Origin of the sequence: Blastopirellula marina (genome assembly GCF_002967715.1) — a bacterium.
GTDB classification, from domain to species: domain Bacteria; phylum Planctomycetota; class Planctomycetia; order Pirellulales; family Pirellulaceae; genus Bremerella; species Bremerella marina_B.
Map to the genome: position 1 here is coordinate 288358 of NZ_PUIA01000074.1, position 57671 is coordinate 346028.

The window sequence follows — 57671 nt, forward strand, 5'->3', positions numbered from 1 at the left end:
AATACATCACTCACCAACGAACAGATCTTCGCTAACGTTAATTCCTTGACTATCGTTCCGCAGGCCAGTCTCACCACCCTTGAAGGTGAGTCAATCGGTTATGCCAAGCCCCAGGATGAACTCGACAGTCCCTCGTATGCCATCAGGGAGCCACTGTCTGATAACGCTCTCAACCAGATTTCCGATACAAATCTTCCGGACAAACTACTCACCAACCGATCATTGGTCGAAGAGCTAATTTTCGACGAAGCTATATCGAATTCTGTAATTCAGTTGCTTTTCGGGGATTGGGATAACTTCTCGCAGCGACTCGCTCTTGATGAATCCGAACTTTACGAACTTTCACTAGACCTTCTAGGCCTCGATGACACGGAAACCACTGCGAATTGAGTGTCGTGCAGATCGCGCGATCACAAGATAATTCGGGCCAAATTGGCGGCGATCTGACTTATTGTGGTACCCATTGATCATTGAACCTCTATTTCCTCGCAGAATACATCTGTCTGGCTACGGTTGTGAACGATTATCGCGCTGTATGATTTTGCGTGAATGGAATTCGATATGGGATCTTATTGTTCGCTAGCGTAAAGAACCTCCGCCCGGCCATTACTTTCATCGGAACAGACCTCAGTCTGAATTCTAGATAATTGAGTGCGAGCATTTGCGTGTTGAGTTACACTAACTCTAGCGAAAGCAGAGTTTCGATGATGGGGCTTTATCGGACGGACCAGCATCAACCTCGTAAGAATATGTGAATCGTTTGCGATTGAACGATCTGCGAGCATTTCATACGCTTTCGTTTCCTGCCTAAACCCCACGCTGTTCAATCTCCTTCCTCCCAAGAACCAGGCCTTCCCTATGCGTCTATCATGCATGATGCTGGCATTCTTCTATGGGGCGACCGTCGTTTCGGCCGCGGAACCCTATGAGGCGTTCCTGCAAGCGCACTGCATTCGGTGTCATGGGCCAGAAATGGTCGAGCGTAACTTGCGGATTGATCAGTTGTCACGCGATTTTAAGTCCGGAGTCGATGGGCATCTGTGGGCGGAAATCGTCGAGCGCATCAATGCTGGCGAAATGCCGCCGGAGGATGAACCGCAGCCGAGCGAAAACGAAATTGCCGCCGTTATTGCGCAGCTCGATACCCGCATCCGCGAAGGCCGAGCCGCACGCATGGCCGCTCGGTCGCCGGTGGCCCACTATCGATTAAGCCGACAAGAATATCAGAATACGGTCTACGACCTGCTCGGGGTTCGCTACGATCCCGCCCAACCTGGCGAGCTCAACGCCGATCCGCTCTGGCATGGATTCGAACGCATCGGATCGCAGCTGTCGCTATCACCGTCTCACGTCGAACGCTACTATCGCGCTTCAGAAATTGTTTTAAGCCGAGCGTTTCCAGAGCAGCCAGTCGAGTCGCAGACGATTCATAAGTCGGCGGCAGAAATTCGATACGATGGAGGAAAACGCCAGCAGGAGTATCTCGACCGATTTGGAATCAAGCGCCCACTGCGTGCTTTAATCTTCCCTGGACGAGAACTTCAGGCGCTGCGACCCCATTGGTTTAGTACGGGTGCTTCGAAAAGTGGGCTATATCGAGCGAGACTGCAAATCAGCGGCGTTCGACCGCCCGGTGGCCAGACACCTCACTTACGGATTGGCAAGCGTACCGGGGAAGGTACCAACGAGGGCCTGATCGAGCTGGATATTCTGGCCCCCGAGGACAAACCAGAGATCATCGAGTTCGAGGTGTTCCTGGAAATGCCCACGAGTCTCGATTTCAACGTCGTTGTTACCGACATCATCTCACGCGACAAGGGGGCCCATCATCGTAATATTCTGGGTGGCTCCGACTATGTCTTCACACATACCAGTGAAACGACCTTATTGAATCCGACAGGCCCCAAACTTTTCGACGAAGATGGGAATGGAATCTTCTCGTTCGTGCTGCTCGATTGGATCGAATGGGAAGGCCCCATCGAGAGTGAAGCGGAACAAGCAACACGCACGGGGGTACTCCCCTCGGCTGATGCATCCGTAGAAGTGATCACGCAACATCTCAATCAATTCGCCAAACGTGCCTGGCGGCGTCCGGTTAGTAACGACGAACTTCTACCCTATATCAAGGCCTACGAGGAAGAACTCGCGGCCGGTGAAGACATGGCTTCCGCCTATCAAATCGCTTTACTGGGCGTACTCAATAGCCGAAATTTCACTTATCTGGTCGAGGGAGACACTCAATCCCGCGAGCGACTAAACGACTGGGAACTTGCTTCGCGTCTCTCGTATTTCCTTTGGAGTTCCATGCCGGATCAAGCTCTCTTCGACGCGGCTGCCGCTGGGAAGCTTACCGATGGCGAACTTGCCAACCAGGTCGATCGTATGCTTTCCGATCCGAAGATCGATCGATTCGTCAACGACTTCCCCCGACAATGGCTACAGCTTCACCGCGTTGGGATGTTTCCGCCGGATGGTAATTTGTACCCGGAATACGACGTCTGGCTGGAAGCAAGCATGCGTGAGGAGGTAAAACAGTACTTTCGTGAGGTATTCTCGAGTAACTTGAGCATAGATAGCTTTATCACGTCGGATTGGACGATGGCCAATTCGCGGCTTTGCGAATTTTATGGTTTGCCTGCCCCAAAGGCATCCGGCCCGCAAAAGGTTGCTCTGCGTCCCGAAGACCACCGCGGCGGCCTGCTGACGATGGGCGCGATCCTTGGCTTGACCTCAGATGGAACGCGGCATCGCCCCGTTCACCGCGGGGTTTGGATCAGCGAGGCGATCTTCGGCAAGACTCCCCCTCCGCCACCTGCTAATGTCGACCCGATCGAACCCAATCCGCCTGACAGCCCTAAAGCGACGATTCGGCATAAGATCAAAGCCCATACCCAGAATGCAAGCTGTGCGGCCTGCCATCGCAACATTGACCCATTGGGCTTAGCCTTCGACCAATTCGACGCGATCGGCCAGTGGCGAACCCACGAACGTGTCGAAAAGGGGACCGGGGACGATCCGCCTGTTGATCCTAGCGGCGAGATGCCCGACGGTCGTGGTTTCGCCGACGCCGAGCAGTTTAAACAACTATTACTGGAAGATCGCGATCAATTCCTACATGCGCTGATTGAGCACCTTTGCTCGTACGGATTACGCCGTGTCCTGACGGTGGATGACCGAGAAGATATTGGAGCGATTGTCGAAGAGGCCAAACGCCACAACTATCAATTGAAAGACATTGTTCGCGCAGTTGCTCTGTCCGACATTATGAAGAAGCGGTAACACGCTCGTAGGATTTTAAACGCATCTATCCGAAAACCTTTGCGAGTTAAGCGATGACACCCTCCTGGCATATCGATCGCCGTCATGTCCTGCGTGGTCTTGGCAGCTTCATCACGCTCCCACTGCTGAACTGCATGCGGCCTGCGTTCGGTGAAGCCCTGGAGCCGCCCCGGCGCAGTGCATTCATCTACATACCCAATGGCGTCAATACGCTCGACTACCAGATTACCACCCCAGGCGAGAAATACACGCTCTCGCGTACGCTTCAGTCACTGGAGAAACATCGCAGCGTCATCACGCCAATCAGCGGAATGCATCACCCAGGAGGCTTAGGGCATCATCACAATTGCCAGAAGATCTGGCTCACCGGTGGCCAGCTAGGACCGACCGACCGTAACACGATTTCTGTCGACCAGAAGATGGCCGAAGTAACATCACCGCACACTCGTTTTCACTCGCTTGAGATCGCCAACAAGGGCGAGTCGCTGGCCTGGACCGCAGACGGCATTCGCCTGCCTGGTATGAGTCGCTGCAGCGAGATCTTCGCTTACCTCTTCGAAGAGCCGAAGAGCGGTACCGCTGCCCAGCGGCGCGCATTACGCCGCAAGAAGAGCGTGTTGGATGCAAACTTGGAAGAAGTGCGTTCCCTGGAACGACGCATGGGCAATGAAGACAAGGGGCGAATGACCCAATATTTAACAGCTGTGCGCGAGACTGAAGTTCGCGCTAAGCGAGCCGACGCGTGGCTAGATGTTCCACGGCCGGAAATCCTGGAACAGGATCGGCGGCGAACCGATCGTGAAGTACCACAGACTCAGGCAGGAGATTACTTCCGCACGATCTACGATCTTGTTGTGCTCGCGTTTCAGACCGACGCCACACGCGTGGTTACTTTCAGTAGTGGAATCGAAGGGCAGGGACTGCCTATTCCTGAACTCGGTATCTCGCAATCGCGGCACGAACTGAGCCACCACAATGGCGACCCTGGACATATGGAGAAGCTGACACAGAGCGATGCGTTCAGTATCGAGCAGTTTAGCTACTTCCTGACTCGTTTGGCAGAGACGCCTGATCTAAACGGTCGTCCGCTGCTCGAAACGACCATGTCCCTATTTGGCAGCGGAATGGCTTACGGACATGGCCACGGAAACGCAAATTTGCCGCTTGTATTGGCAGGTGGAAGTGGGTGCGGCCTCAAACATGGTCGCCATATCGACCTGAACCAGGGGCATTTTGACGGCTATGAATTGGACACGCCTGGCAAGCACTATCACCTCTGCAGCCGTCCGGTAAACGAAGGAGCTCACATGAGCAATTTACTGCTGACGATGGCGCATAAGATGGGTGTCGAGACCGAAACTTTTGGGGACAGTAATGCGGAACTGAAACTAGGATAACTCGACTCAACAAACTGAGTAACACGCGCAAGCCATGACACAGGATACAGGCTTCATTCACGTCCGCGTTCATCGGAGCATTATTGTGTTGGTTCGTCTTTGCACCCTGTTTATGCTTTTGTTAATAGTCAGCAAACTATCCGCGGACGAACCGTTTCGCCCTACGCCTGAGGTGTTCCCGCCGCTAAACGAAGCAAAAGCATACCGAGGCGAACTGGTCTTTGTAGATCACGTCAATCGTCGTGGAAGCCTGCGGCTGCATGTTGACGACCATTATCACGAAGGACACCTTCACCACTTCGCCATGTTGCCCTATGGTGAAGTCTATTATCACGGTGCACCCGCCGAACTGCGTGATATCCCTATTGGTACCGTCCTCTACGGACGGTTTTATCTGCCACCAGACCCAAAGACCTCAGCCGTTCCGAACGTCAGCGGGAACAATGTGACAGCGCCACGTGAGAACCATGCGATTCTATTAGAGGATGGGCCTAGCCTTTGCCTTCGGGAAGGAAAAGCCTGGAAGCTGAAGGAGATCCATCTCCATGGCACTGAGGGAGAATTGGTTGCTAATCTCGATCGAAGCGAAGGTGGCGATGGGCTCGGAGGAGAGCACACGTATACGATCGATGGCTCGACTCGTGTTTGGCGCGGCCGCGAGCTACTTGGCATCAAGGACCTGGTGGCAGATGAGACCTGGCCCGCCAACGGCAAAAAGCAGCTTGACGGTCAGTCTGTTCAACTGGCTTTAGGTTGGCATCCGCGATACTTGTACCAACAGTTTCATATATCCGACATTTGGCTGGACGATGCGGCGATGAAAGTCGCCTCGGAACGCCAACGAGAGCGACACATCCGGCACATTCGCACCCGCTGGATGCCTGCTCGAGTCGAGGAGATCGAATACGGCAAATTCGGTCATGCAACCGTGACGGCAACGTTGTTCGGTGGAATGGATGACACACTTTACGCCGACTTCAAGCCAGGTATCGGTGGCAAGATGGCCGCCGCCGAGAACACGCTTCGGACTTGGTGGCCTGACCACGACGGCATGGATGGCAAGATCATCTCGGTCAAGAAAGTTGAAGAGGAGCCAACACCGGGCAGTAGTGGGATTCAGATCCAATTTGAGGTCCCGCTCATACTGGAAGGCTTTCGCCCTGGGCGAGTTGTCCGTATCCGTCCTCAAAACTGGCCCAATGTTAAACCGCCGGTGGAAGAACGCGTCCGCGGATTTGAAGACCGCTGGCCCAGCGCGGAACTCTTTCGGAATAAGTAAACGGAAAGCCTCGAACCGTTGCGTCCAGGGTTGCCTCGTATGAACGCACTGATTGATTACGAAGTGCGTTTCAACTTGTCTTCAATCCCAATTATTCAAGCGCCACTTGAAATCGCGAATTATTTCTATAACATAAAGCACAATCGATTGTGCACTGTGATTTTTGCATTTTCTACCTTATCCATCGCTATTCGATTCCGTGACAAAAGCCCCCTCCAATTCGACTTTGAGCGACGTTGCACGCGAGGCAAACGTAAGTGTCTCGACTGCCTCCCGTGTTCTCAATGGGCTGGCAGAAAAGTACCGGATCAGTCAATCAACTGCCCAACTGGTGCGTGAATCGGCAGAGAAGCTCGACTTTCGTCCCAGCCAGGTAGCTCGCTCCTTACGTCTGAAACGCACTGGTCTGTTAGGGATCGTCGTACCTGATCTCTCCAATACCTTTTTCTCGTCGATTGCCCGCGCGGTGACTATCTCGGCTGAAGCAGATGGTTTCTCGGCGATTCTAGCCGACAGTGGCGGCTCCGTTGAAAAAGAGAAACAGCTGATCGACCAGCTAGTCGACCGTAGCGTGGAAGCCTTGGTCGTTTGTCCGATCGGACTGAGCTTCGAACATCTCGAGCGCGTTCACCATCATGGGACCCCGCTGGTGCTCGTCGATCGCTGCAAGGCATGCTCAGAAATGGTTCAAGTTACGTCCGATCACATCGCAGGAACACTGCTGGCGATGAAGTTGTTATTGGAAAACGGCCACCGTCACATCGGTGTGCTGCAGGGAATCGCTGGCACGCTCCCTTGCGATCAACGACTGCTAGGGGTTCAAGAAGCCCTCGCCGAAGTCGATATTGAGTTCGATTCGGCTATGGTTGCCGGCGATCAATTCACCTATGAATCGGGTTACAGATCTGCGCGCCAACTGCTGACAACCCATCCCGAAATCACTGCACTGTTTGCCATGAGTACGCCCAACGCGTTTGGCGCATATCAAGCCGCTGTTGAACTGGGGCTACGCGTGCCGGACGATATCTCGTTGGTTTGTTTCGACGACGTCGCGTTTGCTGACTTCATGCAAGTTCCGTTGACGACCATATCGCAAGATGTGCCGGAACTGGGGCGCTTGGCGGCTACACTCGTCACCCAACAACTATTAAGCGGTGAAGTCCCCTCGCAAAAACTGCACAAGCTACCTGTCACTCTCCTCACTCGAGCATCTGTTGGAAAGGTGCCCCCATCATGAAACGCGAACTATTGTTAAGGCTGTTGCTGGCAAGCATCGGGCTGTTCTCACCCCAGGCATTGCTGGCCGATGAACCCCAAGTCCCGATTCCCTTGATTTTTGATACCGATCTTGGCAACGATTGCGACGATGTGCTGGCGTTGGCAATGATTCACGCACTTCAGTCGCGCGACGAATGCGAACTTCTGGCGGTCACTATTACCAAAGACCATGAATTAGCCGCTCCGTTTGCCGATTGCATCAATACGTTTTATGGAAGAGGCGACATTCCCATTGGTGTTTGTCAAAGCGGTGTTACTCCGGAACAAGGCAAGTTCAATGGACTGGCATCAGCTACCGATAGTGATCAGCCGCGATTCCCCCACGACCTGAAGTCTGGTAAGCAAGCCCCTAAAGCCGTCGATGTCCTGCGCAAGGCCTTAGCCGAATCGAAGGATGGTTCGGTCGTCATTTGCCAAGTCGGATTCTCTACTAACCTGGCAAATCTGCTGGATTCGCCAGCGGATGATATCAGCTCGCTGTCAGGCCTTGAGCTGGTCAAGCAGAAGGTTCGGCTGCTTTCTGTTATGGCCGCCGCGTTTCAGAAAATCCCCGATAAGACCGGCGAACCTAAGCCATATCGCGAGTACAACGTTTTCAAGGATATTCCTTCGGCCCGTCGACTCTTCTCGAAATGGCCCACCCCCATCATCTGGAGCGGGTTTGAAATTGGCCTGAATCTGACTTATCCCCACGAAAGCATTGAACGCGACTTTGACTATGTCGCACACCATCCGGTCTCGGAAGCATACGTACTGTACAATCCGCCCCCACATAATCGTCCGACCTGGGATTTAACGTCGGTACTGGTGGCCGTTCGCCCCGATCACCACTACTTCGATCTTTCACCTGCCGGCAGGGTAACCGTGCTTGAGGACGGCTACACAACGTTCGAGCCAAAAGAGGGTGGACGCGATCGCTACCTGATTTTGCGAGATGATCAGAAAGCTCGTGCCATCGAAGCATTGACGCTTCTTTCCAGCGAGCCTCCACATAGATCGCCAGGCACATCCGCTGTTGAAAGGTAGTCGAATGCCAGATTCTACCATTCCGATCAGGGTAACTGTGGCAGGGTCTATCAACATGGATCTTGTACTCCGCTGCGATCATTTTCCCCAGCCTGGTACAACGATCGTCGCTCGTTCGTACGACGAGATATCTGGCGGTAAAGGAGCGAATCAAGCCGTTTCGGCCGCTAAAGCTGGCGCACAAGCTACGATGCTTGGTCGCGTCGGGGAAGATGCCTTCGGCGAGCGTTTGACTGGCAGACTGAAAGAGCAGGGGATCGACTGCCGTCATGTTCTTTCGACTCCCAATTGCGAAAGCGGTTTGGCGATGATCATGGTCGACCCAGCGGCTCAGAATTCGATCATCTTTATTGAGGGTGCCAATGGAAGGTTCACGCCAGAAGATGCGTTAGGACTCCGTGACGTGATTGAATCGAGTGATGTCGTACTGCTTCAGCTCGAGATCCCTCTGGAAACGGTGCGGGAAGTTATACGGATCGCTAAGGCCGCGAAAGTCCGAGTGATCCTCGACCCAGCACCCGTTCCGTCTGCTTTGCCTGAAGCCTTGCTACAGGTCGACTTGATTTGCCCGAATGAACATGAAGCAGAGCAGTTGACAGGAATTACTATCGATTCCGTTGATAGGGCATCCGCTGCGGCAGCTTCACTGCACGCGAAAGGTGCGCAGCATGTTGTCATCACGATGGGGAGCCGTGGTTCTTTTCTATTTGACGAAAATGGCGGACGTATGATTCCTGCATTTATAACCGACGCGGTCGATACGACAGCGGCGGGGGATGCGTTTGCCGGTGCGCTGGCAGTTTACTGGGCCCAGCATGGAGATTTGGACCAGGCGGTACGTTTCGGTAACGCCGCTGGAGCAATAGCTGCGTCACGCATGGGAGCCCAGCCCAGCATGGGCACACGATCTGAAATCGAAGCACTTTGGGGATCCATCCAATGAAACAAATAGTTCCAGGCCTATTACTACTCGTGCTCCTGCTTGGCTGCAAGTCGGAAGACTCGTCGTCGACTGCAGGAAACGGAGCGTCGTCTGAAGTCAAAAAACCACGCATCGCTTTGATCATGAAGTCGCTCGCCAACGAGTTTTTCTCGAACATGGCCGACGGTGCCAAGAGCTATCAGGCCGAGAATCCTGACCAGTTCGACCTTGTGGTAAACGGTATCAAAGACGAACGCGATATCAGCCGGCAGGTGTCGCTGGTGGAAGAGATGATCGCCAGTAACGTCGACGCGATCGTGATTGCTCCAGCTGACTCAAAGGCACTCGTGCCCGTTTTACGCAGGGCGAAGAAGGCAGGCGTGATCGTGATCAATATTGACAATCGACTCGATGCCGAGGTGCTCGCCGCGGAGAACGTCGTGATTCCGTTTGTGGGGCCCGACAACAAAGCAGGGGCAAAGAAAGTCGGCGACTATCTGGCAAACAAACTGGCATCTGGCGATGCCGTGTGCATCCTGGAAGGTGTCCGCACTTCTTTCAACGGTCAGCAGCGACTGACTGGGTTTCAGGAAGCGATGGACGAGGCACAAATCAAGGTGGTAGATCACCAATCAGCCGAATGGGAAATGAGTAAGGCGAATACCATTGCATCGTCGATGCTTAGCGAACACCCAGAAGTCAAAGCGATCCTGGCCGCCAATGACAGCATGGCACTGGGAGCCGTCGCCGCGGTGAAGGGAGCTGGTCGATCGGACGACGTGATGATTGTTGGGTTCGATAATATCTCAGCGGTTCAGCAGGCCATTAAGGAAGACAAGATCATCGCGACGGCGGACCAACACGGAGATCAACTGGCCGTCTACGGAATTCAAAATGCTCTGATATTGATTGAGAACCCCGACGCGGCGGTCGAAGACGTAGAAACGCCTGTCGATCTGATCACGAAGGAGTCGCTATCTCCGTGAACGATTCGTCGTCGAACCTGCTGAAAGTCACCGGCATAACCAAACAATATGGCGAATCGTTAGTCCTGCGCGACGGCTCTCTAACTGTTTGTGAAGGGGAGATCCATGCACTCTTAGGAGGCAACGGAGCAGGAAAAAGTACCTTGGTGCGGATTATCGCTGGGCTGGTTCACCCTACATCCGGCGAAATGTCCATCCAGGGAGAGGCCTATCATCCGCTGTCAAAACGTGAAGCCGAAGCCGCCGGAATCGAAATAGTTCAGCAGGAATTCAATCTCATCTCCACGTTGAGCGTCGCTGAAAACCTGTTGCTGACCAGGCTGCCTGGCCTTGGGGGCGTCATATGGCAGCGAGAACTCCATCGCCTCTCCCGCGAGGCACTCGACCGACTCGATCTCAAAGATATTCCGACCGATGCAATCGTTGAAACCCTGGGTGTTGGTCAGCAACAGATGATCGAAATTGCTGCCGCACTCTATCGGGAGTGTCGCCTGCTAATCTTGGATGAACCGACCGCTGCGTTAAGTGCCGCCGAAGCTGACTCCTTGTTCCTATGGCTGAGTAAACTGCGATCCGAGGGGGTAGGTATCATTTACATCAGCCATCGTTTGGACGAGGTCAAGCGTATTTCCGATCGAATCTCATTCTTACGCGATGGAACGATGGTCGGAACCTACGACACAGCCGAACTTACCACCGACGAAATGGTCGAACTGATGACCGGCGATCATCCGCAGGTTTCCCATGCACAGACAACAAAGCAACGGAAGTCAGATGATGCCGTCAAAGTGTCATCTACCTTTTCCCTACGCGTCGAGAACCTTTCTGGCGGGATGGTCGAGAATGTCTCCTTTCAGGTTCGCCGCGGAGAATGCCTTGGAATCGCTGGTTTGGTTGGCTCGGGTCGTACGGAACTAATGCGATTAATTTTCGGTGCTGATACAGCCTCGTCCGGAACTGTCTATGTGTCAGACGACGATACACCGCGGCGGTTTCGCCATCCCCATGAAGCAGTCGCAGCGGGCATCGCGATGGTAACCGAAGACCGCAAGAAGAATGGCTTGCTGCTTTCTCAATCCATACGAGTCAACACAACCCTGGCTGCCATGAGCAGCCGGTTCAGCCAGGCCGGCCTGATCCGGTTTCAAGCGGAACAGAAAGCGACCGAACACTATTGTCAATCGCTGGAAGTCCGCTGCACCGACGACCAGCAACCTACCGGAACGCTAAGCGGCGGAAACCAGCAGAAGGTTGTCATTGCACGCTGGTTAGGAACCGACGCCAGCGTGTATCTATTCGACGAACCTACGCGAGGCATCGATGTTCCGGCACGCAAGCGAATTTATAGACTTATCGATTCGCTGGCGGCCGAAGGGAAGGGGATTGTGATCGTCAGTAGTGACCTGGAAGAGCTTTTCGAGACTTGTGATCGAATCGCCGTGATGTCCAATGGAACATTAGTAAAGGTCTTTGAACGACAAGACATGTCCCACGATTTGATCATGCAAGCTGCCTTTTCTGGTTACCGTGCACGGAGTGTCGAAGCATGAACTCCAAAGCAGTCAAAGAGATCCTTGTTCAATATGGCGGCCTGTGCGTGGTGCTGGTCGTTATGGTGGGCGTGTTTAGTGGGCTAAGCGAAAACTTCCTGCAAAGATCAACCTTCACGACGATCGCAAACCAGATTCCTGACCTGACGCTCGTTGCTGTTGGAATGACCTTCATCCTAGTAGTCGGCGGAATCGATCTTTCAGTCGGTTCCATACTAGCCTTGTCTTCGGCTGTACTCGGTGCCTTGATGGTAGATGCAGGCTGGCCGCTATGGGCTGCTATTCCCGTCTGCCTGGCGACAGGTGCGCTGTGCGGTCTTTTTAACGGGTGCGTATCGATAGGCTTTCGTATCCCATCGTTCATCGTCACGTTAGGAATGCTGGAGATTGCTCGTGGAGCGACCAAGGTCGTCACTGATTCTCAGACCAAATATATTGGTTCTAAGGTCGAGGCGATCGGTGAACCTCTTCCCTATCTCCATTTATCAACGGCATTCCTGCTTGCTTTGGGAGCCGTACTAGTAGGGCAGTTCCTGCTTTCCAGGACCGTTTTTGGTCGTTACTGCATTGCGATCGGGACAAACGAAGAAGCTGTACGAATGTCCGGCATCCGGACAGCGCCATATTCCGTCGCCGTGTTTACCCTTAGTGGTCTCCTATGTGGACTGGCTGGCCTCGCTCAGACATCACGTCTTTCAAGTGCTGATCCCAATGCGGCTATCGGAATGGAACTACTAGCAATTGCGGCATGCGTGATTGGCGGCACCAGTTTGATGGGTGGCCGGGGGAGCGTGATCAGTTCGTTCATCGGCGTGCTGATCATTTCGGTCCTGCAGACAGGCCTTGCCCAGATCGGCGTATCCGACGCGAACAAGCAAATCATTACGGGCAGCGTGATTGTCGTCGCGGTCCTGATTGACTCCCTTCGCAATCGCTTCCGAAAATGACAGGCCAAATCCCAGGAATCGTCTCTCTTCCAACCCATACTTTGAGAGGAAGACACTCATCATGAAATCAATTGTGTTACTGACAATTGGACTGATCTTTGGTAGCTACATGTTAGCGCCGAGTACTGTCTGTGCGGTCGAGCGTCCTAACGTCATCGTGATTATGACCGATGACCAGGGGTATGGTGAATTCTCGTGCACTGGAAATCCCATCACAAGCACACCCAATATCGATCGCCTGGCCCAAGAAGGTGTGCGGTTCGTCGACTTTCACGTTTCTCCCATGTGTACGCCAACTCGTGGGCAACTGTTGAGTGGCCTGGATGCGTTTCGCAATGGTGCAATCAACGTCAGCAGCGGCCGAACTTTGCTACGACCTGAATTGAAAACGATGGCAAATATGTTCCAGGACGCAGGCTATCGGACAGGGCACTTTGGCAAGTGGCATTTGGGAGACAACTATCCATTTCGGCCTGAAGACCGGGGATTTGACGAGGCCCTCTGGTTCCCCTCTTCACATATCAACAGTGTGCCCGACTATTGGGACAACGACTACTTCGAAGATACCTATATTCACAACACGAAACGCGAAAAGTACGAAGGATACTGTACCGATGTCTTCTTTGGCGAAGCGATGAAGTGGATTGATAACCCCCAAGATAACCGTCCCTTCTTCACTTACATCGCTTTGAACGCTGCCCACTGGCCATGGTTCGTGCCCGATTCATACCGCGATGCAATTCGCGCGGCCATGAACTCCCATCCGGAAGTGGGGAAGTCACTCGGGCCGAATCAAAGGAAGGACCTTGTCAGCTTCTTAGCGATGGGTGCGAACATCGACGACAACGTGGGACTTCTGGACCAGTTCCTAGAGAAGATTGAGCAAAAGGAAAATACGATCGTCGTATTCCTGACCGACAACGGCAGCACAATGGGCATTCACTATTACAACGCCCAGATGCGAGGCCACAAGACGACATTGTGGGAAGGTGGACATCGCGTTCCATGCTTCATTCGCTGGCCGAGCGGCATTAACAATCCAGGTGAGATCGATACGCTTTGTCATGTTCAAGATCTGATGCCAACTTTGGCGGACCTATGCAGGATCACAACGCATTTGCCAGCGAAACTGGACGGAACAAGCTTACGCCCCTTGATTGACGATCGTACAAGCGAACTGACTGACCGTATGTTGGTAATCAACTATAGCCGGATGCCGAGTTTTAAAGTGACCTACACGACAGAGAATCCGGCTATTCCTCACCGCGACGGTGCCTGTGTTATGTGGAAGCATTGGCGGTTGATCGAGAATCGCGAGCTATACAACGTCCAGAACGACATCCACCAGGATCACAACGTAGCGGACAAGCATCCGGATATCGTCGCCAAGATGCGTTCGCACCTTGATCGCTGGTGGGATGAAGTCAAAGACGACGTGCTTGAACCGCAGAGTGTGATTATAGGAAGTGACGCAGAAAACCCGATTTTGCTTTCCGGCTGCGAATGGCTGGATGTGTTCGTCGACCAACAAATTCAAATTCGACGCGGGGTCCGGAAGAACGGAGCCTGGCACGTTCAAGTCGATCAGCCGGGTTTATATGAGTTTGAACTTCGGCGCTGGCCTAGAGAAAGCGGCCTGGAACTCGCAAAAGGTTGCGCGGCGAAGGAGGTAACCGATGGAACCTTTATCGCAGGCACCGCACTACCGATCCACGCGGCCAAGCTTCGCCTTAGCGATAACGTAAAGGTACTCGATACGCCGAATCAGACGAAAACGGCGTTTATCACCCAACAGCATCTCTCGAAAGGCCCCATGGAAATTCAATCTTATTTGTTGAATGAGAGTGGGGATGAGGTCTGCGGTGCATATTACCTATACGTGAAACGCCTGACACCCTAGACGATTGGTGCAATGTTTGTATCTAGATCCGCTGGAAGCAGCGGCCTCGATTTACCGTAGAGCAATGTCCACTTCCAGCGAGACAAGCGGAAAAGAATAGGCTACATTCGGGGCACAATCGCACCCACCACCATGTTGCTACTCGCGCTGATTGGACTCGTTGGGGGCGGTCTTAACAAGTGGCTTGTCGGGCATCGTCAAGTTGTCGAGGTCCTCGAGCTTAATCTTCAGCACTTCGACGGTCTGCTTCTGTGTCGCAAATGCAATCAGTACATGGCCATCGTGCTCGATAACATGCGGGTAATCAACATGTCTTCCTCCGGCCAGATACCCCATCTTCGTGAACACAACACCATCGCTACTGATCGATAGGGCCAAAGGGTCACGTCGTTTCGGGTGGGGGTTCGACACCAAGATGTAACGCCCATCGGCCAAGCGTACACCGCTGAATTTGGAACGAGCATCGGGGAAGTCGGTACGACGTGGACGACTCCACGTACGACCATTGTCTTCTGAGAACGAACGATACAGGTAACCACTCTTACGATTGTCACGAAACAATGCCGTCAGACGACCGTCTGGTAGAACCCACCAGTAAGGTTCTTCGGCCGCTAATTCCTGACTGGAGCCAAGTACCGGGAAAGCCTCCCAGTCATCGATCGCATCGACGCCACCAGTCAGAAACTCGACACCATGTTTGGAGTAGTCGTAGGTTCTCCGCGACATCATCCATTCGCCGGTAGGGATCTGCTTGGGTGGAAAGTTATTAATTGCGTTCTTGTGAACCAGACCATGATCCACCCAGGCATTGCCCTTCTTATCGAAACGGAACGCCCTGAGCTCCAGACTCTTTCCGAAAAAGCCAGCCGCTTCGTCAAGTGAGCATAGAGCGAGAAGCTCACCATCTCGCTGCCAGAAGCCGCGCGAGATCCAGCGAAAACCTTCACTGCTGCGCGTGTTGTAATGCTTGGAGTCCTTACCCGAGGTGGGCGGCTCTGGCGTGACGTACTTGGGCTTGCTCCACTGGATGCCATCGTTGCTCGTCGCATAGGATACCCGCTGGCCTACTCGATCTTCTACGCCCGGTCCGTCGCTCCACATGGCCCAAAAGCGGCCATCGTAGAACGTAAGATAGTTGTGTTGATGCACGCCTTTCGGCTTGCGGACGTCACTAATCACTACGTGTTGCGAGGGAATCTTGGGAAGATTATCGAAGTCAATCTGATGCGGTTTTTCCGGTACCCAATCACCGGAAAGCATGACCGGTGAGTACTCTTTCCTATTCGTCTCTTCTGCCTGAACGGCAAATCCGCCCAGACCTAAAGTCAGCAGCAACGTGATAATAAGTGCACGAAATGTCATGAAAGAGAACTCCAGCAGGGGAAAATGAGGTGTCCCAGCAGGATTCCAAGGAGCCGTTAAACGAACCCAACTCATGATTCCCCTTCAATTCGGATTGATTCGTTGCGAGATTAGTTTAGTCTCTGCCCGCTGGATCTTCTACAACAACAGCACCAACGCTTGACCGCCCGTAAGTCTTATTTCTTACTTACAAAGTTGCTTGAACCAGAGATCAGGATAGAATTCTTCAGATTGGTACCTTATACCAAGGAGAACGTAATGGATCGCAGCATCGAGAAGCTTATCGAACAGCTCTGGGACTCGTATCGGAAAATCAATCCGCAGGCCGATCAGATCCACCAATTGCTTTCAGATCGTGGCGAGACCATCGTCAACGATCACATCGCGTTTCGAACATTTCAGGATCCGCGAATCGGAATAGATCGACTGGCGATCCCCTTTCTAGAGGCAGGATACCAGGCAGCAGGCGAATATCACTTCGAGGCTAAGAAGCTCTATGCCAGGCACTTTCAACACATCGACCCTGTGCTGCCCAAGGTCTTTATTAGCGAACTGCTTTTGGATGAATTTTCAGGTGAATTCCGCGATACCATTCAGCGGATGCTAGACCAGTTGCCAGACATGACCTCCTTGACTCAACCGCTGTGTACGGCAGGAAGATTGTGGGAAGTTCCCTATGCGGATTATGAAGCGCTCAGCGAACAGAGCGAGTACGCTGCTTGGATGGCCGCTCATGGCTATTGTGCAAATCACTTCACTGTCTTCGTCAATGCCTTGACGACAATTGACTCTTTGCAGGCATTGAACACCCTTCTCGTGAATGAAGGGTTTGCATTGAATCAGGAAGGGGGAGCCATCAAGGGCTCGCCGGAAGTTTACTTAGAACAATCGTCAACGATTGCGTCAGTCGTGGACGTACCATTTAACGATGGAGTGCACGCAGTACCGGGCTGTTACTACGAGTTTGCCCGGCGTTACTGTCAACCGGACGGTACCCTCTTTGAAGGTTTCGTTGCTAAAAGCGCCGATAAAATCTTCGAGAGTACCGACAAAAAGCTGCAAAACTAGCACAAAGGATTATGGGAACAAGCCACGACGCAGCTTGGCCTCGGCTACTCTCTCGATGCCTTCGATCAGTGCGGCTGTACGGAAGTCAAGGTTTTGCTTTTCACTACGACCAAGCGTTCGCTGAAATGCATCGACCAAAATCTTTTTCAGCCGTGAATTGATCTCGTCCAGAGTCCACATGTAGTTTTGAGTTCCCTGGACCCACTCGAAGTACGATACCGTCACGCCGCCAGCATTGCCGAGAACGTCAGGCACGACGAAGATCCCTCGATCTTTAAGCACCTCGTCAGCCTCCAGGGTAGTCGGGCCGTTGGCCCCTTCGGCTACCATCTTGCACTGTAGTTTATCGACGTTGCTCGCCGTAATTTGATTTTGCAACGCACACGGTGCCAGGATATCGCACTTAAGTTCGAGCAGCTCCTGGTTAGTTACCTCTTCGGCGTGCGGATAACCTTTGAGAACTCGATTGTCCTCGACATACTGCAGCAAATCGGTGACCGAAAGCCCCTTCGGATTGTAGAGACCGGTGGAAACATCGCTAACACCGATCACCTTCGTCCCAAGCTCTTCCAGCAGCCGGGCCGTGTTGCTACCCACATTACCGAAACCTTGGACGACGGCAGTTGCTCCTTGCATTGGCATTCCCATCACCTTGGCGGCTTCTTCAACGACATAAACAAGCCCTCGACCGGTCGCTTCGCGACGCCCTAGGGAGCCCCCCAGTGCCACGGGTTTGCCGGTGACGATCGTTGGTACTGAATAGCCTAGCTGCTGGCTGTAAGTGTCCATCAACCATGCCATAACCTGCTCGTTTGTTCCCATATCAGGAGCGGGAATGTCCTTATCTGGGCCGATCATTTCGATGATTTCCATCGTGTATCGGCGCGTTAGTCGCTGTATCTCGTGGCTAGTCAAGTCCGTCGGGTCAATTCGGACTCCACCTTTGGCCCCTCCAAAAGGGAGACGCATCAATGCGCATTTCCAGGTCATCCACATCGCTAGTGCCGACACTTCGCCAAGTCCGACGTCTTCGTGATAGCGAATGCCCCCTTTGGTTGGTCCCATCGTCAAGAGGTGCTGGACACGGTAGCCGAACACGGTTTCGACGTGCGTGTAGCGATCTCTGCGAAATGGTAGCGTGACCACAAGTGTCCGCTGCGGGAACAGTAGCCGTTCTCGCAGGTTTTCGTCGAGGCTCATGATTTGAGCCGCTTTCAGGAATTGCTGCTGAGCCAGATGCAGCATGGGCGAATTCCATTCTTGCTGCTCGGCATGCGTGCGTTTGACAGCAAGCCTTAGTGACCGCGCCAGGCGGTGTCCGTCGATCTTCCCTTTGACAAGATAATCCTGGGCACCTGCTTCGACCGCTTTGGCAGCCAGAGAAAGATCGTCATTGCCGGTCAGCACGACCACCGGAATATTACCGGCTGCCTCATGCATTCGCAAAAAGGTCGGCAGGCCTTCGCTGTCAGGCAGTGTAAGGTCGAGCAAAATAGCATCGGGGCGGTTCTGAGACAGATAATTCAGTCCCGTTTCCAGCCGTTCGACACTGTATATGGTAAACTTCGTTTCGCCTGTTTCCGAGAGAAGTTCCTCGATTAGTTTGGCCTGAAGCGGGTTGTCTTCAACGACAAGAACAAGAATCTCTGACATCACTGGCTCCTGTCAAAGTCGGCTGGGGTAGCGAGAGATCAAAAATCGACACGCGTCCGCTTACATTCTATGGCGTAAGATACCCAATGGCGCGTAAAATCTCTTATAACTCTTTTCGGCAGGATGGCCATGGCACTGGAATCGGAAGTTCAAACCATCTTATCCCGTATTGAATCGCAGCGGGATGAAATGCTCTACCAGCTGGTGCTATGGGCTGCTATCAACTCTGGCACTAGCAACCTGGCTGGTCTTAGCCAGTTGGGTAATCTGGTGCTCGACCAACTGCGCGCTGTTTCCGACGATGTCCAGGCAGTTCCTGTCGTACCGCAGCTTTTCGTCGACGAACATGGTGACCTGAAAGAACGCATCATCGGCGATGTCCTACTTGGATTTCGGCGTGTTGGAGCTCCTCGTCAGGCGATTCTGTCGATTCACTTGGATACTGTCTATCCGGCCAACTCCCCTTTCCAGCTGGTCAAGCAAGAGGGCAACATTCTTCATGGCCCCGGCGTTGCCGACGCGAAAGGTGGGCTGGTTGTTCTCTTGTGGGCATTGAAAGCATTCGAAGACTATGTCGAGGCAACTGGCAATACTAAATTGGGATGGAAAGTAATCCTTAACAGCGACGAGGAGATTGGCTCGCCTGCCTCACGCGAGGTTTTCAGCAATCATTCCGATGGAGTCGATTTTGGATTGTTGTTCGAACCTTGCCTGCCCAACGGCAGTCTTGTGGGGCAGCGGAAGGGATCTGGCAACTTTGAAATCGTTGTCCGGGGGCAAGCGGCACATGCTGGCCGCGAGTTTTTCAAGGGACGAAACGCAATCGTGGCGGCAGCCCAAGTTACCCAGAAGCTGCATGCGTTGAACGGGCGTTGGCACGATACGACAATCAACGTCGCCAAGATTGATGGCGGAGGCCCCACGAACGTGGTACCAGATACTGCTGTCGTTCGATTCAACGTGCGATACCCCTCTGCTGATATTGAAGGAGCATTGAATGCTGCGATCAATCGAATTATCGAGGAAACCCAAGATGGCATCACCTTGATCCGCCATGGCGGATTCTTCGCCCCTCCCAAGCCCATGACCGAAGCATATGAATCGCTACTCAAGACGGTTCAAGCAAATGGGAAGACACTTGGGATTGATCTGGCCTGGGAGCCGACCGGCGGCGTATGCGATGGCAATCGACTGGCAGCACTGGGTATACCCAATGTCGATACGATGGGGGTCCGCGGGGGGAACATTCACTCTCCGCAGGAATATATGCATTGCGACAGCTTGGTCCAGCGAACGCAGCTCACCTTCCTCACACTGATCACCCTCGCCGAAAGATTTCCGCAGGCCGAAGCGCCGGCACCGGAGTAAAATAAACGACAGCACTCGTCTGCGAAGGAGGCACCATGGAATCCGAAATGCTGATTGCCCAACAGCTTTTGTCTGACCCCCGCGTTGCCCAGGCCACGGAACTTCTGACCACGGCTTTGGTGGAACATTCTGCGAATCTAAGACATTGCGGTCCGAAAGCTGAATTGTCGGTCCCCTATCAGAAGTGGCTCGAGGTGTTCGCGGAACTTCGAGGCAACTCCTTGTTCTTTCCATTTCTTGGAAGCGGTGCAGGGCAGGGCGCGTTGGTGGAACTCGCAGATGGCAGTGTCAAATACGACATGATCACGGGCATTGGTGTCCACGCGATGGGACATGCCAACCCCGATCTTCTGGCCGAACTTATACCAGCGGTCCTTTCAGATACCATCATGCAGGGAAATCTCCAGCAGAACACGGAATCGCTGCTTCTGAGCAAGCAACTAGTAACGCTTGCCAATCGACAGGGCGCGGCACTCGACCATTGCTTTCTGTCGAGCAGCGGAGCCATAGCCAACGAAAATGCATTCAAGGTGCTGTTTCAACATCGAAACGGTTCCAGCCGGATCTTAGCGTTCGAAAACGCTTTTGCCGGGCGAACACATCTTACCGGCCAGGTGACCGATCGTCCCAAGAATCGGGAGGGGCAGCCTCTTACAGTTCCCGTAGACTACGTCCCATTTTTTGATGAGGAGCATCCGACCGAAAGTACCGAGGCAACACGAAAGGCCTTAAACAAGTACCTCCAACGCTACCCCGATGCGCACTGTGGCTTCATCATGGAACTAGTGCAGGGAGAAGGGGGTTACTACAGTGCTCCGCGAGAATACTTTGTTGCCATTTGTCAGCTGCTTAGAAAGCACGAGATCCCCGTCTTTTTTGACGAGATCCAAACATTTGGTCGGACCTACGCTCCGTTCGCATTTCAAATGCTTGAATTGGATGCATTTGCTGATGTGGTATCGGTGGGAAAGATGTCTCAGGTTTGTGCGACGTTCTTCCGCAAAGAACTCAACCCCAAACCAGGACTGCTGAGTCAGACATTTACATCTTCAACGACAGCCATTATCGCCGCTCGTTGGATCTTGCGAAAACTAGCTGAAGGGGACTTCTACGGCCAGAAGGGACGCATTGCCGAAATCCACAGTCGGTTTGTATCCCGCTTCGAAGCAATCCATGCCAAAGCGCCCGATCGCATTCGTGGCCCATGGGGGATTGGCGGCATGGTCGCTTTTACGCCAATGAATGGATCGGCAGAGGCAGCCAAAAAAGTGCTCTACGCTTTATACGAAGCCGGCGTCATCGCCTTCGTCGCAGGTGCTGGACCAGCTCGCGTGCGTTTCCTGCCGCCATTCCTTTCATTAACAAACGATGAAATCGAAAACGTCTGCGACATATTAGAAAGTGTCCTGCTGTCTCTAGAAGTCAGTCCATAGAAAATCCTGCGCTCGCGAAGGAGTTTGTATGCTCATTCGGCCTGTAGAAGAACGCGATCTCGATCAACTGCACGAACTGGCGCAATTGACGAAGTACGGCCTAACGACACTTCCCAAAGATCGAGCTACTTTTGAGAAACGCGTGCGTCAAAGTCTTCGCGCCTTCGCAGACCTGGATGACGCTGATCCCCAAGGCCAGCTCTACTTGTTCGTCATGGAAGACACGTCTTTGCGAAAAGTCGTGGGCACTTGTGGCATTGTCTCGAAAGTGGGTGGCTTTAAACCTTTCTACGCATTCCGGCTTGAACCAGAAATCCAGGAATCCAAATTGCTGGGCAGCAAACACGAACATCGCGTTTTGCACCTAGTAAAGAACCATGATGGCCCGACGGAAATTGGCAGCCTCTTCTTACACCCTGACTTTCGCGGCGGAGGAAATGGACGAGTCCTTTCGTTGTCTCGCTTTCTTTTCTTAGCCGAGTACCCCCAGCTATTTGAACAAGAAGTAATTGCCGAAATGCGTGGCGTAGTGGATGAGGCTGGACAAAGTCCGTTTTGGGAGGCCCTGGGCGTTCACTTCTTTGGTATAGATTTTCCGAACGCCGACATGCTGAGCCTGATCAACAAAGACTTTATCGAAGAGCTTATTCCCCGCCATCCTGTTTACCTTGACTTGCTTTCGCCAGAAGCCCAAGCGTCTGTAGCACAGGTCCACTCGAATACCGTTCCTGCTCGGCGTTTGCTGGAAAGTGAAGGGTTCGCGTACGACAATCTAGTCGATATCTTCGAGGCCGGACCGGTTCTCCATTGCGCACAAAGGATGATTCGCACGGTTCAGCAAAGCCGGGTTTTACCCATAATGTCCATTGAATCGACTTTGAAGGAAGACCATTTCCTGGCAATCGTATCGGCTAAAGATCCATTCTTCCGTATCAGTGGCGGCAAGATTATCGAGAAACAACAAGGACTAGTAATAGAGTCTCAACTAGCAGAAGAGTTACAGGTGACCATTGGTCAGTCCGTTCGCTTTGCTCCGCTGAAAGCAGCGAGCTGACCTAAGCCCAGGAGGCCCCACATCATGAATTACATCAATGGGATCTGGCAGAAGGGCTCAGGCGAATCATTCGCGAGCAGAAACCCCGTAACTGACGAGATTCTCTGGCAGGGTAGTGCAGCTGACACCGAGGACATTCATCGTGCGTTCGATACGGCAGCGAAAGCTCAGAGTAGCTGGTGCTCTCGGTCGTGGGAGGAGCGGGCCGATATACTCCGCTGCTTTGCAGAACTTGCCGAGCAACACTGCAATACGCTTGCCAAGGCTATTTCTGACGAAGTCGGTAAGCCGCTCTGGGATGCCATGACCGAGGCAAAGGTGGTCGCTTCTAAATGTGACATTACGATAGAAGCTTACCAGCGACTTCGTGATGAGACAGAAGTCAGCACCAGCACGCTCAACGGCCGCGTAGTCTATCGACCACTGGGTGTCGTGGGGGTAATTGGGCCTTTCAATTTCCCTGCACATATTGCCAATGGCCAAATTGTTCCGGCGCTTTTGGCTGGCAATAGCGTAATCTTCAAGCCAAGTGAGCTTACCCCTTATGTTGCGAAGCTGATGGTCGAACTATGGGAGAAAGCAGGGTTGCCGCCAGGGGTATTAAATCTCGTCCAAGGTGGTGTACCCACGAGCCAGGCCATCTTAGCTGCACCACAGCTCCGCGGGCTTTTCTTTACCGGCAGCCGCGCCACCGGGGTCAAACTAAGGGAAGCTTTGACACACCGGCTTGAGGTACTGTTAGCGTTAGAACTTGGGGGGAACAATCCTTTGATTGTTCACCAACCGGCTGACATCGACGACGCCGTAGATAAGGTGATCAAATCCGCGTACCTCACATCGGGTCAGCGCTGCACTTGCGCACGGCGGCTTATTCTGACGGGTGACGCCCAACCAATTCTCGATCGACTCGTCGAGCAAACCAGCAAAATTACAGTTGGCCGCCCCAGCGATGTGCCTGAACCCTTTATGGGATCTCTAATTAATGCAAATGCGGTCGACAACGTCCTTCGCTTCCAGTCTCAATTGTCCAGCCAAGGTGGTATTCCACTGCTTTTATCACAGCGATTGCCAATCGGCGAGGCCTTTGTCAGTCCTGGCATCATCGACGTGACGCTGTGCTCAGCGCGATCCGATGAAGAAGTATTCGGTCCGCTGTTGCAGGTGGTACGCGTTGCAGACCTGGATGCTGCCATTCGAGAAGCCAACGCTACACAGTACGGACTTGCCGCAGGGATCGTTTGCCGAGAACGTATGTGTTTCGACCGATTCAAAAACCAGGTGAAGGCCGGGCTGATTAACTGGAACCTCCCCACCACCGGCGCGAGCGGACGATTGCCATTTGGTGGTATTGGCCAGAGCGGCAACTATCGCCCGGCAGGCTATCATGCAATCAACTTCTGCCATGTCCCAATTGCCGAGGTCGAAGCACTTCCGGAAGGAGCCGAGACGAAGTGACCACCTATGAAGTGAACTTCGACGGGCTTATAGGGCCGACGCATCACTACGGAGGGCTTTCGCAGGGAAACCTAGCTTCCACCGAGCATCGCCATTCGGTCTCTTCCCCACGTAGCGCAGCCCTACAAGGGCTGGCCAAGATGAAACGTGTGGCCGACATGGGGATCCCCCAGGCATTTCTACCGCCGCAATTTCGTCCTGATCTTCCGTTCCTTGAAGAACACGGATTCGCAGGCTCGCCGCAAGAGATTGTCTCCACTGCGTACCAGGAACGCCCTGACCTACTTAGTATTGCCTACAGTGCATCGGCCATGTGGACGGCGAACGCTGCGACGGTTTCCCCCAGCAGCGACTGTGTGGATGGCCGGGTTCATTTCACGCCAGCCAACTTACAAACCATGCCGCACCGTGCTCTAGAAGCTAGGAACACCACGAAAACACTACGGTCGATCTTTCATGATGCGAATCGCTTCGAGGTTCATGATCCATTACCGTCCGTGCCGGAGACGAGTGACGAAGGAGCTGCCAATCACACGAGGTTCTGCCGAAGCTATGACAGCACCGGTGTCGAGCTTTTTGTGTTTGGTCGAGATGGTGATAACGACCCTAGCTTGCCACGATTTCCGGCTCGCCAAACGCGTGCGGCCTGTGATGCGATCGCTTCTACGCATGGGTTGAACCTCGATCGCTGTGTTTTCGCTCATCAGCACCCCAACGCAATTGATGCAGGCGTGTTTCATAACGACGTCATCTCGGTCGGCAATCAAACGCTCCACTTGGTTCACCAATTCGCGTTTGCTGATCAAGACCGCGTTTTGGCGGACCTTGCCGATTGCTTTGGTCCTGGTCTACAGCAGGTGGTTGTTCCCGATCACGAACTGCCGTTAGCCGATGCCGTTCAAAGCTATTTCTTCAACAGTCAGCTCATTTCCACAGCGCCCAACCAGATGCTGCTACTTTGTCCGATCGAATGCTCCGAGAATGAGCCTGCGAATCAAATAATCGCCAGCCTGTTGATGGCTGATAATCCAATTCGCGATTGCCAATTCGTCGACCTGCGCGAGAGCATGCAGAACGGAGGTGGCCCGGCTTGCTTACGATTGCGGGTCGTTCTTACGGAAGATGAACGTGCGGCTATTCCGGAGTCCGTATTCTTAACAGATCGGCGGTACCACGAACTGTGCGACTGGGTGCGGAAACACTATCGAGATCGGCTTACGGTCAGCGACCTGAAAGACGAAAGCTTATTCGAAGAAGTTAGCGTCGCCATGCAGGAATTGCATGCTATGCTCGACTTCTAACAGGATCTGCGAACTAAGGACTCTCGCGAATGTACTGCGGCGCGACATGTTCCGTCAGCCATACGTGGTTACCGGTCACATAGAATTGGTTGCCATCCATCAGCATTTGCTTTGCGTTGACTTCAAGGACGACCGGTTTGCCATGACGACTTCCTACGGCAATCATCATTTCACGATCAACCGAAAGATGGACATGGTGTCGTTTACCTCGAATCAGCCCATTCTCTCGGATCGATTCGAGAAACCGCACTGCCGTTCCATGAAATAGCAAGTCGGGTGGTGTGGCGGCTTCGTATTGAAGGTCAACGGCTGTCGAATGCCCTTGCCGTGCTCGAATCTTGGTAGCGTCCTCTGAATACTCGAAACGCTGCTTGTCATTGGTAGAGACCACCTCGTCCAGATATTCTCGTGAAATCTTCAAGGCCCCAATGAGGTCGTCTATCGCGACCCAACCGCCTGGTGCCAGAGTCAGTCCTGCAGAATCTGGCTTATGCCGCAAAATGTAACTCATTCTTTTACTGATTTGTTTTATCTTCTCCGCATTCACGGAATTGTTTCCTTACTGAAATTGGGCCCTAAATGGCTCGATAATAGATTCACTGTCTGTACCATCCATCACAGCGAAAGTGACAGATGCAAATTGATCTTCATACGCTCCACCATCTTTCAATGCTTCTGCAAAGAATTGTGCGATCATCGCAGGATCATTGCGAAATACTCCACAACCCCAAGCACCTAGGATTAGATGCTGAAACCCCTTTGCAGATGCAAGTTTCAATAACTTACTGATCCGTGTGGCCATGACAGGTTCAATCTCAGCGGCAAGCTGCGGTTCGTTCTCGACCACCGCACCTGCATTTACGGCTGGGGAGGTCACGATGCTCAGCAGGTAAGGTTGACCTAACAACGAGCCATCATCCGCGCGAAATACCGGTACGTTAGGACTCAGGATCATATGATCTGTATAAATCGACGTCCCTCATGAGCGATGGACTTCGTAGTATTCCCACTTTGATTCAAGTGTCTTTACCAAGGCAGAGCTTCTCGCCAGGCTTTCTTCCTGGGCTTGGCTACCGCCGAGGAAACCACCGCCAGGGTTCTTTGCCGAAGCAAAATTCAGGCATAGTACGCCATCGAGTTTCCTTTCAACGACCAATCGCTCTGCTGCAGTCAGGGTCGTCTCGTTGCGCACATCAAACTTGGTAGCTTGTTTGATACATTCCGGAGCGATTAAATCGCCAAACTCATCAGGCCGAACCAAATCGGTTCTGGCGAGTGAATCAACAATATGTTCTCGAATGTCAATCATTCGGCCGTCGTCCAGCGTATAGCCACCGTCCTCCATGATTCTGACGGTTTCTTTAGCCAGACTAGCACGTTTTGTTCGGCTCATATTGCCGCATTCCTTTCCATGGCCATCTTGTCTTAATGACTACTGCAACTCCGATTGAATGATCTCGACTCCCGCCGACTGCATCTCTTGAATCGCCTTCTCACAATCGCCTGCGTTAAGCTCGACTCCGCGAATTCCCTCGAGACAGACCGACGTCTTGAACCCCAGGGCCACCGCATCGAGTGCCGAGAACTTCACGCAATAGTCTGTTGCCAAGCCAACCAACTGGACCTCACGGACTTCGTGCCCACGAAGCAGTTGCTCAAGGCCGGTCGACTTGCGGTGATCGTTGTCAAAAAAACCGCTATAGCTATCAATATGGACGTCTGTTCCTTTTTGAATGACGTGATCAACGCCGTTCAGGTTCAGCTCTTTTGCCAGGTTCGCTCCCTGGCTGAGTTGTACACAGTGGTCAGGCCAAAGTACTTGCTCCAAACCATCCAGCACAATAATCTCGCCAACTTCTCGTCCATCGTGCTGGCTCGCGAAGGAACGATGATCGCCAGGATGCCAATCCTGAGTTGCGACCACCAGAGGAAACAATTCCATCAATCGATTTGCGATCGGAACAACCTGGTCCCCTTCGCTAACGGCCAAAGCTCCCCCGGGCAGGAAGTCATTCTGTATATCGATCAACAGTAGGGCCTTCATAAGTTCCCCTAAATCTCGAAATTGAATCCTTGCTTGCTCAATCGTTCGTACGCTTTTTCGTCAAACCGGTACAGTCGCGCGGCTCGGTGAGCGACATCTTTTTCGATCTCGTCAGTCTCTTGAACGATCTCCATCCCCAGTACCTTTTTGCGAAAGTTTCGCTTGTCCAGTTCTCGATCTAGAATGACCTCGTACATATGCTGAAGCTGAGTAAGTGTGAACTTTTCTGGCAGTAGTTCGAAGCCAATCGGCTGATAGCGTACCTTTCCTCTCAATCGCTCGTGCGCGGCCTTAAGTATCGTCGCGTGATCAAACGCGAGATCCGGAAGCTCGTTCAATGAAAACCAGGCAGCATTTCTCGCGTCGGTGCTGGCCTGAACATCGTGCCCCTCTAAGTTGACCAGTGCGTAGTATGCGACCGTCACAACTCGCTCGCGAGGATCGCGATCGATCTCACCAAATGTGAACAATTGCTCCAGGAAGATGTCCTTCAGTCCCGTCTCTTCCTGAAGTTCACGGCGTGCTGCCTCCTCCAAAGTTTCGTCCACGTGGACAAATCCGCCTGGCAACGCCCATTGGCCCTGATACGGCTGTAAATCGCGTTGGATAAGCATGACTTTCAGTTCTTCTTCGTCGAGTGCGAAGACGACAATATCGACGGTCAATGCGGCCCGTGGGTATTCGTATTGAAATTTCTTTGGCGGCTTACTTCGCATCGCAGTTCTTTCTATTCACCCCACTGTGGATCGCGTTTCTCTTGGATCATGAAGTCTCTTACTTCATGCAGGCTGATATCGAGACCTACAGGGTACTCGTGGGGGTTCATGAAACGACGGATGGTGGGATGAACCAACTGCAACTGCTCGATGGCCCTGGTACGAATGGTTTCGAGCGGTTCGGTTTCCCCAACGCGTACCCCGTTGCGCATCATGGGAATCAGCAGGTCATACGCCTGGGCGTGATTGGCGAGCCGCTTTCGCCGTGTTGTATCCTTCGAATCGACGATGATTTCTCTTGAGTCAATGCCAAGGGTTTCGTCGTAGATCATGTCGCCAATTAAACCTTGGTCGGATTGATAGCGACGTACCTGCAGTATCCCGGGAATCGATGTCTTGATGGCCTGCTCCGAAAGCTTCACCTTCGGCTCCCAGCTGCCATCTTCCCGCTGTAGTGCGGCCAGCTTGTAAACACCACCCAGCGCGGGTTGATCGAATGCGGTTGCCAGTTTGGTTCCCACACCCCAAACGGCAATCTGGGCTCCTTGATTCTTCAAATTCTCTATGATGTGTTCGTCAAGGTCATTCGAGGCAACGATCGTGGCGTTGGGAAATCCTTCTTCATCAAGAATCCTGCGAGCTTCAATACTCAGATAGGCCAAGTCCCCCGAATCGAGCCGAATGCCAACCATTTCGTGCCCTCGCTGGCGGAGCAGCTTGCCGGCCTGACACGCTTGTCGCACGCCCTCGATCGTGTCATACGTGTCGACCAGGAAAACACAGTTATTCGGCATTACCTCGGCGTATCGCTCGAACGACTCAAGTTCGCTATCAAACGACATCACCCAGCTGTGAGCGTGGGTTCCTTTGACGGGAATACCAAACATCTTACCTGCTAAGACATTCGACGTAGCCGCACATCCGCCAATATAGGCCGCTCGGCTGGCCGAGATGGCTCCGTCTATCCCTTGAGCGCGTCTAAGTCCGAATTCAAGAACCGGGTCATTTCCGGCTGCTGCCCGAATTCGAGAAGCCTTGGTGGCAACGAGTGTTTGAAAATTGATCATGTTCAACAGAGGCGTTTCCAACAGTTGGCACTGAAGGATCGGCCCTTTAACACGCAGCATCGGTTCTTGACCGAAAGTCACGGTCCCTTCTGGCATCGCATCGACATCCACGCATAGTTTCAAGTCATGCAATGCATCTAAAAATCCTTGCTCGAACAGTGGCTGCCCGTCGTTTCCCGTCAGCTCTGCAAGGTAGTTAATGTCTGATTCGTCAAATCGATATACGTCTAAATAATCGATGGCTTGTTGCAGCCCTGCCGAGATCGCATAACCTCCTTTAAAGGGTGGCTTCCTGAAGAAGAGATGAAAGACCGCCTGTTGATCGGCGCGACCTAACTTCCAATAGCCATACGCCATGGTCAGTTGGTATAGGTCCGTTAGCAGGGCCAATGGTGGCTGATAAAGTTGCTTGAGCATCGTCTCCTCACTTCCTAAGTGTATTATCGACACTATCGTATAATAGTCAACGACATTTTTGCTGGTTTTGTCCCGCAAAACAAACTCTTGAATGCCAGCTGGCGAAAACCGAATATTTCTCCTCACCGACAAAATCGGCGTTGTAGATGATCCCGGATGGGAATTCGCTGCCGGTACCTTAAGATGGAGGATCAACGCTTGATGGTCCCACCTCTCTTCCATGAATTGCCACCCTATGGAATCGACGCCCCCAACGGTCGCCCAACCTCTCGCCGCAGAATTCGATCAACTGCAATCCCAATTGAAGGGGCAACTGCACACCGGATCGCTGATGCGACGCCTTTACGCGACGGATGCTTCCGCCTACCAGCAGATGCCGCTCGCCGTAGCAATCCCCGAAACCACGGAAGATATTCGTCAACTCATCCTGTTCGCCGATCGCCACGGCGTCGGACTGATTCCTCGAACGGCCGGTACCTCTTTGGCCGGGCAGGTCGTCGGTGGCGGCATTGTGGTCGACGTTTCACGACACTTCACACAAGTACTCGAAATCGATCCAATCGAGAGAACGGTTTGGGTAGAGCCTGGCGTAATTCGTAATGAATTGAATCTAGCCCTCAAGCCTCATGGAATGTTATTCGGCCCGGAAACCTCGACCCAGAATCGGGCCATGATCGGTGGCATGGTGGGCAACAACTCTTGCGGCTCCAATTCAATCAAATATGGCAGCACGCGGGAACACCTCTTGGAGATCGAAGGATTTCTCTCCGACGGGTCACATGTCACTTTTGGCCAACTGACGGTCGAAGAGTTCGATGCCAAATGTAATGGCCCCGCCTCGCTGGAAACAACGATCTACCAGCAGATCCGCGAAATGCTGTCTGATGAAGCGAACCGCCAGGAGATCGAACGGGAGTTTCCCAAACCCTCGATTCCACGAAGAAATACCGGCTACGCGATCGATCTGTTGATGGACGCTGAGGTTTTCGATCGCTCTACCACGAAGCAATTCAACTTCTGCAAGCTAATCGCCGGAAGTGAAGGCACACTTTTCTTCGCCACCCGGATCAAGTTGAACTGCCTGCCATTGCCGCCCCCGATCAGCGGTCTGATATGTGCCCACTTCGAGACTGTCGACGAGTCGCTCCGCGCGACACAGATTGCCGTTAAGCACGACTGCTATGCCTGCGAACTGATCGACCATTACATTTTAGAATGTACCGAACGAAGCATCGAACATCGAGAGAACCGATTCTTTGTACAGGGCAAGCCTGGTGCAATCATAGTAGTCGATATCCGCGGGCAGTCTCAGGCAGAAGTGCAGGGCGTGTGCGATCGCATCATTTCCCAGATGCAAGCCGCCGGCCTTGGCTATGCGTATCCGGTGCTCTTCGGTGATGATACCGAAAGGATCTGGGACTTACGCAAGGCAGGGCTGGGTCTACTGGGTAATATGCCTGGCGATGCGAAGCCGGCTCCGGTGGTGGAAGATACCTGTGTTGATGTAGACGACTTGCCAGAGTACATCGCCGAGTTCAATCGACGACTCAAAGAACGATTCGGGCTCGATTGCGTTCACTACGCCCACGCAGGCAGCGGTGAAATCCATCTTCGCCCTGTGATCAACCTCAAAACACCCGAAGGGAATCAGCAATTTCGCAAAGTCGCCCAAACGATCGCAGAACTGGTAAAGCACTACCGAGGTTCACTCAGCGGCGAACATGGCGACGGACGTTTGCGGGGTGAGTTTCTCAAGCAAATGATCGGTGCGCGAAACTACGAACTTGTGCGTCAGGTCAAACAAACCTGGGACCCCAAGGGAGTCTTCAACCCCAACAAAATCGTCAATACGCCACCGATGAACACGTCGCTTCGGTATACACCAGGGCAGAAGACGAAACAGCCGAAGACGTTGTTTGACTTCTCGGCGAACTTTGGCATCTTGGGGGCGGCCGAGATGTGCAACGGTTCTGGCGACTGTCGGAAAACGGAACTGAGCGGTGGGACTATGTGCCCTAGCTATATGGCCACACGCGACGAAAAGCACACAACGCGTGCGCGGGCCAACACGCTTCGCCAGATCATCATGGACTCAGACGCTGCCAATCCGCTCGACAGCGATGAGATTAAAGAGGTGATGGACCTTTGTCTTTCCTGCAAAGGGTGCAAGAAGGAATGTCCTTCGACCGTTGACATGGCCAAACTAAAGGCCGAGTTTCAGCAGCACTACTACGATGCTCACGGCGTGCCAAGACGGGCAAGGCTGATCGCAGACTTCTTTAACAAACAGAAGCTGGCAGCAAGGCTACCTTGGCTTTGGAATTTGATGTTTGGGACGCCTGCGATTCGGAAGCAGCTCAATTATCTGACTGGGTTTCATCCCGACCGTACAATTCCGCTTCTGCCTAATCAAACTCTGTCCACTTGGCACGCCAAGCACAAGCCACACAAAAATGCGGGAAACGTTGGGCGGGTTCTCTTCTTCAACGATGAATTTACCAATTTCCATGATCCTAAGATCGGTATCGCCGCGATCAACCTGCTTGAGCACTTAGGTTATGACGTCGCGGTCGCCCCAATTGAGGAGAGTGGTCGCACCTGGCTGTCCAAAGGGATGCTGCGCGAGGCCAAGCAAAGAATTGACTACAACTTGCAAGTGTTGAAGGGGGCAATGCGCGACGGAATTCGCATGATTGGAGTCGAACCTTCCGCGATTCTGACCTTTCGCGACGAGACGATGGAGTTGGCTGAACCAGAATTACGACCGATCGCCCACGAGATTGCTCCGCGTTGTTTGATGTTTGAAGAGTTCTTTCAACAAGAGATGCAGGCCGGCAAAATCACAGCAGATTCGTTTACCGATCAAGCCAAGTCGATTCACCTGCACGGGCACTGCTTTCAAAAGGCGCTTGCAGGCCAATCGGCAAGTATTGCGGCACTCAACCTACCCAGAAACTACACTGTCAAAACCATCCCCAGCGGATGCTGTGGAATGGCAGGGTCCTTCGGCTATGAAACAGAGCACTACGACGTGTCGATGAAGATCGGCGAGTTAGTACTCTTTCCCCGCATACGCGAGCTGCCGTCCGACGTATTGCTGGCCGCCCCAGGCACCTCTTGCCGGCATCAAATCCATGATGGGACTCGGCGCAAGGCGATGCATCCGGCTGAGATACTTTGGGAAGCCTTACAGAAATGACCCCAGTTTCGGCGCAAAAATACTCAATTTGATCAGATTCTATTCGAATTTTGTCATCGGGCTTTTGCGATTTTGTTGCAATTGACACCCATGATTCAGAAATATCCCGCGTTATCTACAGGAAAAGTTCAATAGCGCGATCTATCACCTAAATTCGCAAACTCTTGCAACGAATTCACGTTTGCCTAGAATTAGCGCACACCCCATGACCATCATTGTTCATTGCCTCTCTGTTTCTCCCTCCACCTAACTACCTTATGTAAACCCCGTTTCCGCAAGGGGTCTCAAAGCACAACGAATGAAACTGTCGCTTGCTCTATCCTTATGTCTGTTCGGTATTTCATCTGGTCTGGTGTTTGCGGCCGAAGTTGATTTTGCGAAGGACGTCGCACCAATCCTGGAAACGAATTGCGTATCGTGCCACTCGGGCGACGAGCCAGCTGGGGACTATCTACTGACTTCGAAAGAAAATGCCTTCGAGTCTGGCAGCGGTGGAGCGATCCTTCCCGAGTCGCCCGAAGACAGCATGTTTTACACGATGACGGTACTCCCTCGGACCGACGAGCTACTGATGCCACCACTACGCTCAGGTGGGCCGCTTTCCAAGAGCGAAACCGAAACGCTCAAGATCTGGATTGCCGAAGGTGCCAAGTGGCCCGAAGACATGACACTCAAGGCCCGTGCGAAAGAAGGCCCCAAGTTCGCGACTCCGGATGACTTTGAACTGGTAAAGCAGATACATGCCAAGATTGTCGCCCAGGCCAAGAAGGAGCAGGGAGACCCGGCAAACTATAAGAACACGATTCCTGTCACCGAGGTGCAGTATGAAATGATCGCCATCCCAGGTGGCGAGTTTGTCATGGGCAGCCCCGCGACCGAAGAACTACGTCGCCCAGAAGAAGGCCCGCAAACCAAAGTCACCGTCGATCCATTCTGGATGGGTAAGTGCGAGGTGACTTGGGATGAGTACGAACCGTTTATGATCACCCAGGTCGATCGCCGAAAAGATGGTTCGCGCATTGATTACGATGCCAATGCCCACACGATTGTCGATGCTGTCAGCCAGCCAACGCCACCTTACACCGAGATGAGCTTCGGGATGGGGCAGCATGGCTATCCTGCCATCAGCATGACACAGCACGCGGCGAACAAGTACTGCCAGTGGCTTAGTGCCCAGACAGGGCATTTTTATCGTCTACCGACCGAGGCAGAATGGGAGCACGCCTGTCGGGCTGGCACGACGACCGCTTATTCTTTCGGTGATGATCCGGAAAAGCTATTCGACTACGCGTGGTTCTACGACAACGCGAACGAGAAGTACCAAAAGGTCGGCCTCAAGAAAGCCAATCCATGGGGTCTACACGATATGCACGGCAATGTCATGGAATGGTGCGCCGATCAGTATGTGCCAGATTACTTTGAAAAGATTCAAAGCTCGACCAAGAACCCGTTCATCAAGCCCGTAAGCCTGTATCCGCGAAGCGTTCGCGGTGGCGGATGGGACGATGATCCAGATCGACTTCGCAGTGCGGCGCGGCGCGGTAGTGAAGCAGCCTGGAAACAGCAAGACCCACAACTTCCCAAGAGTATCTGGTACCACACCGATGCTCAGCAGCTAGGCTTCCGCATTGTTCGCCCCGTGAAGGTTCCCTCGCCAGAGGAAATGTATTTCTACTGGAACAGTGCGAAAGACGTCTTCTAAACTTCACTGCTCTTATTAATCCCCAACTCCTACCCGACTATTCACAGGACCTACAATGAGCGAACGACTGCAAACGAAAAACAATCGCCGCGACTTTATCAAGATGGCCGGCGCGGCTTCTGCTCTGAGTGCTTTCGCTGTGCCCCATGTTCACGCGGAAGAAAAAGAAATTGGCAAGATTCAAGTCGCACTGATCGGCTGTGGTGGTCGTGGAACCGGTGCCGCTGCCGACTCGCTGAACGTCCCATCCGGCTGCACCAAGCTCGTCGCATTGGCCGACGTTTTCCAGCATCGTCTGGATGGTAGCTACAACGCCCTGAATCGCACTTTCCAAGAAAACAAAGATAAGGTTGATGTCCCTAAAGAACGGCAGTTCGTCGGCTTTGAAGCTTACAAGCAAGCGATGGACGCACTGAACCCAGGCGACATCGTTATTCTCGCTACGCCGCTTGCCTTCCGCTGGGTCCACTATCAATATGCCATCGACAAGGGCTTGAACGTCTTCATGGAAAAGCCGGTCATCGCAGATGGTCCGAGCGCCAAGAAGATGATCGCATTGGCAGAATTGGCTGACCAAAAGAACATCAAGTCGGCAGTCGGCCTGATGGTGCGTCACTGCCGTGGTCGGCAAGAACTCCACGACCGCATCCAGAATGGCGAAATCGGTGATATCGTCTGCATGCGCGCCTACCGTATGCACGGCCCGGTCGCATCGGCGTTCAGCACTCCGAAGCCAGAAGACAAATCGGAAGTTATGTACCAGATCGAACGCTTCCACAGCTTCCTGTGGGCCAGCGGCGGCTGCTTCAGCGACTTCTACATTCACCAGATTGACGAAACTTCGTGGATGAAGAATGCCTGGCCCGTCAAAGCTCAGGCTCTTGGTGGACGCCACTATCGTGGCGAATTCATCGATCAAAACTTCGATACCTATGCGGTCGAATACACCTACCCCGATGGCTCGAAGCTGTTCTTCAATGGTCGCACCATGCTTGGCTGTCGCAACGACATGTCGAGCGTTGTCCACGGTAGCAAGGGCTCAGCGATTGTTAGCACCTCGGGTCACACGCCAGGCAAGGTTCGCACATTCAATGGACAGAACCAAAATCGCCGCGAAGTGATTTGGGCCTATCCGCAGCCCGAACAAAACCCATACCAACTGGAATGGAATGACTTTGTTGATGCGATCGTCAACGATCAGCCATACAATGAAGTCCATCGTGGTGTTCAGGCAAGCCTGGTAACCAGTATGGGGCGCATGGCAGCTCACACAGGCCAGGAAATTACCTACGAACAAATGCTCCATTGCGAGCAAGAGTTCGCCCCGAACGTCGACAAACTTACCGCCGACGGGCCGGCCCCTGTGATGCCAAATGAAGAAGGCAAATACCCAGTTCCAATGCCAGGTCAGAATCGCGACGTCGAATACGTGGTGTAACCTACAAGTCACACGCGAATTGCGAAAGCGTTTCAATCATTCGATTGGAACGCTTTTTTTGTGCGCCAATTGTTTGCTACATGCTTACCGGCAACGATAAAGTACAAGATGTCTTGGTCAGACCTGAAATGAAGGAAGTTGCCATGGAACCATTCGGATCAACAATGATCGAGCCAGCAGAAGATCATGGTTCCGATTGGGGCACTCCAGAACGAAAGCCTGTCAATGTGATTTTGGTGATCGGAACAATTCTCGCTTGCTGGGCACTCGCAATGTTTGGCCCATTGAGCATTTTCTTTCCGCTACTTGCTATCGGTGTGATTCTGCACCTTCTAAGCAAGCGACAATTGCTGGCAGCGTTTTCGATTGTTGCGTTTTCGCCGTTCATGCTTGCAGTTTTCATAGCAACTGTCAGCTATGCCACCGGTACGGCAACGCTGCAGGGAATGGGGTATCCAGGCAATGGTTATTTCAATGTAGATCCGACGAGCCGATGCCTCCGCTCCAACGGTGGATGCTGTGTTTCGGGGAACGAATGGGTATTCATCCTGCCGAATAACATGACAGTCACCGCATTGTCTGTAACGTTGGGACCGATGGCTGGCAGCTATCGTGGGTCTTATCCAACGGAAGCCGAGGCCAAGCAGGCCATTCAGACTGGCAATGAGGTTGCTGAGAAGGATCTACGCGCCGGTTTCTTCGCTATAGATGGGTACAACGTCAAGCTCGACGAAGGAGTCGGCTCGCGTTTACTCGAGAGGCTCCACTACGACTTTATCTACAAAGAACCCAAACCGCCCATTACCGCCGCGATCTACGACCAGGACTGCTTTATTCTCCGCATTCCCGTCGCTCAAAATTGGGATACTAAAAATCCCTCGGCGGCTATCGCGTTAATCTCTTCGGAAAAGGGACGCCCCTTTGCATTCTATGCAGAGGGAGATTATCACCAACCTTTCCCACCGGTGACATGGAATAGGTCCCCTGACGAGTAATCTTTACTCCGACATATTCGTCTTTTGGGTCTCCAGGAAACGCAAGAGATCAAGCAGTTCGGACTGAGGAATCTGCTCGACAAAGTTGCCCGGCATCAAAGACAAAGGTGACTGTTTGCGAAGTTCGATATCACTCTGTGGTATCCGAACTTCCTTCCCTTCGGCATTGGCAAGCACGAGAACTTCCCCTTCTTCGCGTCGCGGCAGTCCTGAGACGACCTGCCCGTCGATCGTTTGAATGAGCACTGTCTTGAACGCCGCATCTACATTGCGGCTGGGTGCCAAGATGTCTTCCACGATTCGCTCTAGTGGCCGATTGCCGATTCCGTCGAGTTGAGGCCCGATCAGATTGCCCTGGTCGCCGATCTTATGACACGCGGCACATCGCTTCTCGAAAGACTTCGCTCCAGCTTCTACCGATGGTTGGCTGGAAGTGTAAATCGCTCGAATCTTCTCGATCGTAACTTGCTCTTGATCCGAAAGGGATGGCAACCCCGAAGTTAGCTTGGCGATTCGTTCCTGCAGCCCTGATGATTGAACCACAGCAGCAGTTTCCTGCTGCCACTTGGGATTCTGCAGCACATACGGAGAGGCTTTCCCATGTTCGATCGCATCCAGCAAGGCACTTATACCTTCCTTGCTATTTCCAAGAGCAAAAGCAAACTCCGATTGTTGCTCAGTCGTCGAGTTCTTCAGTTGCTCTACGAGCGAGCGGAGTACCTTGGCATTCGTCTGCCGTCCGAGAAGTTGAATTGTTCTCTGTCGTTGGGAAGGCACAAGGTCTGTTTTCAGCAACCAATTCACCAGATTATCGGATAACACGTCACCGCGTCCCAATTGCTGCAAGGTTTCTGCGATCGAGATTCGCGATTCCCAATCTAAAGTAGAATCCGCGAGAAATTCTACTAATCGAGACTCCGCTGAAGTCAATCGGAAGTCTCTTACCATTTGCAATAGATCGGCCTTAGACGCCCCTGTCTCTTGAAGAGGCAAAGCAGGCACTTCCGGCGAAAAGTCGCGCACCGCGATCCAGGCGTAGGCCGCGGCGGAATTCCCGTCAACCACTTCCACGTATCCAGGCTTTCCAGCATGCTCGCCGGTTGAAAGTGCATAGTGCGAGGCAACATCATTTCGAGGGACTGTCTGCTGAGCAATCACTTGGTTTCCATCTGCCAGCAAGACGCGAATAAGGTTCGATTCAGGACTCTTCGCCCCCGGTAGCCCATCCTGGCCACACAGCCAAAATTGAATCTCCTTTGGTAATGGAAAACTACGGCTGCGGAGAATGCCCGTTTGTTGCTCTCCGTGGACGATGCTATCCAGAAAAGAACGCGTTTCGCCTGATGTGGTCGTGCGGTCTCGTAGTGCCCACGGATTGATCGCTAATGCCGCTTCTCCGCGAATTGGATGGAGCGTCCATGCTTCCGGGCTTGCTAACTCTGCGGAGAGAACGCTCCAAAGGCGTTCGGCCCAGGCACGTGCAAGTGGGTTATCGAATGCACGTCGGCCCGCCTCTTGTTCGGCGTGGCTAAACTGACTCAAAACCGAAAGTTGACTCCACGCAGGAGAATCTTTCGTTAACTCGACGATTCTCTCGAGCATCCTGGAATCATTTAGACTGGCCGCTTGTCGGGCAACTCGCCGCAGAATCTCCCAATCTATCGAACTGCTATCGGTCCGCAAGATAAGCCACTGCGCTGCCGGCTCCGTCTCAGACACTTTCGCAATGGAAGTCAATTGCCCTGCTTCCTCATCGCTCCATTTATGAGAGCCAAGTAAAGCAACGAGTTCAGCCGAACGAAAGTGCTCGCGAAGTGCCAGTCGAATCACATAATCGAGGTGCGTATCTTCGGCTGGATTTTGCTTCCAAGCTAATAGTATCGGTCGCACATTGGCAGCATCGGGGTGGCGTCCCAGGGCATCGACAGCGGCTCGAACGACAAACGCATCTCGATCCTTTAACGCTTCACGGACAATGCCATAGTCCATTTCAGTCCAGACCTCGCGCTCGGCCAAGGCCTTGATCAAGTGAACACGCACCAGTCTATCTGAGTGGCCAGCAAAGCGTTCGATCTCGTCCTTAGTCAGTCCTTTGATTCGCTCCAACACCCACAGCGCATGGGCCAATTGACGCGGGCTTGCCTGATCGCGGATCGACTCGATTATCAATACAGCCGCATCCGAGTATTGGCTCACTAACAGGTTGGTCGCCTTGGTACGAACCAGCAAGTTTGTACTGTCCAGTTGCGCTACTAACTCGCTAACGGATTGTGTAGTCAGGTCTGTTGCCGAGGCAAGCGGTTGCGAGGAGTCGTCATCTCCGCTGTAAACAATTCGCCAGACGCGTCCATGGGTTCGATCGCGATCCGGATGATCGAGAGGAGACTCGTAATGCCCGATAATCGGATTATAGAAGTCGGCCACATAGAGCGCTCCGTCTGGCCCCATGATGACATCGACCGGACGGAACCAGGTATCGTCACACCGAACCATGTCTGGCTGCGTATCGACCTGATAGGTGGAACCAAATTGCTTTAGTTGGTCACGATGAATGACTTGTGATACCGGATTACAGATGAAGAGGTTATCGCGGTACGCCTGGGGAAAATGCTCCGCCGCGTAGTAGGCGGGACCACAGATCCCCGTCGATCCATGATTGTGGTTGATCATCGTTGGGCCAAATCCAAGTGCATCCGGCTTAGCCCCGAAGTGAGGATACTTGGCACCTCGCAACAGCTGGTAAACCGGCATCGAGTGGCAATCGGCATCGTATAGATTCCCAAGCGGGTCAAAGGTCATACCAAAGGGGTTAACCTGGCCGAATGTAAACGCTTCAAACCGGCTGCCGTCAGCCTTAAAACGATAAGTATTTCCCGACTGCATGTGGGTCATATTACCTTGGCCGTCGGTAATTTCAGAGGTATTCGAGAAACCGTGGCAGCCATAGATCCACCCATCAACCCATGGCGTGAACGAGTTGACCATGCCGTGCGTGTCGATGTTCCCTACCGAACCATAAAGCTTAGTTCTTTCCTCAGCGATTCCGTCTCCATCGGTATCTGTCACTTTATCGATGTTCGGAATGCTGAAGATAATCGCCTCGTCTCCCTTGCCAAGCGGTGTCTGGCCGATGGGAATATTCAAACCGGTAACAAACGTGGTTACCTTCTTCCCACGCCCATCTTCCGAAAAACCTTCGACAACGGTAACCCAATCACTAGGAGCATGCTGACCGACACCTGCGAATCGATCTGGCCGAGGCTGGACACCAGGAGAGTTTGCGGGATAGGGGTACTCGACGCTGCTGGTAATCCAAAGCCGCCCACGGGCATCGAAATTCAGATTCATGGGCTGCCCAATGTCAGGCTCGCTTACAACCAGCTGAATCTCAAACCCAGGCGGCAGCCTAAAAAGCTTCTGCTGCTGCTGAGGTGACTTAGGAGGGTCTGCAGCTAGCAACAACGCCCCTGGGGCAAGAACGAACACAACGTGCAAGAGGAAGCAAATGGTCTTCATAGAGCAGGCAGGCAAGGATGAGGTGAGCAAAAATGAGCTGTACCCTGAGTATATCTCCGCGACTGAGACTATTCCAACCATTCCGGTAAACAGTCATACACGCGACTTTTCCGGCTCGGTAAGCGGGCGCAGTCATTCCGGATTTAAAGGAGCCATGCCCCCGCAAGGTCGATCTAATCAATACGACGTATGCGTTTTGCAATTGCTAGCAATGCGTGCGTTACCACCGTGTCTTAGGGAACGAGGAAGTGGAGTGCAAGTCTCCCACCGCCCCGCGACTGTAACGAGGACGAGCGTCACAAGCCACTGAAGCAACCGCTAGGCTGTTTTGGGAAGGGTGGCGTGAGGATGAATCGAAGTCAGGATATTCGCCCCTTCAGACGTTTCTGCAATCAAACATTTCCACGAGGGATGGAAAGGTCAACACGTGAAATGGATTCATGGCTGGGGCCCGCCAAGTTTGGGCTCAATTTGTTTATTGGGAATGGCATGCTGGGGTACATCGGCGTCTGCTCAAGACCTGGTATCAACTCAGGCAACTACGGTACAACAAGCGGCCCTTCAAGAAGAAGCGGAAAGTACCGACGCCACGGACGACGTGCCAAGCACTTCATCGGTTCCTGATTCTGACGTACCACTTTTGCCTCCAGTCGTCGTTCAAAGCGAACCCAACAGCGGCGATACCCAGCGCGACTACGATGCAACGTTTTCCAACGCAACCGTCGTCACTCCAACTGCTACTGGTACCGAGGAAAGAAAGTTCGGCGGTACCGTGCAGGTGATCGCCCGTGATCAAATTGAAAAGTCCGATGCCTTTACCGTAGGTGAGATTCTCGCTCGACAACCAGGGGTCGATGTGGTGAACTCAGGCGGCCCAGGTGGCGTTCGATCGATCTTCTTGCGCGGAGCGAACTCGCAGCACACCAAGGTTATGATTGACGGATCACCGGTAAATGATCCCAGCAGCCCCAGCCGTGGTTTCGATGCGGCAAACCTGACGCTCGATAATGTCGAGCGAATTGAAATTCTTCAGGGGCCTCAAAGCTTACTCTATGGGTCGGAAGCGATCGGCGGTGTCGTGAATATCATCACGCGTCGTGGACAAGGTCCGATGTCCGGAGCAATCTCTGCCCAAGGGGGTGCTTTCGGAACACATCGCGAAGGGGGCTACGTTCAAGGCAGTCAGGGAGCGTTCGATTATTCGTTCTCGGGATCCTGGTTAGATACCCAGTCATTTTCAGCAGCGTCTAGCGGCGTCGAAAACGATCCCTTTGAGGTCGGAGCACTTTCTGGGGCGTTTGGAGTTCAACTTACCGACAACACCGAATTTGTTTACCGCCTGCGTTATACGGATGCTCGGGCACACATTGACGATGCTTCTTTCTCCATCGGAATTCCTCCTACGGATGATCTTTTGCGGCTCAATTTGACGAAGAATTTCGTTCAACGATTTGAGATCAACAACACGCTGCTTGATGGCAACATCCAACAGCAGTTTGCATACGACTACACCGAATACCAACGAAATGATCGGGATGACGTCTTCCCTGCCAATGCCGAAGGAGCAACTCGACAGTTTACCTACCTGGGAACGGCACTGTTATGGCCAGACCACGAGTTTTCCGTTGGCGTGCAGCACTGGGATGAATCGGCAACCACCGAGTATCTTCCTTCTCCGCCTGAATCGGCGAGTCAGTATCAGTCCGGCATCTTCTTCCAGGACCAGATTTCTTTTTGGAATCGCCTACATTTGACCGCCGGAGTACGCTGGGACGATCATAGTGCGGCAGGTGCACATCAAACGTATCGAACGACCGCGGCCTACGAAATCCATGAGACCAACACACGTCTTCGAGCAAGTCTAGGCACCGGTTACCGAGCCCCTGCGTTGTCGGAAAACCTCTTTCCTTTTGGAACGCCGAACTTGCGTCCCGAGCAGAGCCGAGGCTGGGAATATGGGATCGATCAATCGCTGTTCGACGACGATGTTGTTTTGGGAGCGACCTACTTCCGCAACGACTACCAAGATTTAATACTCTTCGATCCAATGACCTTTACACTCCTGAACATCGGTCAGGCTCGCTCTCATGGCGTGGAATTGACCGCTGATTGGTATATCAGCCCAGCGTGGACGGTGTGGGGATCTTATACGCATACCGATACCTGGGATGCCGATACGGGCCTTCCTTTGGTGCGCCGTCCCAAAGACAAAGGGACGTTTGGTATTACACGATACTTTGGATCTGGTTGCGGTTCGATAACGCTGGCTGCTCGCATGGTCGGTAATCGCTTGGATGCCCGTGATGGATCCGTTGTATTGGCTAACTACAACGTGATCGACGTGTATGGCGACTATTGGATTCGTCCGAACATGCGTTGGTTCTACAAGATCGATAACCTCTTCAACGAGCAATACGAAGAGGTCACTGGCTACGCGACTTCCGATGCGGCCATCTATAGCGGCGTCGAGTGGACGTTCTAATCCGATGTCCACCAAGTCCTGACGCGTAAGGCCCTTTGTGATCCGTCCACGAAGGGCCTTTTTTATGCGATTATCCGGCACCCTATTAGATTTTGCCGCAGGCGTTTAATCCCCTCAGCAGACAGTCCCGTCCCCGACAGCGTCATTAGCTTGAGACCTGGGTGTCGAAGGATCGATTCGATGGCGGCGTCCGTTAATGGAGCCTTCTCGCAGTTCAAGACCTCCAGGCTTTGAAGCACGTCGAAATGCCGTAGCGATTGGTCATCGGGCTTCCATTCACATCCCGAGAAGTCCAACGTATGCACTTGGCCGCTCTTTCGTAGACGAATGAGCGCGCCTTGCGATTTCAGGAAGTCAATTATCTCTACCGGATCGGGCTGTTTCGGCATTGGATGTTCACGCGAGACGTGAGGTATCAGCGAAAGGCTGGCACTGGCCATCGAGTTTCATCGGCAGCATGTTGAACTTCAAACCTGAAATCGATGCTCCGCCATTGTGGAAATGAATTCCACGAAAAGCATAATCGCTCATAGGAACGTGGGTATGTCCAAAGTAGACGTTTTGTACGGAACTACCCATATCCACTTTCTCGTTGGTAAGGTAGTCCCAGATTCTTCCAGCGACAACGCGACGAGGATTGGCCAATTTGCCGACCACAGCGTGAAGGCGAGAGCGAATGGCCATTTCGTAAATCTGGTGGCGATATTCAGGCTGCTTGAATTGATGCTTCCGGTTTCGCTGTGTGGCCAGCGCCAGATTGGTACGTTGCTTTAGGTGCACCGCATCGCCATGCAACATGACCGCCGAACCGATACGAAGGAAGTACGGTTCCCAGTGAAAGTTTTCGTTCGCTTCAGCCACGTCTCCAAGCCGACTCACAAAGTCAGCGTGGCAATCATGGTTGCCCAGCAAATAGTGAAATTGACAATTTCTATTCGACTCGACCAGGTCAGTCAGCCACTGCATCGAAGCGTCGATAGTTGCCTCGACCGATGGTAGTGTCGTCCACGAAAAGTCAACGATGTCTCCGCCCAGTACGAACACGCGAGCCTCGGCGGCGCGGGACAGTATCTCGTCTTCATGTTCGTGGTAGATCGAGCGCCGAGAAAACATGTGAAGATCGGAAAGGAACCAATCCATACTTTCCATCCTCAAAAACACAATGGGCAACAAATGGATAACCGTTGTCCTATTGTAACATGTCGAACACCCAGGAAAGATACACCGCCGGCGTTTTAATGCGTTATGTATCGATCCCCAGAGATCTCGAGGGATGAAAAAAAATAGAGAACTTCGGGCGAACGAAGCATCTCGCGTTTTCCTGACCACATGGCGGTGATTGTCTTGCCTTTTGCCGAGAATTTACATACGACCGCGACATCTTTTGTTAGGCGACTATCCTTGCTGACAAGAATGTAGCGGTGAACAGCTACTGAATCGGTTCGATAGGTGACATCAGAACTGATTTTCATAACGTTTCCGGCAGGTACTCCCTGAAAAATCTCATCACGCTCCACCTTAGCAAAGAACTCGTTCCATTCCGGATGTGACTCCTTACGAAATTCCACTCTCAAGGTGCCGAACTCTTGATCCTTGAGCGTAAGTGTTCGTATCTGGTCCTCATCCTCCGTCTGAATCCTCGGATCGCCTGGCATGCGAACGGTGTAGCCCCAATGAGTGTCGCTATACGGCCTCCAAGTTCCATTCAGGTTCTCTGTATCGACAACCCGTGGATCGGCCAGTTCCAGCGGAATGGCGTTCTTGTCGTATGCATATTGAAAAGCAATGACCGTTCCAACGATAAGCAAGATTGCTGCCACACACCCGCTGCCAATCAGAACGGTCATCTGCCGCCGCTGTTTTCGCTGCCTGGCAGACGTCACATTGGCAGCATATAAAGCGTCTACATCTTCGTGGGTGTCAAAGAATGCATCAGCGGAAGACTCAGCAGACAAAGTATCGGGTGAAGAGGAATTAACGCTGGAGTCGCCTGCCTCACCTTCAAGCGTTTTATTTCCAGCAGACTCAGATACCTTCGGAGCTATGGTAGTGCGGCTTCCACCTGAAGCGACACGAAATGGCTCGCCGCAACGAGGGCAGCGGACCGCCTTGCCAACCAAGTGGTCTTTTACTTTGAAGGCTGAATCACAGTTCGTACACTTAGCAATCGCCGTCACGCCAAACCTGCCGATCTACGGTAAGGCTGTTGTTGAAAGGGAGACTGACAACTTAAGTGGACTTGTGCGGACTAACCCGAACCGGGGTAGGGATTGCCTTTCACGTTGATCGATTGAAAGAACTTGTTCACTTCCGATGTGGATTGGCTGCCCGACCAAAGGAACATGAACATACGTTGCTGTGTGAAGAGGAGCACTACCCGACTTTTCCCCGGTCGGCTCCGCAGGATGTCCGCCGAAAAGTGATACTCAAAAAGCGGGTAGTTGTCGAGCGTCATCGAATCAGTCTTGGTGAGGTACTTGCTTGCACCCATCAGGTTCTGCATACCAAAGACTTCGAGCTGTTCTTTCGATGGCATTTGGCCCGATTGAGGCGGGTTTCCTGGGATCGAAGAGCTGTACATCATGACGAACGACGTGTCGTTGCGAATGATGCGATACCCTTCGACCTTCGTCCCTAACCAGGGTCTCTCGATACTTGGAATCGGATCGAAGTTTGATGGAAACTTAACAGTTACCAGCCCCGCCGGCCCGCGAGCTTCGGTTGGAAACTGACTTGTCACCTGTGTGACGTAATCAAACTTGTTCGCCCCACCGCCACTTGATCCAAGCGTGCTGCTGATCGTGCTGACGGCATAAATCAACATAATCAAAAGACCAACGCCAAAGACAACCCCGACCGCGCTGACCACGAGTGTCGAATTGACGGGCAGCGAAAATCCTCCGGACTCTTTGGTCTGGCCAAAACCTTCTTGCTCGGCCAAGACTTGAGCGACTTGGTCGACGTACTTCGAGCCTTCCACGGCCTCCAGATCGTCGATCGAGCAGCCGCGTCCGAGAAGCTGCTTGGCAGCGGCCATGGCCCTTTCGAGAAGCGCGGGAGCTTGAGTGTAGATATCGTCGTGCTGACCAGGCAGGGCAGGGCGGTAGAAGCCGCCCTCGTTGTCGGCAGTCACAACGTCATCGGTAAAGGTGCCTTCAATGACTTTCTCTTTCGCCGAACGGTGAAAGCCTGCTTTGTCCTGACTCGGCTTCTTGGCTGGTTTGGAAGTCTCTTCGGTGACCCCGGCGATCAGTTCGTCCTCGTCGATGTCCATGCTGCTGGCAGAGGACGAGGCTGGTTTTGCCGGCTTATCTTCTTGAAGACCAAGTTCCGAATCGACGATCGGTGCTTCCTCGCCGGGACGGGAAGCTTCGATGCGAATTTCTTTTTCGTCAGGGGAAATCAGCGGGGTGAATTCCGAGGGGGAGGAAGCTGGGGCCTGCATTGAGGCAACTCCACCTGCTTGCTCCTTCAGGAAATCCTTTGGTGGATTACATGGCGCTCCCCATGGAACTTCTAGCGCTGGAATATGTCGATCACCTGGCAGAATAACGGCCGAGAGAGTTCGGCGACTACGAAGGATGGGGCTTTCCTTACCAGCCGGAATCTGATGAAGCTGCTTCTTGGCAGCAGACTCGTCGGCCGCAACATTGCCTGATTCTGGTTCGCCTGACCATTTGGGTCGACCAGACGATTTTGCTGGGGAAGGCTTTTTCCCTGCAACGCCCTTCTCGCCAAGCACCTTAGAACCCGAGTGGCTCTTGGGTATTACCTTCGATTTCGAGAGATTCGCCGCCGATCCATGCTGTGCTTTTTCTTCGCTGGAAGGAGCCGTGTCAGTTAGTTTGACATCAAACACCTTTTTACATTTGGGGCAACGCACTGACTTGCCATTAAGCTCGGCTTTGGCTTTAAACTTGGTCTGGCAATGAGTGCACTGTGCGTATGAGGTCATCCTGAGCCCAGATTTGCAACAATTAGCGGTCGAGTCGGTAGTCAATCACGTTGTTTGATACCCCCTCATTCTCACTGGGGGGGCAGCAAATTTCAACCGCGCAACTGGTGATCTGTTCCGGTCAATTAACCTTTTTGCGGAATCACAACCCGAACAACCACTTCGCGTTTCGATTTCCCAAGAGAAAAAGGCATTGTCTGGTAGGTCTCGGCATAAGATCGCCGAAAACGAAGCGTGTAGTCATCGCTGGGCGTAAACTCGACGGGAACACTAAAACTTCCGTCCGGACGCGTTAGGTAGGCATTCAGGCACTGTGTGGGCCCGAGAAGATCGACTGGCAAATTGGCCACGGGGTGGTCATTTTCGTCAACCGCGATTCCTCGGATCACGCCATGATCTTCTTCCAAGCGGTCCGCCTCGGACATTTTCAAGATTAGTTGCTTTAAATCGTCGGGCTCGGAAGTGCGAATCACAACCCGATCATTGTCAAAATCGGCTTGTAAACCGCCAGAAAGCGCGACCGAGTCCTCCGCTTTTGAGAATAGCCATCGGACATCGCGGTAATTGGCCCGATACTCGGCCGTGGGCAAGACTTCATCGCCTGCCAGTAAGGGAGACGCCAAAAGCGCCTTAGCTTCGGTAGAAGAAGGATCAAGAAAATAGGTCGTCAAACGGCCTCGATAGCGCCATTGGGTTGTGAGAACGATTGCGATTGCAACCACAACAAACAGCCCCAGAAGACTCTTCAGACTAAAGCGAAAACCCAGCATTCGCTCAAAATCCCCTTCGGAATTCAAAAATGGACGACACATGCCGTCCATTTAATCAATACCGTCGCCGGGGAAAAGAATCAACGTCTAAGCGGAAAGAGTCGTTCTAAGCCGCCGCCGATTCAGCCATGGCTTCTTCGGTTGATTTGCTGGACAAACCGAGGCCCAAGACTTCTCGAGCCAGGTTGGTGTAGTCCTCGGCACCGTTGGAACTGGGGTCATAATCGAAGATTGATTGCCCAAAACTTGGTGCTTCAGCCAAGCGAATATTGCGGCGGATACGTGTTTGAAAGACTTCCGCACTTGCCCATGTCTTGCCTTCAGACGTTCCCCGGTCGAAGAAATCATGGACATCGCCAGCCACTTCGCCGGCCAGGCGAGTTCCAGACTCAAACAGGCAAAGCACTACCCCGGTGAGCCTCAATCCCGGATTAATTCGCTTGGAAACGATATCGACGGTACGAAGCAGCTTGCTCAAACCGTGCAAAGCAAGGAAATGAGGTTGGAGCGGCAAAAAGACTTCGTCAACACATGCCAATGCGTTAAGCGTCAGTACACCCAGGCTCGGCGGGCAGTCGATGATCAGGTAATCGTATTGCTTGCCGTGGACCTCCATCGCGTCACGAAGAATCATCTCGCGACCGACTTCTCCGGCGAGTTCCATTTCAGCAGCGGCCAAGTCGAGATGGGCTGGGATGCACCATAGGTTTTCGCCTGCTTCATGACGAACTTCCTCCAAGGAAGCTTCCCCCATTAGTACCTGATAAATTGATTCGGTCCCCGAAGCGACTCCAATTCCCAAATGAAGTGAGGCGTGTGCCTGGGGATCGAGATCCAAAACACAAACTTTGTGCCCCATACGTGCGATCGCAGAAGCGAGGTTGACGGCGGTGGTCGTTTTTCCAACGCCCCCTTTTTGATTCAAAATAGCAATCGACCGCATGACAACCTCCTTGTTGTAAAGCGAAACTATCCGGCAATTCTGGCGCGTGCAGCGGTGCCAGCATCGTGAAGGATTGTAATCAGGACCGCCAAATGATTTCCAGACCGGTTTTCCCTGAAATCCCGCGCAAGTTTATATGGTCGTTGCCTTTTCCGTTGCGGGCCGGTGGTCTATGATCGAGAGCTTGATAGCATCCTCCTGCCAAGCCCTTATAAGAAGATAGAGGAAACGCCCCGTGCGTGTCATTATCGAACCTTCGGCCGAACTCGGAAGTCAGCGTGCCGCCGCGATTGTCGCTCAACTTGTTCGCAAGAAACCCCGTGCTATCCTGGGGTTAGCAACTGGTGGCACCCCGCTGAAGCTCTATCAAGAGCTGATCCGTATGCACCAAGGCGAAGGGCTCGATTTTTCGCGGGTTACCTCCTTTAACTTGGACGAATACGTCGGCCTGCCGCCAACGCATCCGCAAAGTTATCGCCACTTCATGACGGAAAACCTCTTCCGTCATATCAACATCGATATCCGCAACACCCATGTCCCAGATGGCCGGGCACTCGATTATGAGACCTACGGATCTCAATACGAGGCCATGATCGACGAGGCCGGTGGCATCGACCTGCAGATCCTTGGCATTGGCCGCGACGGACATATCGCGTTTAACGAGCCGGGTTCGTCGCTGGGAAGCCGAACCCGCTTGAAGACGCTTGCTCCGGAAACAATTCGTGATAACGCCCGCTTCTTTGGTACCGAAGAAGACGTTCCTCGCTTGGCCATCACGATGGGAGTGGGTACCATCCTGGAGTCGAAGAAGTGTATACTTCTCGCTTTCGGCAAGGAAAAGGCCGAAGCGATCGCCGCGACGGTCGAAGGACCAGTTACGGCACAAGTCACCGGAAGCGCATTGCAGTTCCATCGGGATGTGGTCGTGATTCTCGACGAAAAATCGGCCTCGCAATTGCAGCGGCGTTCCTACTACGATGAAGTAGAGGAGGCGCATCGGCGGCTTCAATCCGGAGAAGTCAAGTAACCACAGAATGTCATGCGCCAGATCGGTAAGCTCTCTTCCGAAAACCATGCTGCACGTTTCGTCGACTATTTGTTGACGCAAGGCATCCACTCCAAAGCCGACGCAAACTCGCAGGGGGAGTGGTCTATCTGGATTCACGAAGAAAACCAAGTCGATCAGGCGCGCACGGAACTAGAGGCATTCCGCTCCAATCCCGACGACACTCGCTACCGCTCTGCCGGCGACGAAGCCGCTGGCATCCGGAAAATGGAGCAGCTTCGGGAAAAAGAGCGGCGCAAGAACATTCGTGAGGTAAAACATCGCTCGGTCGGGACAGGTGCAGGACTCTCAGGGGCACCAGTCACCAAAGGCATCATGATCATTTGCATCGGGATTGCTGTGATCGGCATGTTTGCCTCCAATTACTCGATGAAAGACCCCGGATTGGGTGACCAGCTTTACGGTGCCCTCAGCTTCCTATCCCCTCGTGACTTGCAAGCGTACGAGATTTCGCCGGAACCTAACTCACTTCGTACGATCGAACGAGGACAAGTCTGGCGGCTGATTACGCCGGCTTTTCTTCATGCACGCGGCGGAAGCATGGCCATCATGCATGTTGGCTTCAACATGTATATGCTTTTCATGCTGGGCCCTATTTTGGAACGCCGTATAGGCAGTTTCCAATTTTTGCTGCTGAACCTCGGATTGGCACTCGCCGGGAATCTGGCCCAAGGGGTAATACCTATGCTCATCGAGCTTCACGGTGGCAACCTGGTGCAATTCGAGCGATTTTACGGCGGGGTAAACTTCCTGGGCTACTCGGGTGTCGTCTATGGGTTGTTTGGATACCTGTGGATGCGCTCCAACAACGATCCAACCTTTGGCATCATGATCAACCAGTCGTCGATCATCATACTTATGATCTGGTTTTTCCTGTGCTGGTTTAATGTGATCGGCAGTGTCGCCAATCTGGCGCATACCGGCGGCTTGGTTGCTGGCATGCTTGTGGGTTACATCCAAGCGATGTCGAGGCGTTGAATCGCCGATACCACTATTGAGGTTTCTTCGAGGTCACGTCTGCGAAAAATGCGGCGAGACCGCTACGGGTTGGCTCTGGCTTGGCGACCAGTAGCTTCGCGTCGTCCGGCAGTGCCAGCAATCCTTTCTCAAGATCGAACCGCACGACCGTCGACTCACTCTTTTCCGGCCAGGAAAAGACGACTTCATGCGTCCACTCGGGCTGTGCATCATCTTTGGATATCGTCTGAGTAAAACTAGCGTCCTCGATTAGGGCCTGGCGGAAATGAACTAGCCCACGGGCCTTGGAAATAACGAAGGTCTCCCCGCCGGTCTTCAGCTGGACAACGGGAGCGTAGCGAATATTCTCACCATTGGCAGCTCCCCAATAGGCAATTGACGCATACCCCTTCGACCAATGATGCCAGACCGTAATGGCGGCCAGAGTCGCCGCGATTAGGATCATCGCAGCGACGACCAGCTTGCCGGAGCTAACGCCCGACCGGGAAACCATACTCATACGGAAAGATGCCAAAGAGAGCTCCTATCGGGAATGTTCGTCCAAGCCGACCTGATTTATACTCAATTATCAATCAATCGTCGTGATGGCGAACCTAAGCAGCGTGCCGAGACTCTCAAAGGATAGTCTGTTGCCGGACAAATTCGACCCCTACCGCGAATCGCTGATTGTCGAGGAGAAGACCATCTGGCCGGAAGCGTTGAGTGAGGTTCCCCTGGAAAAACGCGGGACGATCGCTAGGCAGCTTCATGCCGATGCCGCGTCGTGTAATCACCTGGAGTACGTTCGCCTGCACACAGGCTTCTGTCGTCAAATTACCGTAACGCAGCAAGACGTGACTCGACTGGAAGCGAAAACCTAATCAAGGCCAGGAAATTCCCGAAGATTCCCATGACCCCGACAAACCCCACCGCATTCGCCTCGCAGACTGTTCACGTCCCTCTGTCCGAACGCTCGTACGACATTTCCATCGGCACTGGTAACCTGGCAGAGGTTGGTCGCTGGATCACATCCCTACGTAGTGTCACGCACGCTGTCTTGATCAGTGATGCCAATGTCGCTCAGCACTATCTCAATCCCGTTAGTGAAAGCCTGGAAGCAGAAGGGATTCGCGTCACCACGCTGGTCGTCCCAGCCGGAGAACCCAGCAAGTCGGTGGGAACTTCCCAGGAACTTTGGGAAAAGGCCCTTGCCGATCGCGTTGATCGTAAATCGATTGTGGTGGCCTTGGGGGGCGGCGTCATCGGCGACCTCGCCGGATTCATTGCCGCCACCATGACGCGGGGACTCGATTTCTTTCAGATACCAACCACGCTTCTTGCCCAGGTCGACAGTAGCGTCGGCGGCAAAGTTGGTATTAACTTGCCGGCGGCGAAGAATATCGTGGGATGCTTCTGGCAACCGAAGGGCGTGCTGATCGACACGGCAGTTTTGGAAACGCTGCCGCGAAGAGAGTATCTATCCGGCCTGGCTGAAGTCGTGAAGTACGGTGTGATTCTCGATCCCGAATTCTTTGAATACCTGGAAGCCAACGTTCAACCGATGCTCGATCGCGATGCGGTCGTATTGCAAAAGATTGTCGCGAGAAGCTGTGAATTGAAGGCCCAAGTCGTCGCAGAGGACGAACGCGAGACAACCGGCCTGCGTGCGATCCTCAACTACGGTCATACCTACTGCCATGCCCTGGAAACGGTATCAGGCTATGGCCAGTACCTGCACGGCGAGGCGGTTTCCGTCGGGATGCTTTGTGCTTCTCGCCTGGGAGAAAAACTGGGCGTGTTTGATCAGGAAGCGACCAAGCGGCAGTACAAATTGCTAACCGCTCTCGGCTTACCAGTCGATGTTCCGAAACTGGATAAAGAGGCCATTCTGTCCGCCATGCAGCGGGATAAGAAAGTCGAGCACGGCAAGCTGCGATTCATCGTCCCGCACAGCATTGGCAAAGTCGTGCTCACGTCCGATATACCCGCAGGCGTGGCCATGGAAGCCTGGACCGACGGGTACGTGAGCTAGTTGGCCGATAATTTCCTCGACACTTTGGCAGCACCCCCTATAATGGCGGACTCGCGTTCCATCCTCCAGGTGCTATTCGCATGAGTTTTGTCGACGACCAAACACTACAAGATCCTGAGTTTATCGCCGCGCTGCGTCTGGCATTGAGTTCGGGCATCGGCCCTGCAAAAGTTCAAGCTCTTCAAGCCTGTTTTGGATCGCTCTCAGCAGCCCTCTCGGCAACGTCAGGCCAACTCCAGGCAGTGCAGGGCATTGGTCCTAAGGTAGCCAAGACGATTGTCGCGGCCAGTCAGCTTGATGTTCAGCGTGAGCTGGATCATTGTCGCGATTTCGGTATTCAGATTCTGACACGCTCCTGCGATGGGTTTCCGGAACTCCTGAGAGAGATCGCTGATCCGCCAACATTGCTGTTTGTCAAAGGTGAGATTCTTCCGTGTGACGAACTGGCTGTAGCGATCGTGGGAACCCGGCACGCCACGCATTACGGTAAGAAGCAGGCCGAGCGTTTCGGATATGAACTGGCCAAGGCCGGATTCACCATCGCCAGCGGCCTGGCCCGTGGGATCGATGCGGCGGCACATCGCGGTGCGCTTAAAGCCAAAGGACGAACGATTGCTTTTCTAGGTGGTGGTGTCTCGAAGATCTACCCTCCAGAGCATGAAGACTTGGCCGCGGAGGTCACCGAAAGCGGGGCGATCGTCAGCGAATCGGCCCCCTTGGTCAGTCCAATTGCCGGCGCGTTTCCCCAACGAAATCGCTTGATCACGGGAATGAGCCTCGGTGTGGTCATTGTCGAAGCCGCAGCACGCAGTGGAGCTTTGATTTCCGCTCGCATGGCGATGGAGCAAAATCGTGAAGTTTTTGCCCTGCCAGGTCAAATTGATAACCCTGTCGCCCGTGGAGTGAATAGCCTGATCCGCGATGGTGCCACGTTGGTTCAGTCGGTCGACGACGTGATCGAACAGTTGGGGCCGCTCCGCAAGCCGCTACAAGTCTCGGAAGAGAAAACCGTTCTGCAACCGGCAGAGTTAAAGCTAAACGATCAAGAACAACAGGTTCTCCAGCACATCGATCTGGCCCCAATGTCGTTGGATGCCTTGGTGGCGAGGTCGAAGCTGCCCGTACATCGGATATTGTCAACGCTCAGCATTTTAGAGATGAAGCGGTTGATCGTGCGAACCAACGGAACCACCGTACAGCGTACCGCTTAAGCTTATCCCGTTAGGTGAATAAGGCTTTGATGGGCTGACCACCGTCGGTAATGGGAACAGGGCGGTCGCCATCGTAAAGCGATTTCGCGTAGTCGATACCCATGGCGGCGTGAATGGTCGCAAAGAAGTCGGGAACGGAAACCGGATTGCTGACAATCTTCTTTCCGAGTTCGTCCGTCTGACCGTAAGCACCAGAGTGCTTCAGACCGCCACCAGCAAGTACGCATGTGAACGCCGACCCTTGGTGTCCACGCCCGCCACCACTGTCAAACTCTGGCGGACGGCCAAATTCGGTGGTGACCACGATCAGCGTCTTGTCGAGCATCTTTCGCTGCTCAAGATCGAGAATTAGTGCTGCCATCGCCGTATCGAGTTCCTGAATCAGCTTATGCTGTTCCAGAATGCCTCCGTTGTGCACGTCCCAACCGGCACCGTTTAGGAAGTTGAGGTTGTGCGAGACTTCGATGAAGCGTACCCCTCGTTCCACCAGCCGGCGGGCCAACAAGCACCGCTGTCCGAACTCGCCACCGTAACCCTCGCGCAGGTCAGCCGATTCTCGGTCGAGATCGAAGCTGCTCATGAACTCGGGACCACTCAGCTTAAGACTCAGATCGATCGTCGCGTCATAGTCCTTTAGCGCAGCTTCTCTCGTCTCTGGCTGTAGGCTACGTAACTTCGTCAGAAAGCTTTCCCGGCGATGTTGACGTTCGCGATCTACACCTAGTGGGGGCGATAGGCCTGCGGGGCCACGCCCCGTTTCAGTCAGATAGAGATAGCTATGCTGAGCCCCGAGGAAACCTGGCCCACGGGTCGCGTTGGGATAGCCAATCAGGACGTAGGCTGGCACTTCATCTGAGGCCGCCCCACGCTCGTGGGCGACAATCGAGCCTAGCGAGGGATACACCACCGTACCACTGACCGGGCGGCCCACGTGCATCCAATTCGTCGCTGCGGCATGCTCATCGATCACGGCATGGTTCACCGTCCGCACGGCGGTGACACGGTCCATGATCGGAGCCAGCTTGGCAAGATGTTCGCATACCTGAACGTCGTTGACACACGTTGGGATGGACTCGTAGTACGAACCCGGCTTCTTTGCCTGAGGATCTCCCTTGGCCTTCGGATCGAACGTATCGACCTGCCCCATGCCGCCGCCTAGCCATATCGAAATGACATGTTCCGCCTGGCCGCTGATTCGGCTTCCCATGGGCATGGCCCCGGCAACCGACGTCGCCATGGCCGTCGCAGCGGATGCAGCGAGAAACTGTCGCCGATTGACACCAGACTTTGAAGAAGAATTGTTCATATTAAATCGCTTCTTATCAGTAGCTATGACTTGTTCGCTCACGAATCCGGCAACTACGGCATCCAGACAAATTCTCGCAGGTTCACCACACTCCACACCATATCTTCGTAAACTTCGCGCCACTCAGGCTGTAGCCGAGGATCAGCCGGTGGGCCGACTCTTGCTCGGTGAGCGTGCTCTTGCTGGATTGTATTCGCTTCCGAACGCAAGTGGTTTGACCAGGTTACTTGAGGAAGTCGTTCAAGTCGCCCTGGTTCCTTAACCTGATCTTTGGGAACGAGTCGCTGCTCGAACCCCTTGCGCAGGACATTTGCAAACAGTACTCGCTCCTGATCACTAGGCATTCGACTCAAAAACCGCAGGAACACAGAGTCGACCAATTGTTCAGGAGATTTCGCTTCGACCGCCAAATCGGCCAGGGGGCTTTCGTGGGATGCCCTGGTAAGCCACACAGTCATGGTTCCGTTGGCGATCACGGCCGGCTGCAGCACGTTCGGCTCGGTTTCGCGATCGGTTCGCGGGATCTGCCGTTCAGCCGACCACCCGAATGCGACCATCACGTCATCAATCACCGATACACGCGGGAGCGTCAAACTTGGCCGGTCGCGCTCGTTGGAAATGCTCGCCAGCATCCAGGCACGCTCGACGCGTCCCAGGTTGTTACGATTGCTGGCTGGGCGTCGACCGTCAGGGTCAAGCGTCAGAGTCTCAACCTCGATCTCTTTTCCAGCCGCCCCATAGAACGAGTCGACGATCTGCTCGGCAGTCATCCGGCGACGTTGCGGAGCATTGAACAAACGTCGTGTAGGATCGATATCTTGTTGATCTCCGATCGCTTCGCGTTGATAGAGATCTGAGTTCATAATTAGCCGCATGGTGTGTTTGACGCTGTACCCATTGACGACAAAGTCACGTGCCAGCCACTTCAAAAGTTCCGGATGACTGGGCTTGTTGCCTTCCCAGTCGTGCGGCGGCTCGACAATTCCTGCGCCAACCAACCGTCGCCAAATGCGGTTCACAGTGACTTCTGCAAAACGTTCGTTTTCAGGAGCAGTGACCAGCGCCGTTAGCCGTTCGCGGCTGTCCTTTTTGTCTTCGAGATAGGGCCCCAAGGCTTCGTTATCTTGAATGCCTGTCACATCCGAGAACGGCCATTGAGGTTGGACTGCTGCGCCAGGCTTGAGTGTCACTTCGATCAGCGGTTCACGTTCCTGGCTTTCAAAGAAGGCGACCGGGACCGAACTGGATTTCGGAACTGAGAGAGGCTTCCTGGCGAACATAGCCGCGAGCGAATAGAGGTCTTCTTGAGTGGTGCTGTGGTAAGGGGAGTCGTGACATCGAGCACACTGAAGTTCAATTCCGAGGAATGCATTGGCGACCACATGCCCCTTCGCAGCAAAGGGAGAGTCATTCTGAGCCGCCTTGGCAAAACCGGCACTGCCACCGTCGTCAGCGCCCCCTCGCATCATCATCAATTCGGTGACCATTTGGTCCAGTGATTTGTCATCACGTAGCGAGTCGTGCAGGAACCAGCGGAATGGGCCACTCGCGTTGAGCGTTGCATTGATCAGGGTAGGATTCTCAGCTAAGACATCTTGCCAATAACTCACCCAATGATCGGCCCAGCGTGGGTCAGCCAGCAGTTGATCGATTAACTTGGCTCGCTTGTCAGCAGAATCATCATTAAGAAAAACACGAACCTCTTCCTCCGTCGGAATGACACCAACCGTATCGAGATAGGCCCGGCGAATAAACTTGGCATCGCCCACAATGGGTGCCAGTTCTGACTCTTCAACTGATAACGGCAATTCAGGCCATTTGGCACCATCATTGATCCACGTTTCCAGCGTCTTGATTTGCTGGAAGGAAAGAGGCTTGCCGGTCGGTGGCATTCGCATGTCGGCATCTTCATGTCGGATGCGAGTCATCAACTCGCTGGCAGAGGCATGCCCTGGTTCAATCGCTGGACCGGAATAGCCACCGGCGATGGCCATATCTCGCGAATTCAGTTGAAGACCACCAGAGTCCTTTTCGCTATGACAACGAAAGCATTCACTTCGCAGGATCGGCAGAACTTCTGAATGAAACTTCTTTGCTTCATCTGGTGATGTTCCTTGGACGGCTGCTTTCGCTTCTTGAATCCGACGAATGATGAAGGCATCGATCGGATTAGCAGCGGTGTTACTTTTTGGAATCGAGGGCCCCGGATTTTCTTCGGCCCACTCTTGAGCCAACCGATGTCGCTTTTCCCAGAACGGTTGACGTGACTTAGCCGCGTCAAGGCGATTCTCGTCGTCAAGCGATGCAAGTGAGCTTTCGATACGCACCAGCGCATTATTGAAAGCTTCGTCCGTCAAAGGAAGTGGAGCGTCTGGACTGCCGACAGGGCCAAGCACGTGGTACTGCATTCCGTCTGGTGAAAGCAGCGCCACGGTGAATTCGCCGGGCTCGGCTCGGAACTTTTTGCCACCAGCCATCGTTTCGACAACCACGCGGTACGTCCCATTCTTGGGAACTTGAAAAGTACCGGTCTCTTCGTGAAGACGATGCTGTTTGATGCGATGACCTGGCAGCGGAGGTTCGGCCACCGGCGTGAT

General features: G+C 53.3%; 42 protein-coding genes, 2 pseudogenes and 1 riboswitch (2 of these 45 only partly in view). Of the genes and pseudogenes, 27 read left to right on the plus strand and 17 right to left on the minus strand.

The features are described from left to right. The 11 genes from C5Y96_RS23310 to C5Y96_RS23360 form a co-directional block, all read left to right on the plus strand. Positions 1–390, plus strand: the 3' portion of a protein-coding gene (locus tag C5Y96_RS23310; RefSeq protein WP_158261382.1) for a Calx-beta domain-containing protein. The gene continues 4233 nt to the left of window position 1, outside the view; the window shows 390 of its 4623 coding nt (coding positions 4234–4623); its start codon lies off the left edge, out of view; it ends in the stop codon at positions 388–390. 468 nt (positions 391–858) lie between these two features. Beyond that, complete coding sequence (locus C5Y96_RS23315) at positions 859–3279, plus strand: DUF1592 domain-containing protein (protein ID WP_105358438.1); 2421 nt, start codon at positions 859–861, stop codon at positions 3277–3279. Positions 3280–3332: 53 nt separating this feature from the next. After that, positions 3333–4676 carry a DUF1552 domain-containing protein gene (locus C5Y96_RS23320; protein WP_105358441.1) on the plus strand — a complete coding sequence of 448 codons (1344 nt, stop codon included), beginning with the start codon at positions 3333–3335 and terminating at the stop codon, positions 4674–4676. A gap of 34 nt (positions 4677–4710) precedes the next feature. After that, the gene (locus tag C5Y96_RS23325) at positions 4711–5955 is read left to right on the plus strand and encodes a hypothetical protein (protein ID WP_199188775.1); all 1245 of its coding nucleotides are present in this window, start codon (positions 4711–4713) and stop codon (positions 5953–5955) included. A 226-nt stretch (positions 5956–6181) separates the two neighbouring features. Beyond that, on the plus strand, positions 6182–7192 hold the full coding sequence (locus C5Y96_RS23330) for a LacI family DNA-binding transcriptional regulator (RefSeq protein ID WP_233199070.1): 1011 nt from the start codon (positions 6182–6184) through the stop codon (positions 7190–7192). Continuing rightward, positions 7189–8259 carry a nucleoside hydrolase gene (locus C5Y96_RS23335; protein ID WP_105358445.1) on the plus strand — a complete coding sequence of 357 codons (1071 nt, stop codon included), beginning with the start codon at positions 7189–7191 and terminating at the stop codon, positions 8257–8259. The genes C5Y96_RS23330 and C5Y96_RS23335 overlap by 4 nt, the downstream gene beginning before the upstream one ends. 4 nt (positions 8260–8263) lie before the next feature. Next, entirely contained in the window at positions 8264–9202 is a 939-nt protein-coding gene (gene rbsK, locus C5Y96_RS23340) for a ribokinase (protein WP_105358447.1), read from the plus strand. Beyond that, entirely contained in the window at positions 9199–10167 is a 969-nt protein-coding gene (locus tag C5Y96_RS23345; RefSeq protein WP_105358449.1) for a sugar ABC transporter substrate-binding protein, read from the plus strand. The genes rbsK and C5Y96_RS23345 overlap by 4 nt, the downstream gene beginning before the upstream one ends. Further along, positions 10164–11717, plus strand: a complete 1554-nt coding sequence (locus C5Y96_RS23350) for a sugar ABC transporter ATP-binding protein (protein ID WP_105358451.1) — start codon at positions 10164–10166, stop codon at positions 11715–11717. Before C5Y96_RS23345 ends, C5Y96_RS23350 begins: the two co-directional genes overlap by 4 nt. Next, positions 11714–12664: an ABC transporter permease gene (locus tag C5Y96_RS23355; protein ID WP_105358453.1), complete on the plus strand. Its 951-nt coding sequence runs from the start codon at positions 11714–11716 to the stop codon at positions 12662–12664. The genes C5Y96_RS23350 and C5Y96_RS23355 overlap by 4 nt, the downstream gene beginning before the upstream one ends. 61 nt (positions 12665–12725) lie before the next feature. Then, entirely contained in the window at positions 12726–14564 is a 1839-nt protein-coding gene (locus C5Y96_RS23360; protein WP_105358455.1) for an arylsulfatase, read from the plus strand. Between the two features lie 138 nt (positions 14565–14702). Here C5Y96_RS23360 and C5Y96_RS23365 read toward each other — a convergent pair whose 3' ends face one another. Continuing rightward, positions 14703–15926, minus strand: a complete 1224-nt coding sequence (locus C5Y96_RS23365; protein WP_105358631.1) for an exo-alpha-sialidase — start codon at positions 15924–15926, stop codon at positions 14703–14705. Positions 15927–16085: 159 nt separating this feature from the next. Here C5Y96_RS23365 and C5Y96_RS23370 point away from each other — a divergent pair, with 159 nt between their 5' ends. After that, complete coding sequence (locus C5Y96_RS23370; RefSeq protein WP_233199072.1) at positions 16086–16994, plus strand: DUF1338 domain-containing protein; 909 nt, start codon at positions 16086–16088, stop codon at positions 16992–16994. A gap of 9 nt (positions 16995–17003) precedes the next feature. Here the strand turns inward: C5Y96_RS23370 and C5Y96_RS23375 are convergent, their stop codons facing one another. Then, entirely contained in the window at positions 17004–18647 is a 1644-nt protein-coding gene (locus tag C5Y96_RS23375; protein ID WP_105358459.1) for a Glu/Leu/Phe/Val dehydrogenase dimerization domain-containing protein, read from the minus strand. Positions 18648–18776: 129 nt separating this feature from the next. Here C5Y96_RS23375 and C5Y96_RS23380 point away from each other — a divergent pair, with 129 nt between their 5' ends. From C5Y96_RS23380 to astB, 5 genes are read left to right on the plus strand one after another with little or no spacing between them, the layout of a single operon-like run. Further along, positions 18777–20015, plus strand: a complete 1239-nt coding sequence (locus tag C5Y96_RS23380; RefSeq protein ID WP_158261383.1) for a hydrolase — start codon at positions 18777–18779, stop codon at positions 20013–20015. 35 nt (positions 20016–20050) lie between these two features. Further along, a complete protein-coding gene (locus C5Y96_RS23385) occupies positions 20051–21448 on the plus strand; it encodes an aminotransferase class III-fold pyridoxal phosphate-dependent enzyme (RefSeq protein ID WP_105358463.1) in 1398 nt (465 codons plus the stop codon). A 28-nt stretch (positions 21449–21476) separates the two neighbouring features. Further along, positions 21477–22502, plus strand: coding sequence for an arginine N-succinyltransferase (locus tag C5Y96_RS23390; RefSeq protein ID WP_105358465.1), 1026 nt, complete (start codon positions 21477–21479; stop codon positions 22500–22502). A gap of 24 nt (positions 22503–22526) precedes the next feature. Then, positions 22527–23957 carry a succinylglutamate-semialdehyde dehydrogenase gene (gene astD, locus C5Y96_RS23395; RefSeq protein ID WP_105358467.1) on the plus strand — a complete coding sequence of 477 codons (1431 nt, stop codon included), beginning with the start codon at positions 22527–22529 and terminating at the stop codon, positions 23955–23957. Further along, complete coding sequence (astB, locus tag C5Y96_RS23400) at positions 23954–25258, plus strand: N-succinylarginine dihydrolase (protein ID WP_105358468.1); 1305 nt, start codon at positions 23954–23956, stop codon at positions 25256–25258. Before astD ends, astB begins: the two co-directional genes overlap by 4 nt. A 13-nt stretch (positions 25259–25271) precedes the next feature. Here the strand turns inward: astB and C5Y96_RS23405 are convergent, their stop codons facing one another. From C5Y96_RS23405 to C5Y96_RS23430, 5 genes and pseudogenes are all read right to left on the minus strand, one after another. Continuing rightward, on the minus strand, positions 25272–25805 hold the full coding sequence (locus C5Y96_RS23405) for an RNA 2'-phosphotransferase (RefSeq protein WP_105358470.1): 534 nt from the start codon (positions 25803–25805) through the stop codon (positions 25272–25274). A gap of 12 nt (positions 25806–25817) precedes the next feature. Then, positions 25818–26651 (minus strand): annotated as a pseudogene (locus tag C5Y96_RS27890) (TIGR02452 family protein). 39 nt (positions 26652–26690) lie between these two features. After that, positions 26691–27302 (minus strand): bifunctional nicotinamidase/pyrazinamidase, encoded by a 612-nt coding sequence (pncA, locus tag C5Y96_RS23420; protein ID WP_105358476.1) that lies wholly within the window; start codon positions 27300–27302, stop codon positions 26691–26693. 8 nt (positions 27303–27310) lie between these two features. After that, positions 27311–28018: an NUDIX hydrolase gene (locus C5Y96_RS23425; protein ID WP_105358478.1), complete on the minus strand. Its 708-nt coding sequence runs from the start codon at positions 28016–28018 to the stop codon at positions 27311–27313. A gap of 11 nt (positions 28019–28029) precedes the next feature. Further along, the gene (locus tag C5Y96_RS23430; RefSeq protein ID WP_105358480.1) at positions 28030–29502 is read right to left on the minus strand and encodes a nicotinate phosphoribosyltransferase; all 1473 of its coding nucleotides are present in this window, start codon (positions 29500–29502) and stop codon (positions 28030–28032) included. Positions 29503–29737: 235 nt separating this feature from the next. Between C5Y96_RS23430 and C5Y96_RS23435 the strand changes: the two genes are divergently transcribed. From C5Y96_RS23435 to C5Y96_RS23450, 4 genes are all read left to right on the plus strand, one after another. Next, positions 29738–32701 carry an FAD-binding and (Fe-S)-binding domain-containing protein gene (locus C5Y96_RS23435; RefSeq protein WP_105358482.1) on the plus strand — a complete coding sequence of 988 codons (2964 nt, stop codon included), beginning with the start codon at positions 29738–29740 and terminating at the stop codon, positions 32699–32701. Positions 32702–32999: 298 nt separating this feature from the next. Next, a complete protein-coding gene (locus tag C5Y96_RS23440) occupies positions 33000–34403 on the plus strand; it encodes an SUMF1/EgtB/PvdO family nonheme iron enzyme (protein WP_105358484.1) in 1404 nt (467 codons plus the stop codon). Between the two features lie 55 nt (positions 34404–34458). Further along, positions 34459–35841 carry a Gfo/Idh/MocA family oxidoreductase gene (locus C5Y96_RS23445; protein WP_105358486.1) on the plus strand — a complete coding sequence of 461 codons (1383 nt, stop codon included), beginning with the start codon at positions 34459–34461 and terminating at the stop codon, positions 35839–35841. Between the two features lie 80 nt (positions 35842–35921). Then, positions 35922–36836: a hypothetical protein gene (locus C5Y96_RS23450; RefSeq protein WP_105358488.1), complete on the plus strand. Its 915-nt coding sequence runs from the start codon at positions 35922–35924 to the stop codon at positions 36834–36836. 3 nt (positions 36837–36839) lie between these two features. Here C5Y96_RS23450 and C5Y96_RS23455 read toward each other — a convergent pair whose 3' ends face one another. Next, positions 36840–40184 (minus strand): c-type cytochrome, encoded by a 3345-nt coding sequence (locus C5Y96_RS23455; protein WP_158261384.1) that lies wholly within the window; start codon positions 40182–40184, stop codon positions 36840–36842. 366 nt (positions 40185–40550) lie between these two features. Beyond that, positions 40551–40743, plus strand: a riboswitch (cobalamin riboswitch). Positions 40744–40836: 93 nt separating this feature from the next. Here C5Y96_RS23455 and C5Y96_RS23460 point away from each other — a divergent pair. Then, on the plus strand, positions 40837–42834 hold the full coding sequence (locus C5Y96_RS23460) for a TonB-dependent receptor plug domain-containing protein (RefSeq protein WP_105358492.1): 1998 nt from the start codon (positions 40837–40839) through the stop codon (positions 42832–42834). Positions 42835–43230: 396 nt separating this feature from the next. Here C5Y96_RS23460 and C5Y96_RS23470 read toward each other — a convergent pair whose 3' ends face one another. The 6 genes and pseudogenes from C5Y96_RS23470 to C5Y96_RS23490 form a co-directional block, all read right to left on the minus strand. Then, a complete protein-coding gene (locus C5Y96_RS23470) occupies positions 43231–43974 on the minus strand; it encodes a metallophosphoesterase (RefSeq protein WP_158261385.1) in 744 nt (247 codons plus the stop codon). A gap of 95 nt (positions 43975–44069) precedes the next feature. Further along, on the minus strand, positions 44070–45011 hold the full coding sequence (locus C5Y96_RS23475; protein ID WP_158261386.1) for an MJ0042-type zinc finger domain-containing protein: 942 nt from the start codon (positions 45009–45011) through the stop codon (positions 44070–44072). Between the two features lie 71 nt (positions 45012–45082). Further along, positions 45083–46693: a hypothetical protein gene (locus C5Y96_RS23480; protein WP_233199074.1), complete on the minus strand. Its 1611-nt coding sequence runs from the start codon at positions 46691–46693 to the stop codon at positions 45083–45085. Further along, a pseudogene (locus tag C5Y96_RS28215) lies at positions 46694–46789 on the minus strand (MJ0042-type zinc finger domain-containing protein); the annotation flags it as partial. Between the two features lie 125 nt (positions 46790–46914). Then, complete coding sequence (locus tag C5Y96_RS23485) at positions 46915–47559, minus strand: hypothetical protein (RefSeq protein ID WP_105358502.1); 645 nt, start codon at positions 47557–47559, stop codon at positions 46915–46917. 106 nt (positions 47560–47665) lie between these two features. After that, on the minus strand, positions 47666–48502 hold the full coding sequence (locus tag C5Y96_RS23490) for a ParA family protein (RefSeq protein ID WP_105358504.1): 837 nt from the start codon (positions 48500–48502) through the stop codon (positions 47666–47668). Positions 48503–48737: 235 nt separating this feature from the next. Here C5Y96_RS23490 and nagB point away from each other — a divergent pair, with 235 nt between their 5' ends. Then, positions 48738–49529, plus strand: coding sequence for a glucosamine-6-phosphate deaminase (gene nagB / locus C5Y96_RS23495; RefSeq protein WP_105358506.1), 792 nt, complete (start codon positions 48738–48740; stop codon positions 49527–49529). A gap of 12 nt (positions 49530–49541) precedes the next feature. Further along, a complete protein-coding gene (locus C5Y96_RS23500; protein WP_105358508.1) occupies positions 49542–50546 on the plus strand; it encodes a rhomboid family intramembrane serine protease in 1005 nt (334 codons plus the stop codon). A gap of 13 nt (positions 50547–50559) precedes the next feature. Here the strand turns inward: C5Y96_RS23500 and C5Y96_RS23505 are convergent, their stop codons facing one another. Then, positions 50560–51045, minus strand: a complete 486-nt coding sequence (locus tag C5Y96_RS23505; protein WP_146115784.1) for a hypothetical protein — start codon at positions 51043–51045, stop codon at positions 50560–50562. Positions 51046–51175: 130 nt separating this feature from the next. Here C5Y96_RS23505 and C5Y96_RS23510 point away from each other — a divergent pair, with 130 nt between their 5' ends. The 3 genes from C5Y96_RS23510 (at position 51176) to dprA (ending at position 53768) form a co-directional block, all read left to right on the plus strand. Continuing rightward, a complete protein-coding gene (locus tag C5Y96_RS23510; RefSeq protein ID WP_105358512.1) occupies positions 51176–51406 on the plus strand; it encodes a hypothetical protein in 231 nt (76 codons plus the stop codon). Between the two features lie 29 nt (positions 51407–51435). Beyond that, complete coding sequence (gene aroB, locus C5Y96_RS23515) at positions 51436–52557, plus strand: 3-dehydroquinate synthase (protein WP_105358514.1); 1122 nt, start codon at positions 51436–51438, stop codon at positions 52555–52557. An 80-nt stretch (positions 52558–52637) separates the two neighbouring features. Further along, on the plus strand, positions 52638–53768 hold the full coding sequence (dprA, locus tag C5Y96_RS23520) for a DNA-processing protein DprA (RefSeq protein ID WP_105358516.1): 1131 nt from the start codon (positions 52638–52640) through the stop codon (positions 53766–53768). Between the two features lie 10 nt (positions 53769–53778). On the opposite strand, the gene C5Y96_RS23525 is transcribed toward dprA, so the two are convergent. Continuing rightward, entirely contained in the window at positions 53779–55074 is a 1296-nt protein-coding gene (locus tag C5Y96_RS23525; protein ID WP_105358518.1) for a DUF1501 domain-containing protein, read from the minus strand. Positions 55075–55127: 53 nt separating this feature from the next. Then, positions 55128–57671, minus strand: partial view of a DUF1553 domain-containing protein gene (locus C5Y96_RS23530; protein WP_105358521.1) — the 3' portion only. It continues 1104 nt past the right edge of the window; only the last 2544 of its 3648 coding nucleotides appear in the window; its start codon lies beyond the right edge, outside the window; the stop codon is at positions 55128–55130.

Excerpts from the sequence above, each read along its gene's own strand:
- C5Y96_RS23365 (WP_105358631.1), bottom strand. The coding sequence starts at position 15,926 with ATGACATTTCGTGCACTTATTATCACGTTGCTGCTGACTTTAGGTCTG.
- C5Y96_RS23505 (WP_146115784.1), bottom strand. The coding sequence starts at position 51,045 with ATGAGTATGGTTTCCCGGTCGGGCGTTAGCTCCGGCAAGCTGGTCGTC.
- aroB (WP_105358514.1), top strand. The coding sequence starts at position 51,436 with ATGACCCCGACAAACCCCACCGCATTCGCCTCGCAGACTGTTCACGTC.
- C5Y96_RS23445 (WP_105358486.1), top strand. The coding sequence starts at position 34,459 with ATGAGCGAACGACTGCAAACGAAAAACAATCGCCGCGACTTTATCAAG.
- C5Y96_RS23450 (WP_105358488.1), top strand. The coding sequence starts at position 35,922 with ATGCTTACCGGCAACGATAAAGTACAAGATGTCTTGGTCAGACCTGAA.
- C5Y96_RS23375 (WP_105358459.1), bottom strand. The coding sequence starts at position 18,647 with ATGTCAGAGATTCTTGTTCTTGTCGTTGAAGACAACCCGCTTCAGGCC.
- C5Y96_RS23345 (WP_105358449.1), top strand. The coding sequence starts at position 9,199 with ATGAAACAAATAGTTCCAGGCCTATTACTACTCGTGCTCCTGCTTGGC.
- C5Y96_RS23470 (WP_158261385.1), bottom strand. The coding sequence starts at position 43,974 with ATGGATTGGTTCCTTTCCGATCTTCACATGTTTTCTCGGCGCTCGATC.
- C5Y96_RS23335 (WP_105358445.1), top strand. The coding sequence starts at position 7,189 with ATGAAACGCGAACTATTGTTAAGGCTGTTGCTGGCAAGCATCGGGCTG.
- dprA (WP_105358516.1), top strand. The coding sequence starts at position 52,638 with ATGAGTTTTGTCGACGACCAAACACTACAAGATCCTGAGTTTATCGCC.
- C5Y96_RS23440 (WP_105358484.1), top strand. The coding sequence starts at position 33,000 with ATGAAACTGTCGCTTGCTCTATCCTTATGTCTGTTCGGTATTTCATCT.
- C5Y96_RS23490 (WP_105358504.1), bottom strand. The coding sequence starts at position 48,502 with ATGCGGTCGATTGCTATTTTGAATCAAAAAGGGGGCGTTGGAAAAACG.
- C5Y96_RS23435 (WP_105358482.1), top strand. The coding sequence starts at position 29,738 with ATGGAATCGACGCCCCCAACGGTCGCCCAACCTCTCGCCGCAGAATTC.
- rbsK (WP_105358447.1), top strand. The coding sequence starts at position 8,264 with ATGCCAGATTCTACCATTCCGATCAGGGTAACTGTGGCAGGGTCTATC.
- C5Y96_RS23320 (WP_105358441.1), top strand. The coding sequence starts at position 3,333 with ATGACACCCTCCTGGCATATCGATCGCCGTCATGTCCTGCGTGGTCTT.
- C5Y96_RS23385 (WP_105358463.1), top strand. The coding sequence starts at position 20,051 with ATGGAATCCGAAATGCTGATTGCCCAACAGCTTTTGTCTGACCCCCGC.
- C5Y96_RS23485 (WP_105358502.1), bottom strand. The coding sequence starts at position 47,559 with ATGCTGGGTTTTCGCTTTAGTCTGAAGAGTCTTCTGGGGCTGTTTGTT.
- C5Y96_RS23360 (WP_105358455.1), top strand. The coding sequence starts at position 12,726 with ATGAAATCAATTGTGTTACTGACAATTGGACTGATCTTTGGTAGCTAC.
- C5Y96_RS23315 (WP_105358438.1), top strand. The coding sequence starts at position 859 with ATGCGTCTATCATGCATGATGCTGGCATTCTTCTATGGGGCGACCGTC.
- C5Y96_RS23500 (WP_105358508.1), top strand. The coding sequence starts at position 49,542 with ATGCGCCAGATCGGTAAGCTCTCTTCCGAAAACCATGCTGCACGTTTC.
- C5Y96_RS23390 (WP_105358465.1), top strand. The coding sequence starts at position 21,477 with ATGCTCATTCGGCCTGTAGAAGAACGCGATCTCGATCAACTGCACGAA.
- astD (WP_105358467.1), top strand. The coding sequence starts at position 22,527 with ATGAATTACATCAATGGGATCTGGCAGAAGGGCTCAGGCGAATCATTC.
- C5Y96_RS23425 (WP_105358478.1), bottom strand. The coding sequence starts at position 28,018 with ATGCGAAGTAAGCCGCCAAAGAAATTTCAATACGAATACCCACGGGCC.
- C5Y96_RS23380 (WP_158261383.1), top strand. The coding sequence starts at position 18,777 with ATGGCACTGGAATCGGAAGTTCAAACCATCTTATCCCGTATTGAATCG.
- C5Y96_RS23460 (WP_105358492.1), top strand. The coding sequence starts at position 40,837 with ATGGCATGCTGGGGTACATCGGCGTCTGCTCAAGACCTGGTATCAACT.
- C5Y96_RS23325 (WP_199188775.1), top strand. The coding sequence starts at position 4,711 with ATGACACAGGATACAGGCTTCATTCACGTCCGCGTTCATCGGAGCATT.
- C5Y96_RS23455 (WP_158261384.1), bottom strand. The coding sequence starts at position 40,184 with ATGAATCTGAATTTCGATGCCCGTGGGCGGCTTTGGATTACCAGCAGC.
- pncA (WP_105358476.1), bottom strand. The coding sequence starts at position 27,302 with ATGAAGGCCCTACTGTTGATCGATATACAGAATGACTTCCTGCCCGGG.
- C5Y96_RS23355 (WP_105358453.1), top strand. The coding sequence starts at position 11,714 with ATGAACTCCAAAGCAGTCAAAGAGATCCTTGTTCAATATGGCGGCCTG.
- C5Y96_RS23430 (WP_105358480.1), bottom strand. The coding sequence starts at position 29,502 with ATGCTCAAGCAACTTTATCAGCCACCATTGGCCCTGCTAACGGACCTA.
- C5Y96_RS23525 (WP_105358518.1), bottom strand. The coding sequence starts at position 55,074 with ATGAACAATTCTTCTTCAAAGTCTGGTGTCAATCGGCGACAGTTTCTC.